Source organism: Bacillus sp. NPDC094064 (genome assembly GCF_050279585.1).
In the GTDB taxonomy this organism is placed as follows: domain Bacteria; phylum Bacillota; class Bacilli; order Bacillales; family Bacillaceae_G; genus Bacillus_A.
In genome coordinates this window covers 403,701-460,302 of sequence record NZ_JBNNUI010000003.1, presented here as the reverse complement: position 1 = coordinate 460,302, position 56,602 = coordinate 403,701, and the positions used below count along the sequence as shown (strand labels likewise).

The 56,602-nt window shown below is 34.9% G+C and carries 62 protein-coding genes and 1 riboswitch (1 of these 63 running past the window's edge); of the genes, 40 read left to right on the top strand and 22 right to left on the bottom strand.

The genetic code is table 11. The features are described 5' to 3' along the window. Positions 1-433, bottom strand: the 5' portion of a protein-coding gene (locus ACQKNI_RS10120; RefSeq protein ID WP_088230253.1) for an ABC transporter ATP-binding protein. Its footprint begins 668 nt before the window's first position; only the first 433 of its 1,101 coding nucleotides appear in the window; it begins with the start codon at positions 431-433; its stop codon lies off the left edge, out of view. Positions 434-696: 263 nt separating this feature from the next. On the opposite strand from ACQKNI_RS10120, the gene ACQKNI_RS10115 reads away from it, so the two are divergent. After that, a complete protein-coding gene (locus ACQKNI_RS10115; protein WP_088230252.1) occupies positions 697-2,373 on the top strand; it encodes a glycoside hydrolase family 13 protein in 1,677 nt (558 codons plus the stop codon). Between the two features lie 40 nt (positions 2,374-2,413). On the opposite strand, the gene ACQKNI_RS10110 is transcribed toward ACQKNI_RS10115, so the two are convergent. Further along, positions 2,414-4,174: an alpha-glycosidase gene (locus tag ACQKNI_RS10110; protein ID WP_088230251.1), complete on the bottom strand. Its 1,761-nt coding sequence runs from the start codon at positions 4,172-4,174 to the stop codon at positions 2,414-2,416. Between the two features lie 325 nt (positions 4,175-4,499). Between ACQKNI_RS10110 and ACQKNI_RS10105 the strand changes: the two genes are divergently transcribed. The 4 genes from ACQKNI_RS10105 to malR all read left to right on the top strand — a co-directional run bounded on the left by ACQKNI_RS10105 (position 4,500) and on the right by malR (position 9,286). After that, on the top strand, positions 4,500-5,759 hold the full coding sequence (locus ACQKNI_RS10105) for an extracellular solute-binding protein (RefSeq protein WP_088230250.1): 1,260 nt from the start codon (positions 4,500-4,502) through the stop codon (positions 5,757-5,759). Positions 5,760-5,836: 77 nt separating this feature from the next. Then, positions 5,837-7,138, top strand: a complete 1,302-nt coding sequence (gene malC, locus ACQKNI_RS10100) for a maltosaccharide ABC transporter permease MalC (RefSeq protein WP_088230249.1) — start codon at positions 5,837-5,839, stop codon at positions 7,136-7,138. Next, positions 7,139-7,981, top strand: a complete 843-nt coding sequence (malD, locus tag ACQKNI_RS10095) for a maltosaccharide ABC transporter permease MalD (protein ID WP_088230248.1) — start codon at positions 7,139-7,141, stop codon at positions 7,979-7,981. 282 nt (positions 7,982-8,263) lie between these two features. Then, a complete protein-coding gene (gene malR, locus ACQKNI_RS10090; RefSeq protein ID WP_088230247.1) occupies positions 8,264-9,286 on the top strand; it encodes a maltose operon transcriptional repressor MalR in 1,023 nt (340 codons plus the stop codon). 70 nt (positions 9,287-9,356) lie between these two features. Here malR and ACQKNI_RS10085 read toward each other — a convergent pair whose 3' ends face one another. Continuing rightward, a complete protein-coding gene (locus tag ACQKNI_RS10085) occupies positions 9,357-10,514 on the bottom strand; it encodes an aminotransferase A (protein WP_088230246.1) in 1,158 nt (385 codons plus the stop codon). 118 nt (positions 10,515-10,632) lie between these two features. Next, a complete protein-coding gene (locus tag ACQKNI_RS10080) occupies positions 10,633-10,833 on the bottom strand; it encodes a hypothetical protein (RefSeq protein WP_000929277.1) in 201 nt (66 codons plus the stop codon). A 310-nt stretch (positions 10,834-11,143) separates the two neighbouring features. On the opposite strand from ACQKNI_RS10080, the gene kinB reads away from it, so the two are divergent. After that, a complete protein-coding gene (gene kinB / locus ACQKNI_RS10075) occupies positions 11,144-12,418 on the top strand; it encodes a sporulation sensor histidine kinase KinB (RefSeq protein ID WP_088230245.1) in 1,275 nt (424 codons plus the stop codon). A 43-nt stretch (positions 12,419-12,461) separates the two neighbouring features. Here kinB and ACQKNI_RS10070 read toward each other — a convergent pair whose 3' ends face one another. Further along, positions 12,462-13,211 (bottom strand): DUF3967 domain-containing protein, encoded by a 750-nt coding sequence (locus tag ACQKNI_RS10070; protein ID WP_088230244.1) that lies wholly within the window; start codon positions 13,209-13,211, stop codon positions 12,462-12,464. A 236-nt stretch (positions 13,212-13,447) separates the two neighbouring features. Between ACQKNI_RS10070 and nucA the strand changes: the two genes are divergently transcribed. Beyond that, positions 13,448-13,882, top strand: coding sequence for a DNA-entry nuclease (gene nucA / locus ACQKNI_RS10065; protein WP_088230242.1), 435 nt, complete (start codon positions 13,448-13,450; stop codon positions 13,880-13,882). A gap of 36 nt (positions 13,883-13,918) precedes the next feature. Continuing rightward, positions 13,919-14,308 (top strand): competence protein ComJ, encoded by a 390-nt coding sequence (gene comJ, locus ACQKNI_RS10060; RefSeq protein WP_098945919.1) that lies wholly within the window; start codon positions 13,919-13,921, stop codon positions 14,306-14,308. A 38-nt stretch (positions 14,309-14,346) separates the two neighbouring features. On the opposite strand, the gene metE is transcribed toward comJ, so the two are convergent. The 3 genes from metE to ACQKNI_RS10045 all read right to left on the bottom strand — a co-directional run bounded on the left by metE (position 14,347) and on the right by ACQKNI_RS10045 (position 19,409). Beyond that, entirely contained in the window at positions 14,347-16,635 is a 2,289-nt protein-coding gene (gene metE, locus ACQKNI_RS10055) for a 5-methyltetrahydropteroyltriglutamate--homocysteine S-methyltransferase (protein ID WP_088230240.1), read from the bottom strand. Positions 16,636-16,763: 128 nt separating this feature from the next. Continuing rightward, positions 16,764-16,951: riboswitch (cobalamin riboswitch) on the bottom strand. Positions 16,952-17,159: 208 nt separating this feature from the next. Further along, entirely contained in the window at positions 17,160-17,711 is a 552-nt protein-coding gene (locus tag ACQKNI_RS10050) for a PadR family transcriptional regulator (protein ID WP_088230239.1), read from the bottom strand. A gap of 156 nt (positions 17,712-17,867) precedes the next feature. Further along, positions 17,868-19,409 carry an MDR family MFS transporter gene (locus ACQKNI_RS10045; RefSeq protein WP_088230238.1) on the bottom strand — a complete coding sequence of 514 codons (1,542 nt, stop codon included), beginning with the start codon at positions 19,407-19,409 and terminating at the stop codon, positions 17,868-17,870. A gap of 433 nt (positions 19,410-19,842) precedes the next feature. On the opposite strand from ACQKNI_RS10045, the gene ACQKNI_RS10040 reads away from it, so the two are divergent. Further along, positions 19,843-20,343, top strand: coding sequence for a hypothetical protein (locus ACQKNI_RS10040; protein ID WP_088230237.1), 501 nt, complete (start codon positions 19,843-19,845; stop codon positions 20,341-20,343). 30 nt (positions 20,344-20,373) lie between these two features. Here ACQKNI_RS10040 and ACQKNI_RS10035 read toward each other — a convergent pair whose 3' ends face one another. Continuing rightward, positions 20,374-20,607, bottom strand: coding sequence for an SPP1 phage holin family protein (locus ACQKNI_RS10035; RefSeq protein ID WP_088230299.1), 234 nt, complete (start codon positions 20,605-20,607; stop codon positions 20,374-20,376). Positions 20,608-20,771: 164 nt separating this feature from the next. Between ACQKNI_RS10035 and ACQKNI_RS10030 the strand changes: the two genes are divergently transcribed. Next, entirely contained in the window at positions 20,772-21,425 is a 654-nt protein-coding gene (locus ACQKNI_RS10030) for a diguanylate cyclase domain-containing protein (protein WP_088230236.1), read from the top strand. A 652-nt stretch (positions 21,426-22,077) separates the two neighbouring features. Further along, a complete protein-coding gene (locus tag ACQKNI_RS10025) occupies positions 22,078-22,740 on the top strand; it encodes a YkyA family protein (protein WP_088230235.1) in 663 nt (220 codons plus the stop codon). A gap of 32 nt (positions 22,741-22,772) precedes the next feature. Here the strand turns inward: ACQKNI_RS10025 and ACQKNI_RS10020 are convergent, their stop codons facing one another. Then, complete coding sequence (locus tag ACQKNI_RS10020; RefSeq protein ID WP_088230234.1) at positions 22,773-23,231, bottom strand: YkyB family protein; 459 nt, start codon at positions 23,229-23,231, stop codon at positions 22,773-22,775. 167 nt (positions 23,232-23,398) lie between these two features. On the opposite strand from ACQKNI_RS10020, the gene ppx reads away from it, so the two are divergent. Together ppx and ACQKNI_RS10010 are read left to right on the top strand one after the other, a co-directional pair. Beyond that, the gene (gene ppx / locus ACQKNI_RS10015; RefSeq protein ID WP_140417322.1) at positions 23,399-24,937 is read left to right on the top strand and encodes an exopolyphosphatase; all 1,539 of its coding nucleotides are present in this window, start codon (positions 23,399-23,401) and stop codon (positions 24,935-24,937) included. A 116-nt stretch (positions 24,938-25,053) separates the two neighbouring features. Then, on the top strand, positions 25,054-27,162 hold the full coding sequence (locus ACQKNI_RS10010; protein WP_088230232.1) for a polyphosphate kinase: 2,109 nt from the start codon (positions 25,054-25,056) through the stop codon (positions 27,160-27,162). Between the two features lie 166 nt (positions 27,163-27,328). Here ACQKNI_RS10010 and ACQKNI_RS10005 read toward each other — a convergent pair whose 3' ends face one another. Beyond that, positions 27,329-27,565 (bottom strand): hypothetical protein, encoded by a 237-nt coding sequence (locus tag ACQKNI_RS10005; protein ID WP_140417321.1) that lies wholly within the window; start codon positions 27,563-27,565, stop codon positions 27,329-27,331. Positions 27,566-27,662: 97 nt separating this feature from the next. Then, positions 27,663-28,520: a metallophosphoesterase gene (locus ACQKNI_RS10000; RefSeq protein WP_088230230.1), complete on the bottom strand. Its 858-nt coding sequence runs from the start codon at positions 28,518-28,520 to the stop codon at positions 27,663-27,665. 244 nt (positions 28,521-28,764) lie between these two features. On the opposite strand from ACQKNI_RS10000, the gene fadH reads away from it, so the two are divergent. The 4 genes from fadH (at position 28,765) to ACQKNI_RS09980 (ending at position 31,674) form a co-directional block, all read left to right on the top strand. After that, positions 28,765-29,529 carry a 2,4-dienoyl-CoA reductase gene (gene fadH / locus ACQKNI_RS09995; protein ID WP_088230229.1) on the top strand — a complete coding sequence of 255 codons (765 nt, stop codon included), beginning with the start codon at positions 28,765-28,767 and terminating at the stop codon, positions 29,527-29,529. 254 nt (positions 29,530-29,783) lie between these two features. Beyond that, the gene (locus ACQKNI_RS09990; protein WP_088230228.1) at positions 29,784-31,001 is read left to right on the top strand and encodes an EAL domain-containing protein; all 1,218 of its coding nucleotides are present in this window, start codon (positions 29,784-29,786) and stop codon (positions 30,999-31,001) included. After that, complete coding sequence (locus ACQKNI_RS09985; protein ID WP_170933750.1) at positions 31,001-31,129, top strand: ADP-ribose pyrophosphatase; 129 nt, start codon at positions 31,001-31,003, stop codon at positions 31,127-31,129. Before ACQKNI_RS09990 ends, ACQKNI_RS09985 begins: the two co-directional genes overlap by 1 nt. A gap of 56 nt (positions 31,130-31,185) precedes the next feature. Beyond that, positions 31,186-31,674: a DUF3993 domain-containing protein gene (locus tag ACQKNI_RS09980; RefSeq protein WP_001233799.1), complete on the top strand. Its 489-nt coding sequence runs from the start codon at positions 31,186-31,188 to the stop codon at positions 31,672-31,674. A 26-nt stretch (positions 31,675-31,700) separates the two neighbouring features. Here the strand turns inward: ACQKNI_RS09980 and ACQKNI_RS09975 are convergent, their stop codons facing one another. After that, positions 31,701-31,937, bottom strand: coding sequence for a glutaredoxin family protein (locus ACQKNI_RS09975; RefSeq protein ID WP_000717876.1), 237 nt, complete (start codon positions 31,935-31,937; stop codon positions 31,701-31,703). 233 nt (positions 31,938-32,170) lie between these two features. On the opposite strand from ACQKNI_RS09975, the gene ACQKNI_RS09970 reads away from it, so the two are divergent. From ACQKNI_RS09970 to ACQKNI_RS09925, 10 genes are all read left to right on the top strand, one after another. Further along, positions 32,171-32,407: a YkuJ family protein gene (locus tag ACQKNI_RS09970; protein WP_000055151.1), complete on the top strand. Its 237-nt coding sequence runs from the start codon at positions 32,171-32,173 to the stop codon at positions 32,405-32,407. Positions 32,408-32,617: 210 nt separating this feature from the next. Further along, complete coding sequence (locus tag ACQKNI_RS09965; RefSeq protein ID WP_000440543.1) at positions 32,618-32,767, top strand: hypothetical protein; 150 nt, start codon at positions 32,618-32,620, stop codon at positions 32,765-32,767. A 74-nt stretch (positions 32,768-32,841) separates the two neighbouring features. Continuing rightward, positions 32,842-33,360 carry a ribonuclease H-like YkuK family protein gene (locus tag ACQKNI_RS09960; protein WP_000348523.1) on the top strand — a complete coding sequence of 173 codons (519 nt, stop codon included), beginning with the start codon at positions 32,842-32,844 and terminating at the stop codon, positions 33,358-33,360. Between the two features lie 120 nt (positions 33,361-33,480). Next, entirely contained in the window at positions 33,481-33,672 is a 192-nt protein-coding gene (abbA, locus tag ACQKNI_RS09955; RefSeq protein ID WP_088230227.1) for an antirepressor AbbA, read from the top strand. A gap of 169 nt (positions 33,673-33,841) precedes the next feature. Then, the gene (gene cbpB / locus ACQKNI_RS09950) at positions 33,842-34,285 is read left to right on the top strand and encodes a cyclic-di-AMP-binding protein CbpB (RefSeq protein ID WP_000623574.1); all 444 of its coding nucleotides are present in this window, start codon (positions 33,842-33,844) and stop codon (positions 34,283-34,285) included. A 178-nt stretch (positions 34,286-34,463) separates the two neighbouring features. After that, complete coding sequence (locus tag ACQKNI_RS09945; protein WP_088230226.1) at positions 34,464-35,348, top strand: LysR family transcriptional regulator; 885 nt, start codon at positions 34,464-34,466, stop codon at positions 35,346-35,348. Between the two features lie 71 nt (positions 35,349-35,419). Then, on the top strand, positions 35,420-36,142 hold the full coding sequence (gene dapD, locus ACQKNI_RS09940; RefSeq protein WP_000783241.1) for a 2,3,4,5-tetrahydropyridine-2,6-dicarboxylate N-acetyltransferase: 723 nt from the start codon (positions 35,420-35,422) through the stop codon (positions 36,140-36,142). Positions 36,143-36,204: 62 nt separating this feature from the next. Beyond that, positions 36,205-37,335, top strand: coding sequence for an N-acetyldiaminopimelate deacetylase (locus ACQKNI_RS09935; RefSeq protein WP_427282350.1), 1,131 nt, complete (start codon positions 36,205-36,207; stop codon positions 37,333-37,335). A gap of 236 nt (positions 37,336-37,571) precedes the next feature. Then, positions 37,572-38,438 (top strand): cytochrome C oxidase assembly protein, encoded by an 867-nt coding sequence (locus ACQKNI_RS09930; protein ID WP_088230224.1) that lies wholly within the window; start codon positions 37,572-37,574, stop codon positions 38,436-38,438. An 83-nt stretch (positions 38,439-38,521) separates the two neighbouring features. After that, on the top strand, positions 38,522-39,187 hold the full coding sequence (locus tag ACQKNI_RS09925) for a potassium channel family protein (RefSeq protein WP_000504032.1): 666 nt from the start codon (positions 38,522-38,524) through the stop codon (positions 39,185-39,187). Between the two features lie 38 nt (positions 39,188-39,225). On the opposite strand, the gene rnjA is transcribed toward ACQKNI_RS09925, so the two are convergent. Both rnjA and ACQKNI_RS09915 read right to left on the bottom strand, forming a co-directional pair. Next, positions 39,226-40,893, bottom strand: coding sequence for a ribonuclease J1 (gene rnjA, locus ACQKNI_RS09920; RefSeq protein ID WP_088230223.1), 1,668 nt, complete (start codon positions 40,891-40,893; stop codon positions 39,226-39,228). A gap of 4 nt (positions 40,894-40,897) precedes the next feature. Further along, a complete protein-coding gene (locus tag ACQKNI_RS09915) occupies positions 40,898-41,110 on the bottom strand; it encodes a DNA-dependent RNA polymerase subunit epsilon (RefSeq protein ID WP_016080445.1) in 213 nt (70 codons plus the stop codon). Between the two features lie 545 nt (positions 41,111-41,655). On the opposite strand from ACQKNI_RS09915, the gene ACQKNI_RS09910 reads away from it, so the two are divergent. Then, a complete protein-coding gene (locus ACQKNI_RS09910; protein ID WP_088230222.1) occupies positions 41,656-42,429 on the top strand; it encodes a Cof-type HAD-IIB family hydrolase in 774 nt (257 codons plus the stop codon). Between the two features lie 113 nt (positions 42,430-42,542). Here the strand turns inward: ACQKNI_RS09910 and def are convergent, their stop codons facing one another. Both def and ACQKNI_RS09900 read right to left on the bottom strand, forming a co-directional pair. After that, entirely contained in the window at positions 42,543-43,097 is a 555-nt protein-coding gene (gene def / locus ACQKNI_RS09905) for a peptide deformylase (RefSeq protein ID WP_088230221.1), read from the bottom strand. 166 nt (positions 43,098-43,263) lie between these two features. Further along, entirely contained in the window at positions 43,264-43,410 is a 147-nt protein-coding gene (locus tag ACQKNI_RS09900) for a YjcZ family sporulation protein (protein WP_000274562.1), read from the bottom strand. A gap of 506 nt (positions 43,411-43,916) precedes the next feature. Here ACQKNI_RS09900 and pdhA point away from each other — a divergent pair. From pdhA to ACQKNI_RS09875, 5 genes are all read left to right on the top strand, one after another. Beyond that, positions 43,917-45,032: a pyruvate dehydrogenase E1 component subunit alpha gene (gene pdhA / locus ACQKNI_RS09895; RefSeq protein WP_000536893.1), complete on the top strand. Its 1,116-nt coding sequence runs from the start codon at positions 43,917-43,919 to the stop codon at positions 45,030-45,032. A 3-nt stretch (positions 45,033-45,035) separates the two neighbouring features. Continuing rightward, positions 45,036-46,013, top strand: a complete 978-nt coding sequence (pdhB, locus tag ACQKNI_RS09890; RefSeq protein ID WP_000068165.1) for a pyruvate dehydrogenase complex E1 component subunit beta — start codon at positions 45,036-45,038, stop codon at positions 46,011-46,013. A gap of 93 nt (positions 46,014-46,106) precedes the next feature. Continuing rightward, entirely contained in the window at positions 46,107-47,396 is a 1,290-nt protein-coding gene (gene pdhC / locus ACQKNI_RS09885; RefSeq protein ID WP_088230220.1) for a pyruvate dehydrogenase complex dihydrolipoyllysine-residue acetyltransferase, read from the top strand. A 5-nt stretch (positions 47,397-47,401) separates the two neighbouring features. Then, positions 47,402-48,814 carry a dihydrolipoyl dehydrogenase gene (lpdA, locus tag ACQKNI_RS09880; protein WP_088230219.1) on the top strand — a complete coding sequence of 471 codons (1,413 nt, stop codon included), beginning with the start codon at positions 47,402-47,404 and terminating at the stop codon, positions 48,812-48,814. 302 nt (positions 48,815-49,116) lie between these two features. Then, positions 49,117-49,344 (top strand): hypothetical protein, encoded by a 228-nt coding sequence (locus ACQKNI_RS09875; protein ID WP_000858996.1) that lies wholly within the window; start codon positions 49,117-49,119, stop codon positions 49,342-49,344. A gap of 1 nt (position 49,345) precedes the next feature. Here ACQKNI_RS09875 and ACQKNI_RS09870 read toward each other — a convergent pair whose 3' ends face one another. Further along, complete coding sequence (locus ACQKNI_RS09870; RefSeq protein ID WP_088230218.1) at positions 49,346-49,738, bottom strand: DUF1885 family protein; 393 nt, start codon at positions 49,736-49,738, stop codon at positions 49,346-49,348. A gap of 132 nt (positions 49,739-49,870) precedes the next feature. On the opposite strand from ACQKNI_RS09870, the gene ACQKNI_RS09865 reads away from it, so the two are divergent. From ACQKNI_RS09865 to ACQKNI_RS09850, 4 genes are all read left to right on the top strand, one after another. Next, the gene (locus ACQKNI_RS09865) at positions 49,871-50,167 is read left to right on the top strand and encodes a DUF3055 domain-containing protein (RefSeq protein ID WP_000462035.1); all 297 of its coding nucleotides are present in this window, start codon (positions 49,871-49,873) and stop codon (positions 50,165-50,167) included. A gap of 193 nt (positions 50,168-50,360) precedes the next feature. After that, on the top strand, positions 50,361-50,489 hold the full coding sequence (locus tag ACQKNI_RS09860) for a GapA-binding peptide SR1P (protein ID WP_000536778.1): 129 nt from the start codon (positions 50,361-50,363) through the stop codon (positions 50,487-50,489). Between the two features lie 59 nt (positions 50,490-50,548). Continuing rightward, entirely contained in the window at positions 50,549-50,677 is a 129-nt protein-coding gene (locus ACQKNI_RS09855) for a GapA-binding peptide SR1P (RefSeq protein WP_000536789.1), read from the top strand. Positions 50,678-50,722: 45 nt separating this feature from the next. Beyond that, the gene (locus ACQKNI_RS09850; RefSeq protein WP_088230217.1) at positions 50,723-50,851 is read left to right on the top strand and encodes a GapA-binding peptide SR1P; all 129 of its coding nucleotides are present in this window, start codon (positions 50,723-50,725) and stop codon (positions 50,849-50,851) included. A gap of 37 nt (positions 50,852-50,888) precedes the next feature. Here ACQKNI_RS09850 and ACQKNI_RS09845 read toward each other — a convergent pair whose 3' ends face one another. Together ACQKNI_RS09845 and speA are read right to left on the bottom strand one after the other, a co-directional pair. Beyond that, positions 50,889-51,719, bottom strand: coding sequence for a protein-glutamine gamma-glutamyltransferase (locus tag ACQKNI_RS09845; protein WP_088230216.1), 831 nt, complete (start codon positions 51,717-51,719; stop codon positions 50,889-50,891). A 480-nt stretch (positions 51,720-52,199) separates the two neighbouring features. Then, the gene (speA, locus tag ACQKNI_RS09840; protein ID WP_140417320.1) at positions 52,200-53,672 is read right to left on the bottom strand and encodes an arginine decarboxylase; all 1,473 of its coding nucleotides are present in this window, start codon (positions 53,670-53,672) and stop codon (positions 52,200-52,202) included. 367 nt (positions 53,673-54,039) lie between these two features. Between speA and ACQKNI_RS09835 the strand changes: the two genes are divergently transcribed. Further along, positions 54,040-54,309 (top strand): UPF0223 family protein, encoded by a 270-nt coding sequence (locus ACQKNI_RS09835; RefSeq protein WP_000456542.1) that lies wholly within the window; start codon positions 54,040-54,042, stop codon positions 54,307-54,309. A gap of 81 nt (positions 54,310-54,390) precedes the next feature. Here ACQKNI_RS09835 and ACQKNI_RS09830 read toward each other — a convergent pair whose 3' ends face one another. Further along, positions 54,391-55,017, bottom strand: coding sequence for a YktB family protein (locus ACQKNI_RS09830; RefSeq protein WP_088230214.1), 627 nt, complete (start codon positions 55,015-55,017; stop codon positions 54,391-54,393). Between the two features lie 206 nt (positions 55,018-55,223). On the opposite strand from ACQKNI_RS09830, the gene ACQKNI_RS09825 reads away from it, so the two are divergent. Beyond that, positions 55,224-55,412 (top strand): hypothetical protein, encoded by a 189-nt coding sequence (locus ACQKNI_RS09825; protein ID WP_001250169.1) that lies wholly within the window; start codon positions 55,224-55,226, stop codon positions 55,410-55,412. An 88-nt stretch (positions 55,413-55,500) separates the two neighbouring features. Further along, on the top strand, positions 55,501-56,292 hold the full coding sequence (locus tag ACQKNI_RS09820; protein WP_088230213.1) for an inositol monophosphatase family protein: 792 nt from the start codon (positions 55,501-55,503) through the stop codon (positions 56,290-56,292). 45 nt (positions 56,293-56,337) lie between these two features. Here ACQKNI_RS09820 and ACQKNI_RS09815 read toward each other — a convergent pair whose 3' ends face one another. Next, entirely contained in the window at positions 56,338-56,517 is a 180-nt protein-coding gene (locus ACQKNI_RS09815) for a DUF5325 family protein (protein ID WP_071746871.1), read from the bottom strand. Between the last annotated feature and the right edge of the window lie 85 nt (positions 56,518-56,602).

The following is a 56,602-nucleotide window of genomic DNA, read 5'->3' as shown; positions in this document are numbered from 1 at the left end:
ATGCAACACGTTGACGTTGGCCACCTGATAATGCTTTCGGTTTTCTATCTAAATATTGTTCAAGCCCTAAAATTCGTGCTGCATCTTTCACACGACGATCGATTTCATCTTTTGGTATTTTTCGAAGTTTTAATCCAAATGCCATATTATCATACACACTCATATGTGGATAAAGAGCATAGTTTTGGAAGACCATTGCGATATCACGATCTTTTGGAGGAACATCATTCATTAGCTTACCATCAATTGAAAATTCTCCTTTTGAAATATCTTCAAGTCCAGCTACCATTCGTAAAGTAGTAGATTTTCCGCATCCAGAAGGACCAACAAATACGATAAACTCTTTATCTTGAATGTGTAAATTAAAATTTGTTACAGCTGTTACGTTATTATCATATATTTTATAAATGTTTTCTAATTTCAGTTCTGCCATGGTATTTCCCCCTAGAAATAATTATGCAAACGTTTTCTTTGAGTTCATTATAAACTAATAGATTCAAAAAATAAATAAAAAAATAAAACGTTTGCATACATTTGAGTAATGGTAGTGATTTTCTCATGCTTTCTTAGAAAAAGAAGAATAAAAATTGTAAGCGCTATTTTAAATTAAGATAGAATCTGTTATTATTCATTAATGAAAACGTTTGCGCCTTGAGGGAAATAAAAATTATAGTGTAGATGAAATGGGGTAGCATAATGGAAAAACAATGGTGGAAAGAAAGTGTAGTATATCAAATTTATCCTCGTAGCTTTATGGATAGTAACGGTGATGGTATAGGTGATCTTCGTGGTATTATTTCAAAGCTAGATTACTTAAAAGAATTAGGGATTAATGTAATTTGGTTATCACCGGTTTATGAATCTCCAAATGATGATAACGGTTATGATATAAGTGATTATTGTAAAATAATGAATGAGTTCGGAACAATGGAAGATTGGGACGAGCTATTACATGAAATGCATGAACGTAATATGAAACTTATGATGGACTTAGTTGTTAATCACACTTCCGATGAACATAATTGGTTTATTGAATCACGTAAATCTATTGATAATAAATATAGAGATTACTATATATGGCGTCCTGGAAAAGATGGGAAAGAGCCGAATAACTGGGGAGCAGCTTTTAGTGGATCTGCATGGCAGTATGATGAAATAACAGATGAATATTATTTGCATCTGTTTTCTAAAAAACAGCCAGATTTAAATTGGGATAATGAAGAAGTAAGACAAGATGTTTATGAAATGATGAAGTTTTGGTTGGAAAAAGGAATTGATGGATTCCGTATGGATGTTATTAACTTTATTTCTAAAGAAGAAGGTTTACCAACTGTTGAAACGGATGAAGAGGGGTATGTTTCAGGACATAAACATTTTATGAACGGCCCAAATATTCATAAATATTTGCATGAAATGAATGAAGAAGTATTGTCTCATTATGATATTATGACAGTTGGTGAGATGCCAGGTGTAACGACAGAAGAGGCTAAATTGTATACTGGAGAAGCTAGAAAAGAATTACAAATGGTATTCCAATTTGAACATATGGATTTAGATTCAGGAGAGGGCGGAAAATGGGATGTAAAACCATGTTCACTTCTTACTTTAAAAGAGAATTTAACAAAGTGGCAAAAAGCATTAGAGCATACAGGGTGGAATAGCCTTTATTGGAATAACCATGATCAGCCACGTGTTGTATCTCGTTTTGGTAATGATGGAATATACCGTACTGAATCGGCAAAAATGTTAGCGACGGTGCTTCATATGATGAAGGGAACGCCATATATTTATCAAGGCGAAGAAATTGGAATGACGAACGTTCGATTCCAATCAATTGATGAATATCGAGATATTGAAACGTTAAATATGTACAATGAAAAAGTGGTAGACCGTGGTGAAGATAAAGAAAAAGTAATGGAATCTATTTATATAAAAGGCAGAGATAACGCTAGAACTCCAATGCAGTGGGATGATAAGAAACATGCTGGATTTACAACAGGTGAACCATGGATTGCGGTAAACCCTAATTACGAAGAAATTAATGTGGAGCATGCAATTCAAGATGAAAACTCAATTTTTTATTACTATAAAAAATTAATTGAGTTACGTAAAAATAATGAGATTATTGTGTATGGATCATATGATTTAATACTAGAAAATAATCCATCTATTTTTGCTTATGTAAGAACATATGGAGCCGAAAAACTTCTTGTTATTGCAAACTTTACTGCAGATGAAAGTGTATTTAAATTGCCTGAGGATATTAGTTATAGTGAAGTAGAGTTATTAATACACAATTATGATGTGAGAAGCGGATCAATAGATAATATTATATTACGTCCGTATGAAGCAATGGTATTTAAATTGAAATAAGAAAAATCCTTATGTCAAATTGGCATAAGGATTTTTTTGATTACCACTTTAGTATTGAGAATCCATATGGAGGAAGTGTGACTTGTAATACGCTTGCTTCCGCTGAAAATTCTTCTTTTGTATATATATTGACTATTTTCTTCCCTGTAATATGGATAGGGAGTGAAGCAGTAATTTCATCGTTAGTAGGATTTAAAACAAAGAAGATAGTTTCATCTTCATGTGTTTTCGTGTAAGAAATATAATTATGTTCATCATTTGCGTCTATGAATTGGAAAGTACCATGTCCTCCAAATGCTTTATATTGTTTTCGTAATGAAATTAATGTTTGTACATGTGTAAATAATAGATGATCTTGTTTTGTTGTATCCCAAATCATACATTTACGGCAACCAGGGTCCATTCCACCATCCATACCGATTTCATCTCCGTAATAAATGCAAGGAGAACCGATGAAAGAAAGATGGAATATATATAGTAACTTTAACTTATTTTTATCCCCGTTACATGTTGTCAAAATTCTTGGTGTATCATGGCTGTCTAATAAATGAAATGCAGCTTCATTTATATTCATAGAATAGGAATGTAGAGATTCTGTAATTTGTTTCATGAATTCAGTTGCTGTAATGGAATTGTTAGCAAAGTAAGAAAGTAAAGCGTTTGTAACGGGATAGCTCATGACAGCATCAAATTGATCTCCTTGTAGCCAAGGGAGTGCATCGTGCCAAATTTCACCTAAAATATATACTTCAGGATTTAATGACTTTATCTCACTTCGGAATTCTCTCCAAAAGCTGTGATCGACTTCATTTGCTACATCAAGGCGCCAACCGTCTATATTGAATTCTCTTACCCAATAACGCCCAACTTCAAGTAAATATTCTTTTACATCTGGGTGTGCTGTATTTAATTTAGGCATATATGGTGTAAATGCGAAAGTATCATAATTAGGAAGTGGCTCGGTTATAATCGGGAATTCGTGAATGTGGAACCACTCTTTGTATACAGACTTCTCGCCATTTTTAAGTACGTCTTGGAATTTATCGAAAAAGTATCCGCTATGATTAAATACGGCATCGAGCATTACTTTTATCCCACGTTTATGACATTCTTCAATGAGTTCTTTAAACGTTTCTTTCGTTCCGAATTGTGGGTCAATTTCCATGTAGTCAATTGTGTCATATTTATGGTTTGAATGAGCTTTGAAAATAGGTGTGAAATATATTCCGGAAATTCCAAGCTTAACAAGGTAATCAAGGTTTTGAATAATACCAGTAAAATCCCCTCCAAAAAAATTAGTTGGAGTTGGCTCAGCACTTCCCCAAGGAAGGGTGTTTTCTGGATTTAGTCCGCGATCCCCATTAGCAAATCGTTCTGGGAAAATTTGATACCAAACAGTATCTTTAATCCAGGAAGGTGCTTTGAATACATTATTTGCATGAAGAAACGGAAAACAGAAAAAGTTACCAACATCATCATTTGGAATAGTAGAGAAGAATCCTCGCTCTGCATAAATAAGAGTTTCTAAATCTGTTTTTAATTCGAATCCATAACGTAAGCGCTTAAATTTTGGTTCGATTGAAATGGACCAATAATCAAATAGTGCAGTAGAACCCGTTTTTTTCATCGGTGCACTTGATGAAATCCATTTCCCGTCTTTCCATTCGTAAGGATCCCCGTAAATAAGAGAGGTACTGTGAACATCGTCTTTCTTAGTACGCATGCGGATGTGAACTGTTTTTTCATCGTAAGCGTATGCGTAATTATCTTTTGGCCTATGATAAATGGCTTCTTTAATCATATAGAAAATCCCCCTTTAATATCTCTATACATAGTATTCCCTTAAGTGTAATAATAAAGCCTATTTTGCAAACGATTTCCTTTCTCGTAGCTTTAATATTGCTTATAAGAGTAGTATTCATTTCATATAAAGTCAATGTATAAAGAGCAGTAATGATATTATTTTTAAAATTAATATTTGCAAAATGAATAAAAGAATGTATAATGATAGACAAATAGCGCAAACGTTTTCATAGATTAAGATAATGTTTGCGCTTCTATTTTAATATTAAATGCAAACGTTTTCAATTACTAAGGTACATAGACAATTTAGGGAGGTTTTTGGGATGAAGAAAGCATTATCATTATTAACGGTTTCAGCACTATCAATTGGTATGTTATCTGCATGTGGACCGAAAGATTCAGGGAAAAAAGAGGAAAGTAAATCGAAGAAAGACTACGATCTTCTTGTTTGGGAAGATGAGAAAAAAGGCGTTGGTTTAGAGCCGGCAGTGAAAAGCTTTGAAAAGAAATATAATGTGAAAGTAAAAGTTGAAGAGGTTCAGATGACGAAACAAATAGAAAAACTTCGTCTCGACGGTCCAGCGGGTACAGGGCCAGATGTTGTAACATTGCCACATGATCATATTGGTAATGCGGTAACAGAAGGGCTACTTTCAGAGGTGAAAGTGGATGATACAGTAAAAAGTAAATTTACAGATTTATCAATAGAAGCACAAACATATAACGGAAAATTATATGGTTTACCAAAAGCAGTTGAAACACCAATCTTTATTTATAATAAAAAATTAATGCCAAAAGCACCAGAAACGATGGACGAGTTGTTTAATTTCTCAAAAGAATTTACGAAAGATGACAAGTACGGATTTTTAGCGCTTGGAGATAATTTCTACTTCGCTAATGCATTTATGGCAGGTATGGGTGGCTATGTATTTGGTGAGAAAGACGGAAAGCCAAATGCAAATGATATTGGATTAAATAATAGCGGTGCAGTACAAGGTGCTGAATATATTCAAAAATGGTACAAAGAAAAGTTATTCCCGAAAGGTATTATCGGTGAATCTGGTGGATCAGCTGCAGATGGATTATTTAATGAAGGAAAAGCAGCATCTATTATGAATGGTCCATGGGCATTCCAAGCGATGGAAAAGGCTGGAATTGATTACGGTGTTGCTCCGATGCCAAAATTACCAAATGGTCAACCGATGAAAACGTTCGTTGGTGTAAAAGGATGGCATGTAACAAGCTTCTCTAAACAAAATGATTTAGCTACAAAATTCACTGAGTGGGTTACAAATGAAGAAAATGCGAAAATTCGATTTGAGAAAACGAAAGAAATTCCTCCAGTAAAATCAGTAATGGAAGATCCAATGATTAAAGAAAATGAGGCTGCAAAAGCGGTTGCGGCTCAATCGGAAAATGGAATTCCAATGCCGAATATTCCAGAAATGCAGGAAGTTTGGAAACCAGCTGGGGATGCGCTTCAATTAGTTGTCTCAAATAAAGAAGAACCAAAAGCAGCACTTGATAATGCAGTGAAACAAATTAAAGGTAATATTGAAGCAAATCATAGTGAGAAAAAATAAGGTGAAATTCGTGCCTCTAAACATGAGAGGCACGAATTCTCTCCCTTCCAAGTAGGAAGGAAAAAGGGGGAAGGAACATGCAAACATCTATGGAACCAACGAAAGAGTTAAACGGTTCAAAGCATAGGAAAATGGCGACCATGTTATCGATCATTCCAGGTATCGGTCAGCTATATAATAAACAATATGTAAAAGGTCTTATTTTTTTAGTATTAACAGGTTCATTTATTGTAGCATTTGCTGATTTGTTAAATATAGGATTATGGGGAATTGTAACGCTTGGTACAGAAGTTCCGCGTGACCATTCGGTCTTTCTATTAGTAGAAGGGATTTTGGCACTTATCGTCATCGTATTCGGACTAGGAATATATGCATTTAACTTATATGATGCATACCAAAATGGGAAGAAACGTGATATAGGAACACCATTAAACTCTGTAAAAGAGCAATATCGAAACTTATTAGATCAAGGTTTCCCATATTTAATGGTTTCACCAGGCTTTCTATTACTTATTTTTGTTGTTGTATTTCCAATCATTTTTGTTATCTTAATTGGATTTACGAATTATGATTTATACCACTCTCCTCCAGCTAAATTAGTAGATTGGGTTGGCTTTAAAAACTTTATTGATATTTTCACATTACCAATGTGGAGAGATACATTTATAAGTGTATTTTCTTGGACTGTCATTTGGACGTTCGTTGCAACAACGTTACAAGTTTCCCTTGGTATTTTCTTAGCGATTATCGTAAATCAGCCCGGTATCAAAGGTAAAGCAATTATTCGAACAATCTTTATTCTACCGTGGGCTGTTCCGGCATTCGTATCTATTCTTGTATTTGCTGGTATGTTTAATGAAACTTTTGGAGCGATTAACAATCAAGTATTAGCTTTATTCGGAATTGAAAAAATTGCTTGGATGACAGATCCGTTTTGGGCGAAGGTTGCTTTAATTATGATCCAAACGTGGCTTGGATTCCCGTTCGTCTTTGCAATGACGACAGGTATATTGCAATCGATTCCAGGAGAATTATATGAAGCGGCTACAGTAGATGGAGCAACTGCTTGGCAACAGTTCCGCAAAATTACATTGCCACTTGTTTTATATGCAACAGCGCCAATATTAATTACGCAATATACGTTTAACTTTAATAATTTTAGTATTATTTATCTATTTAATGCTGGGGGACCTGCCGTATCTGGACAAAATGCAGGTGGAACAGATATTTTAATTTCATGGATTTATAAGTTAACGATGACTTCGGCTCAGTACGGAAAAGCAGCAGCGCTTACAATGATTTTATCGTTAATCGTTATTACAGTCGCGTTATGGCAATTTAAGAGAACAAAATCATTCCAAGAAGAGGATATGATGTAAATGAATATTAAACGACAAAAGATGTTACGTCTATCATTAAGTTATTTAGTTATCTTCATAATGTGTGCGATTATTTTCTATCCATTATTATGGATCATTGGCTCATCGTTTAATCCAGGAGATAGTTTGTCTGGTTCTAGTATTATTCCGAAAAATGCCACATTAGATCATTATCGCAAGCTACTTGATTCCGATTCAAGTAATTACTTACTTTGGTATAAAAATACTTTAAAAGTTAGCGTAATGACAATGATTTTTTCTGTGTTAGCCATTAGCTTTACTGCTTATGCATTTTCGAGATATCGTTTTGTTGGAAGGAAGAATGGTTTATTAACATTTTTAATTCTCCAAATGATCCCGAATTTTGCAGCGTTAATCGCGCTATATATATTAGCGCAGTTAACTGGATTAATTGATACACATCTTGCATTAATTTTAATTTATGTGGGTGGAGCAATTCCGATGAATACATGGCTTATGAAAGGGTATTTTGATACGATTCCGAAAGAGTTGGATGAATCAGCTCGAATGGATGGAGCGGGGCATTTTCGTATATTTTGGCAAATTATTATGCCGCTTGCAAAACCAATTGTAGCGGTTGTAGCGTTATTCACTTTCATTGGTCCATTTACAGATTTTATTTTAGCAAGTGTTATTTTACGCACACCAGAAAATTATACTTTAGCAGTTGGATTATATGAAATGGTAGCGAAAAAGTTTGGTAACGAATTTACAACATTTGCAGCTGGATCAGTATTAATTGCAATTCCGATTTCTATTTTATTCTTATCCCTGCAAAAATATTTTGTTTCTGGTTTAACAGCTGGAGGTACGAAAGGATGAAAATGGGGCATTACGTCCCATTTCTCTTTTCATCTCCCTATAAAAAGTTGTAGGGAGATGAAAAGAGATTTGACATCCCATGTGAAAAGAAGTGCAATAAATAGTATATTATAGTATAGGAAAAAAGAGCTATATCCCTTACAATACATGAAGAGGGAGAATATGATAAGTTTTGAAAGATAGAATAAATAAATGAAAGTATATGACTTCTCCTATTACTTGCAACAAGTGCAAGATAAAAATATATGAAATATGACAGAGAAGTGAAAGGAGGGGATTTTTATGACAGTTACAATTAAAGATGTGGCGAAGAAGGCGAACGTAGCACCATCGACGGTTTCCCGTGTAATTGCTGATAATCCAAGTATAAGTGAAAAAACAAAGCGCCGTGTTCGGAAAGTGATGAGTGAACTAGGGTATCATCCCAATTTAAATGCAAGAAATCTTGCGAACCAAACGACGAAAACGCTTGGTCTTGTTATGCCGAGTTCGGCAAGTAAAGCTTTTCAAAATCCATTTTTCCCGGAAGTTATAAGAGGGATAAGTTCATTTGCACATATGGAAGGGTATGCGCTTTATATGTCGACAGGTGAAACGGAAGAAGAAATTTTTAACGGTGTTGTAAAGATGGTACAAGGGCGCCAAATTGGTGGTATTGTTCTTCTATATTCAAGAGAGAACGACCGGATTATTCAATATTTGCATAACCAAAACTTCCCGTTTGTTTTAATTGGAAAACCATATGATCGAAAAGATGAAATTACATATGTAGATAATGACAATTATACAGCTGCAAGAGAAGTGGCAGAATATTTAATTTCATTAGGGCATAAGCAAATCGCGTTCATTGGTGGTGGCTCAGACTTACTTGTAACGAGAGAGCGTTTAGCGGGTATGAGCGATGCTTTAAAGTTGGCAGACATTGTATTACCGAAAGAGTATATTTTACACTTTGATTTCTCGAGGGAAAGTGGTCAACAAGCAGTCGAGGAATTAATGGGACTGAAACAACCGCCGACGGCAATTATGGCGACAGACGATTTAATTGGATTAGGTGTGTTAAGTGCTCTTTCTAAAAAAGGATTTGTTGTACCGAAAGACGTTTCGATTGTAAGCTTTAATAATGCTTTATTATCAGAAATTGCGAGTCCGCCACTTTCGACAGTTGATGTGAATATATATCAGCTAGGATATGAAGCTGCAAAAGCTTTAGTGGATAAAGTAGAGAATGCTGAGTCAACTGCAAAATGTATTATTATTCCGCATAAATTACTGAAGCGTCAAACTTGCGATCATTATGCATAAAGTGAAACTTTAATCAGTGGGAGATTTACTGCCCGCAAATAGCGAGATAAAAAAGCTAAGAGGTAAACTCTTAGCTTTTTTGTTTTAGAAAGGCTTCTAATCGATCGCAGCCTTCTTTTAAAGTTTCGATACTATATGCATAGGACAAACGAAGGTAGCCTTCGCCATATTCAGAAAATGCTGTTCCAGGAACGACGGCTAGTCCAGCTTCTTTTACAAGATCAAGTGCAAAATCAAATGATGAAGATGTTAGATGGCCAACATAGGGGAATAAGTAAAATGCACCTGTTGGCTTTTCGACCTTTAATCCCATTTGAATGAGTCTATTATAAACGTAATCACGGCGTTTTTTGTATTGATGGCGCATCATCTTTGGCGCGTCTTTAGCAGCTGTTAATGCTTCAATTGCTGCATATTGTGCGATTGAAGTAGCGCACGTTACATTGTATTGATGAACTTTCAAAATGTGCCCAGCTAAATAACTTGGCGCGAATAAAAGGCCGATGCGCCAGCCGGTCATAGAATGGGATTTTGATAAACCGTTAATAACAATAGCTTTCTCACGCATTTCTGGGAAATGGGCAATTGATGTATGCTTTTGCCCATATACAAGCTCGCTATAAATTTCATCAGAAAGGACGAAAATATTTTTATCTTTTAAAACATCTACAATATCTTGTAGTTCTTCTTTTGATAAAGTTACACCAGTCGGGTTAGAAGGATATGGCAAAACAACACATCTTGTTTTTTCTGTAATCGCATTTTCTAGCGCTTCGGCTGTTAAACGGAATCCAGTTTCACGAACATCTATAAAAATAGGCGTTGCACCGCATAATCGAATAATCGGCTCGTATCCTGGATAAATAGGGGCAGGTAAAATGACTTCCGTCCCTGGTTCTAAAATTGTTCGGAATGCAACATCAATTGCTTCACTAGCACCGATTGTAACGATGGTTTCGTTTTCAGGTGAATAATGTAAATCATAGTTATCTTTTATGAAGTTACAAGCCGCCTTGCGTAATTCTAGTAACCCAGCGTTATGTGTATAGCTTGTATAATTTTCTGTAATCGCCCGTTTTGCCGCTTCCTTTACGAGGGAAGGTGTCGGAAAATCAGGTTGTCCAATTGTTAAAGAGATAAGATTATCATAGTTTTGAATCAGATTAGAGAATTGACGGATCCCAGAAATTTGGATGTCCTTTACTCTAGGATTAATGAATTGTTCCATTGTATCTCCCTTTCTTCCGTTTGAAAATTAAGTTCATTTTAACATATTTTCTAGGATTCCGCTTCGTATATGTTATTTAGAAAGAGAGAGCAGAAAAAAAGCCGCTGTAAGCGACTTTTTAATATCCGTATTCCCAATCTATTTCATCTTCATTCCAAAGTACAGAGGATACTTTGCCAAGGTGAACAACGGATTCGTTCACAGCACATGTGCAATTTTCATCTCCTGCTTTATGCTGTAACTCTTCATATACTGATTTTTCAACATTTTCTAGAACAACCAAATTTTCTTCTTTTAAAACAAGTGTAGTACCCGCCATATTTATCTTCCTCCTACTAAAGTAATGATCACTTATTTGTAAACATAGATAGTATGGATTATATGCTGTATTTTGCTATAGTTGTCCGTATCGTGAAGTGTTTTTATATTTTCTTTGTAATCCGTATTCATTGTATACTGCCCGAAGGAAATTTGGTACAGGGTTTACAATCATTTCGAAAATCTGTAACAATTATTATGGGGTGTTAACAAAGAATTAACAAATATGTTAAGAAAAATCAAAATTTTAAAACAAATACACTTATAAAATGATATAATCATATCAAAATACATATAGGGGATGAGAGGCTATGGAGCTTATCCGTGATTTAATGATCCAAATTGCCATCATTATATTACCGCTATTTTTATATGAAGCCATTCGTTTAAATCGTTATCAAGAAATGCCTCCGAAGCCGAACCGCTACTTTATTATGTTTTTATCTAGCGTTACACTCGTTCTTTCCATGACATACTCTATTTGTTTTGGCAACGTTTGCGGGTATAACTTTCACCCAATTCCAATTGTTAGTGGTTTTTTATATGGTGGGATTGTTGGTTTAATTCCAGCCATTATTTTTGTTGCGTATGAATGGGTGCTAAAGGGAATGAATATTCTTCCAGTCGTAGAAGTCATGTTTCTATTGATAGTGCCATTATTCTTATCCAAGAAATGGTCTCTTTTTTCAAGAGATAAGAAGCTGATTTTAGCATTTATGATTTCATCATTTTACGTACTTGTATCTTTAATGTTTGGTATGGTGAATGTACTATTAGAAACAGGATTTACACCTTATGTTTCTCAACTATATAACGGGTTTATATTTGCTTCGCTTATTATGGTTATGACTATGGTATTTCAAGTGTACTTAACGGAATATTTAAATGAAAACGCATTATTACGTACGGAAATGCAAAAATCGGAAAAACTTAATATTGTCAGTGAGCTAGCAGCAAGTGTTGCACATGAAGTTCGAAATCCCCTTACTGTTGTTCGTGGGTTTATCCAATTGCTAGAAGGTACGGAGGATGTGAAGAATAAAGATTATATGCGTCTCGTATTAGCTGAATTGGACCGGGCAGAGCAAATTATTTCAGATTATTTGAATTTAGCAAGGCCGCAAATTGAGAAAAAAGAACACATTTGTTTATCGGCACAATTAATAGAAATGACCACTCTTATGTCATCATTTGCAGCGATGCAAGGTGTATATTTGCAAGTTGAGATTTCTGAGAGTCTTTATACGATCGGTGATAAGACAAAATTGAAACAAGCTATTATGAATGTTGTTAAAAATGGTATTGAAGCAATTCAAGGAAATAAGGGATATTTAAAGGTAACGGCTATTCAAAAAGATGAAACAATTGTCATAAGAGTTAAAGATAGTGGTGTTGGAATGACAAAAGAACAGTTAGCAAGACTTGGGCAACCATATTATTCTTTAAAAGAAAAAGGGACAGGGTTAGGACTTATGGTAACATTTAGTATTTTACAAGCGCATAATGGTACACTGGAATATAAAAGCGAAAGTGGAAAAGGGACTGAAGCGCTTATTATATTGCCAGCTGTAAGAAATAAGGAATAAAAGTTACCGATGGAAGGTAACTTTTTATTTTATATAGGAAATTTTATTCGTTTGTTTTTTCTTGTTTTGTTCGGCCAAATAAACTTCTAAATGATTGAAAGAAACTTTGTTCTTTTGATGCGGCGACTAATCTTTTTGTTTCTTGAATTTCACGAATAACTTGCATAAGTTGTGCATCACGACTGCTGTCTTTATTATAAATTTGATTTACTAGTTTGTTCATTTTTTCTTCTTGTTTGGATTCTCGTTTATACATATGATTCATTAATAAGTCCATCTTTTCTTTTTGGAGTTCATCTGTTTGAGCGGCATGATCAACTAATTCTTGTAACATTTTTTCTTGAGAACCTTCTTTTACATAAACTTGTTGCATTAATTCATCTAACTTTTCATCTTTCAAACGATTTTGTGTAATAAGGGTAGAATTTTGATGAATAATTGCTTCATTTAATTGAGCGAGCATTTCTAGTTTTAACATGAATTCTTCAAAGTTACGCCCATCCTCTTTTTCTTTTGGTTGCACTTCTTGTTTCTCTTGAATAACAGGCACAGGTGGAGCATCTTTTTCTTTTAAAATAATAGGTATTGTTTCTGAAATATCTTCTTGTAATGTAGCAGCTCTTTCATGTATAGATTTCAATAGTTTTAAATCATCCAATTTATAAATACGAGCATCAGCAGTTTTTGAAATGATATAACCGTGTTCCTCTAATAGTTGGCTATATTTTCGAACTATATGTTTTGGGATGCCTGTTTTATTTGTAACATCTTTCGTTTTATAGGTAGCTTCCATGATATTTCCTCCCCAAAAAGTATCGTATATATCATTTCAATCTTTTATGAGGACTTCCTTTGAAAAAGAATGTCGGAAGGTTATTAGTTTTCTACAGCATTAGTGAAAAGATGAAGAAAAATGAGAGTTTTTGGCGGAATGGCGAAGAAGAGCGAAAATAATGTCTGAAAACATATACAGGAGAAGTTTGTTATAATAACTGAGGAAAAGAAACTGGTAGGAACATGGAGGTATACATGAAGCAATTAAAAGGTATTATCATTTCAATTATTGCAATTTTATCTATTTTAGTAGCGATTTATGAAGTACTTGTGCCAGAGGAAACAAGTGTAAAAAAAACGAATACGTATGATCAAGTGCTAGAATTTCCGAAAGAACGTTATCCCGAAACGGGGAAACATATTACGAATGCTATAAAAGAAGGACATTCAGAAGTTTGTACAATCGACCGCGGTGGTGCTGCGGATAGAAGAAAACTGTCGTTAGCTCCATATCCATCAAAAAAAGGGTATGATCGCGATGAATGGCCAATGGCGATGTGTAAAGAGGGAGGAAAAGGAGCACATATTGAATATATAAGTCCAGCAGATAACCGCGGAGCAGGTTCTTGGGTAGGGAATAAGTTAGATAAATATCCAGATGGTACGCGTGTGAAGTTTGACGTAAAGTAGTAGTTGTATATTTCATAATGAATCAGGAGGGGAACGATGGAGTTAACAATTTCTTATTCGCAATTAATGTTGATGAACTATGACGGTGATCAGCCTTACGTTGACTGGACGGGTGAAGATTTTGAAAGAGGTTATGCGAAGGCGGATGGAACTGTTATTTTTGAAGCACTCTCTGACTATACTTGTGAAGTAAAAGTGACCCCAGGGAAACATATTGAGAAAGAAGAAGTGATTAGAACGATTGCAGTTCCTTTTACAGTTGAAAATGAATGTGTTGTTGTAACGAGTATTCTTTCAAATAAATTTCAAATTCCTATTCCAAATGGCGAGTATACAGTCGTATTACAGGCAATTCCTCTTGAAGAGCCAACGGATGATGAATTATATAAAATACAATACGAATTCTTTTTTGAAAGTGAAGAATAAAAAAATGGGCTATCCTGAGAAAAGGATAACCCATTTTTTTATGCGTTTGTTTTTAACAAGGAACGAGCATCTTTTGCTGCCTGTACCATGTGTTCTAAAGCTGGAATAACTTCTTCTGTTCTTCTCGTTTTTAAACCACAATCAGGATTAATCCAGAAATATTTAGGATCGCATACTTGTAAAGATTGTTCTACGATTTTAAACATTTCTTCTTTGCTCGGTACACGTGGGCTATGAATATCATATACACCTAGACCGATACCTTTTTCATATGTTGTATGTTTTAGTGTATCAATAAATTCTCCGTGACTTCTTGATGTTTCAATAGAAATCACATCTGCATCTAAAGCACGAATCGCATCCACAATATCTTCGAAGTTACTGTAACACATATGCGTATGAATTTGTGTTTCATTTGCTACAGAAGAAGTTGCTAAAAGGAAGGATTGTACTGCCCATGTAATATAAGCGTCCCAATCTTTTTCTTTTAGTGGCATGCCTTCACGAAGTGCCGGCTCATCGACTTGAATCACTCGAATTCCGGAAGATTCAAGTAGTTCAATTTCATGACGAAGAGCTAATGCAATTTGATACGAAACTTCTTTTCTTGGAATGTCATTTCGAACGAAGGACCAATTTAAAATCGTAACAGGCCCAGTTAGCATTCCTTTTACAACTTTCTCTGTTAAGCTTTGTGCATAAACAGTTTCCTTAATAGTCATTCCATTAATAAAGGCTACATCACCATAAATAACAGGTGGTTTCACGCAACGAGAACCGTAGGATTGTACCCAACCATTTGTAGTGAAAGAGAAGCCGGCAAGGCGCTCGCCGAAATATTCAACCATGTCAGTTCTTTCAAATTCACCATGTACAAGGACATCCAGACCGATTTCTTCTTGATAGCGAATCCATCTCTCGGTTTCTTTTTCAATAAATTGCTCGTATTGTTCATTTGAAAGAATGCCGTTACGCCATTCTTTTCGTGTTTGACGAACCTCAGTTGTTTGCGGGAAGCTACCAATAGTTGTTGTTGGTAATAAAGGTAGCTGCAGGGCAACTTGTTGTAATTCGTATCGTTTTTCAAATGGAAGAGGACGTGAAAAATCTTCTTCTTTTAGTGCTGTTCGTGCTGCTTTGACGTCTTCTCGGTTACGTGCAGCAGATGAACGAATTGTATGATGTACGTTTCGATATGTTTCCAGCTCATTACTAATGCTTTCTGTACCTTGAGTGAGAGCGGAATGAATAAGAACTAACTCTTCTAATTTTTGATTTGCAAATGCTAGCGCATCAAATAGCTCAGGCGATAAGTGGGCTTCTTCTGTTTTATCGATTGGTGAATGCAATAAGCTACAAGAAGGCTGAACGATCAAATCTTTCGTTTGGACTTGTTTTTGTAGCGTTGTAAATAACGTAAGAACTTCATCAAGATCAGCTCTCCAAATGTTACGGCCATCTATACAACCGACAGCTAAAGTTTTATCAGCTGGGAATCCATATTTTGAAATAGCATGTAGATTACCTTCTTTACCATGAACGAAATCTAATCCAATACCTGATACAGGGAATGTGATGATTTCTTCATAGTTTTCTTCTATACTATCAAAATATGTTTGTAAAAGAAGAGTCGCATTTGGAACTTCTTTACGAATAGCTTCATAAACTTCTTTCGCCTGTTGAATCTCTTCTTTTGTTAAAGAAGCAAAAATCGGTTCATCAACTTGAATGACTTGCGCGCCAGCTGCATGTAGTTCTGAAAGCAGTTGTATGTAAGGTGCAATTAATTGTTTTAAAATCGTAGTAAATTGCTCTTGTGTATAGCCTTTAGCTAATTTTAAGAAAGTATATGGTCCTAAAATAACAGGCTTTCCATCTACTCCTAATTCTTGTTTTGCCTCTTCGTATAAGCGAAGTGGGCGATTATCTTTTAAAGAGATTTGTAATCCCTCTTCATATTCAGGAACGATATAATGATAGTTTGTGTTGAACCATTTTGTCATTTCAGAAGCTACGTGATCTTTAGAGCCACGCGCCATTGCAAAATATACATCAAGATAAGATGTAAACTCAGAAAAACGTGATGGGATAAATCCTAGCATATAAGCAGTATCCAAAACGTGATCATAATATGTAAAGTCGCCAATTGGAATTAATTCAATCCCTTTTTCTTGCTGTACTTTTACGTGCTGTAGGCGAATTTCTTTCATTGTTGTTAAAAATTGCTCTTCATCGATTTTATTAGACCAAAAAGCTTCCAATGTTTTTTTCCACTCTCGTTGTAGTCCGATACGTGGATAACCTAAATTACTTGTTTGAATTGCCATTTTAAATTCCTCCCTAATTGAAAGTAAGCATTTCCGTTTACTAGGAAATACCTATAACAAAAAGTACAAAGGCATAGAAAATAAGCCTTCCTTTTTGTTTTAACACCTCATCATCATCCGTGAATCTATCAGTGTTGTTAAAACAGGCAGGTCTCCTGACTTATGCTTCATATAATTTCTTTCACCTTCCCGTTTTCACAGTGGCACCAAAAAGAAATCTCAGCATTTACAGTGGCGGGACCGTGTTGGAGTTTCACCAAGCTTCCCTTTTAAACACGAAACGAAATGTTCGTGTACCCATTTTCCTTTTGAAAGGAATTTAACAAGCGATATGATATTGAAACAAATTCTAACATAATTTTTGGAATTTTGTCTACTGTTTTAAAATAAGAAAATTCTAAAGTTTTCATTTATTATTTTTAGATTATTCTGAAATTAAAAAGGTAAATGGAGGGTAGAAAAATTGAAACAAAGTTTAGATTAAGCCTATAAAGAAGAAGATATCCTTCTTTATAGGCTTAACTTTAATTGATATCAATGTCTGAAAGGCGTCCTGAAATCGCATCTGTAAGGAGGGTATTTAACCATTGCAACTCAACGGTAATATGTTCAATAACACTTTGTAAAATATATAGTTGTGCACGTGGGATTTGGCCTTTGCTACAATCATATATAGCTTGCATGTTATGTAAATATTGAACTGTATCATTTTTCTTTTTTTCTAAAATAGGAACTAACTCTTGATCATCACCAAAATGAGCGAAAGAGAGTGCTGAATAGATTGGTTTATATATTTGATTTTTGGCTTCGAACTGTTTTAATAGTAACGTATGAAATAACTGTTTACCTGTTTCTGTTATATGAAAGATTGTTTTATCTGGTCTATTCGTATCTCGAACAATAGTTGTAATACGAATTGCATCTTGCTTTTCTAATTGCTCGAAGGCGTAGTAGAGTGATCCTTTTGCATATTTAATATAACAATCCATTTGTCTTTCTTTCATTATGTGCTGCACTTCATATGGGTGTTTATCCCCTTCGAGCAGCAAGCCGAGAATGACTAATTTCATACTCATGCTGTCTCAACTCCTATATAGAAACTTTCTTACTTTTTGTAAAGGCTAATAATTAGTGGGCGTGGACAAAAGAATGCTGATTAAAGTTTCACTTTTATACATATTATAAACGGCATATCCTTTTACATAAAGGATATGCCGTTACTTTTTTCTATACTAACTCACTTGCTTTTGTTTTTGTTTCGTTTTTGGTCCTGTAAAGAGGCGTTCATTTCCCATAAGTAAAATACAGATAATACTTAGTACAGCTGGGATAAGTGCCCAGAAGAATGTACTTGCAATAGATGTAGCAAGAGCTTCTTTGATGCCAGTTAATATTTCAGCTGGTATTTTATCAGTAGCACCTGGCGATAATAAGAAACTTGTGTCGCCGCCCTTTGGGGCTAATTTTGCTAGTTCAGGAGGGAACACAGTGCTTAGTTTATCCGTAAAAATATGATTTTGAATTGTACCAAAAATTGTTACACCAAGAGTCATACCGAGTGAACGGAAGAATGAATTTGTTGATGTAGCAGAACCACGGTCTCTCATTTCTAATTTGTGGATAGAAGACATACTTAAAACTGAAAACGAGAAACCAACACCAATTCCAGCGAGAACCATAAATAGCGTTACGAGTACACGTGGTGTGTCCATTGTTAAAGTACTTAATAAATAAATCCCAAGAACAAAGAAAACTCCAGATACCATCATAATGTTGCGGTAACTTGTTCGAGAAGCTAACTGTCCGCCAGTTTGACTTCCGATTACAGAGCCAATCATCATAGGCGTTAAAATTAATCCAGCATTTGAGGCTGAACCACCGAGAACACCTTGAACGAAGATAGGAATATACACGGTACAGATGATAAAAGCAGCACCGTAGAAAAAGGCAACGCCTTGGCTAGCTGCAAATAAAGGTTTTTTAAATAGATGGAAAGAAATGATAGGCTCAGTTGCTTTTCGTTCTACGAAGAAGAAAATAATAAGCATAACGACAACAGTAGTAAATAAACCGATAATTACAGTGGAATCCCATGCATATTCTTTACCACCAAGTTCTAATGCAAACATTAAACAAACGATACTAATGACAAGTGTAATAGCACCGGCCCAGTCGATTTTTTGTTTTCTAAATTCTAGAGATTCGCTGTAGTATTTAGTAATGAAGAAGAAGGAGATAAGCCCTAATGGAATATTAATATAGAAGACCCAGTGCCAACTTATATAGTCTGTAATATAAGCACCTAATAAAGGGCCGAATACACTAGATGTCCCGAAAACGGCACCGAATAATCCTGTCATTTTCCCACGTTTTTCAGGTGGGAATATGTCATACATAATTGTAAAGGCGATAGGCATAAGAGCACCGCCACCAATACCTTGAATTGCTCTATAAATACTTAGTTGCTCAATACTTGAAGCTGTCCCACAAAGTGCGGAACCGAATAAGAAAAGAATAAGTCCACCAATATAAAAGCGTTTCCGTCCGTACATGTCAGAAAGTTTCCCGAAAATCGGCATCCCTGCCATTGTTGCCACCATGTATGCTGATGTAACCCAAACGAACTTATCAAATCCACCTAGGTCCCCAACAATCGTTGCCATTGCCGTCGCAACGATCGTATTATCCATTGCGGCCATTAAAATACCAAGTAGTAAACCAGCAACAACAAATTTTGTATTGTTGGACTCTTTTTTTGATAGTTGTGTTTCCAAATATAACCCTCCTTTAATAATAAGTAAACTACATTAAGTTTTGAATGTAGCACATGAAAATCTAAAGTATAGTTTCTCCTGAATCTTCATACATAAGTCCACTGATATGCATAAAGATTATTATAGTCAAATTTGACTAAAAGGCAAACTTTTTCTTCCGCCAAAATATTTTTTGTATGGACAGAAAAAGAGTGAGCAATACTTAATATTGTTGTAAAGTCAATGAAGGAAATTGTAAAAAAATATTTTAGTAAGAGGACCCTCTGTTAACAGAGGAAAAATGGTTTTTTCTTTATATTGTCGAATAGGATAAAAGGAGGAGAAGTATTAAACATCCTTTGTAATAAGTTTTAATAATTTTGGTAGTTTATTGTGTGGAGAGGCGGAATAAGGTTGTATGGATGATACATCTGAAATGAGGTGAATATATATTATGAAAATATGGAAACGAATTTCGGATCAAGAAAGGTGTTTGATACCGCTACAACCAGTATTGTGGATTGATGGTTCAAAAAAGGAAAACGGATTTCCTAATGTAGCAGTAACATTACAAATCCGTAGTATGTATAAAGAAAAATTTTCATATGAACTGACCTATGATGTAAATGACATACTTATTATTCAAATTGTAGTTGAAAATAAAGGACTTGAAATGATTTCGAGAGTTGTTGTAAGTCATATGATTCGAGATTATTTTGTATATATTCCAAATTCCTTAAAGGTTGATAAGGGGATGAGTGAGTTTCTATTCCAGCTCGTAAGGTGGCGAATTGATAATTTATTACCGAATGAGAAGGTGGAATTAATTTGTAAAATAAAAGCAAACAAAGACACAGCTCTCAAAAATGCATTCTTTCAGGCTACATATACATTTCAATATGAAGGAGTATCATATGGCCCACTGCAAACGAATGAAGTTGTTGTGCGCCAATGACGAAAAGGAACCTGTGCGAAAGGTTCCTTTTTAATGAAGGTTGTGTTTTTTGAGTATTTTCTTTTGCTCCATTCCTTTTTTTCCTACATAGTTATTTTTATAGCCAAAGTATAGAATAAATAAAAATGAAACAACATTGACAATAGCGTCGATTTGATCGTTTGTAATAAAATTTATTCCGAAAGAGGTAAATAGTAATTTTAATGATAATAGAAAACCAGCTAATAAACGCATAGTATCTAATAGGTTTTCCTTTTGTAGTATATAGATCACTCCTTTCTAGAAACGATATATAGTATATATATGAAATAGAATAGAGTAGGTATACAAGCTTAAGCGGAAATGTACACCCAATATGTACATTTTTTATTTTGTAGAAAAACATTATTGTTATAGAAACATATATTGGTATAGAAGGGAGGAGAAGTATGAAACATAAAGGGAAAATTAGTGGATTATTACTTGGGAATACAGTGGCAGTTACAGAATGGGTTGCACTTCAGGATGTAATTACAAAACTGGATTCGCGATCATTTTATACCGTCTTTATTATTTATATATTGCAAATGATACTAAGCTGTTATTTTGGATATTGGTATGATAAAAGATCGAGTGGGCGCTTGAATACGGAAGTAGGAGGCATGGCAAGCAACGATTTTGTTGTTGATTTTTTTGGGAAAGTAGCTGCTTTATCTGAACGAGATTCTCGTAATATTACAGTGTATATTCTTTCCATCAAAGGATGGGATGGATTAAAAGACACTGTACAAGAAAAAAAGTTGGAAGTATTAGTACAAAAATTAGAGTGTACAATTGTAAAGACCATCCGGAAAGGCGATGTCGTTACGAAGTGGGATGAAAATAAGTATGTGATTGTTGCGATTGATAATGGCCACGAAAAATCAACAATAACAAACCGATTAATGAAAAATATTGAAAATGAAATAGAAAATGACTTACTCAGTGTATCGCTATTATTTGGAGCTGCTAGTTATCCAGTAGAAGGAAAAACTTTTGAAGAATTGTTAAGAAAGGCGCAAAATCAATTGTATCATTATAGAAATTTACAAGAAAATGAGTGAAACTTTGATTTAAAGAAGTATGATGTGAAGAAGTTTTGAATGTAACATTTTTTTGACTTTTATTACAAAAATAACTTCCCTTGTAATAAAAGTCTTTAAAAATATATGAAAAAAGCATATAATTATAATGGATGTGTCAATGCATTTTGCACAATGTGTTTCATTTTAAAAGTGTAGAGGAAAGCATGCTCTACACTTTTCCTTTTAAGGAAATAAAAAGAATGTTTGTAAGTTGTTGCGAGGTGGCATTTGTAATGTGTAAAATGGACAGAAGGATTATTTGATAGAAAACGGGAAAGGGAATGATAGAATGATAGACGTGAAAGACCAACGATCATCTTTTATCAGGTGAATTATTACTGTTGTTCTTCAAATTATTATAAGTATGGTGAATTCCGTTGTATTTACATGTAATACATAGTGTGATTAGTTTTTAAAAGTACAAATTAATCTTTTACTTAAAAATGGATATGAAACTGCTAGATATTTCGAAGAGAATGACGTGAAACATAATTTCAAGTAATACATTTGTATAAACATTATAAACAATACCAATGATCTTCGTAAAAAAGATGCGAGTGTGAAGTGTATAAAAGAGTACATAAATTTCATAGTTTTTTACACGATGATTGTTTATTAGTAGGAGGAAAAGATGTTGAAATATAGTAAATTAGCAATTGTAACTGCATTATCAATGACTTTACTAGCGGGTTGTTTCGGACCGAAACCAGAAGAGGAATTATATGTTGCATTTGAAAATGCTGCAAAGCAAGAAAAAACAATGTTTGAAGATGCTAAAAAACTTGAAACTTTAGAAAAAGAAGGACAAGAGCTATATAACCAGATTGTTCAAGAAGGAAAAGATAATAATCAGGCAGTTAAGGAAAAACTGAATCAAGCAGTGAAAAATACAGGTGAACGAGAAAAAGTGCTTACAAAAGAAAAAGAGGTTTTAAATAAAGCACAAGAAGAAGTGAAATCTGCTGATAAGTATGTGAAGAAGATTGAAGATAAGAAATTGAAAGATCAAGCGGATAAAGTAAAAACCACGTATGAGAAACGACATGATTCATTTAACAAGATGTATGACAGCTATAATAAATCTTTAAAACAAGAAAAAGAATTATATACAATGTTACAAGATAAGGATGCAAAATTAAAAGATATTAGTGAGAAAGTAAAGACTGTAAATCAATCCTATAAAGATATTGAATTAGAAAAAGATAAGTTTAATGAATTTACGAAATCTTATAATACAGAAAAAGTAGCTTTTTATAAACAAGCAAACATTAAAATTAAAGAAGAGAAAAAATAAAACAGTTTGGCCTTACGCAAGGCCAAACTGTTTTATTTTTTTGTATAAGTACGGCTATACCATGGAACAGGTTCACTTAATTTTTTTTCTTGTCTCAGTGCTTCAGGACCAATATAATCTTGAAGTGTTTTTTTTGCTACTGTTAAAGATAAAGTTGTTTTCGGATTGCGATAGGAGGATTCAAGATGACCAAGATGTGGTAGGGTTCGAAAATCTTCTTTCGTAGGAGGAATATGGAAAAAATAATCACCTAAACGTATAAGAACATCAGATTGTTGTTGGCTAAAACGCGGATTTCTAGAAAAATGTAGTCCTTCTTTAATCGCCTTTTTTTCAGCAATTAAACGTTCTAAAGCCGTCTTTTTTAACCAGTATAAATACTTAGGATTAGTTGCAGCTTTAGCATGACGATTCACAACGAAAATAGATTGAGCTAGTCGATTAATAGAATGTTGGTTTTGTAATTGAGATTGTGGTTGTGAAGGTTTCATATTGAATCTCCTTTCAATTTTTCATTATTATACCATAAATAAATAGGTTTTTATTATATGCAAAAAGTGATTGTATATATTTTCAATATTAAAGCAATATTGTTACAGAAAACAACTATTTTGTATAATAGTAATAGAATGTGTTTTAGAAATTTGATAATGAAAGAGTGAGAAGTTTGAAAGAAATATTAAAACAACAATATGCCATTATAGATATTGGGTCCAATACAATCCGTTTAGTTATTTATGAAAAGCAAAACGGGGGTTTTTATAAAGAGATTGAAAATACAAAAGTGGTTGCTCGATTAAGAAATTACTTAGTCGATGGTGTGCTCATTGAAGAAGGAATAGAAGTATTGTTACAAACATTATTTCAATTTCAAGAAAGTACGCGATTCCATCAGTTGCATCATGTACTTTGTGTTGCAACAGCAACAATTAGACAGGCTGAGAATCAAGAGGAAATTAAAAAACTTGTTGAGGGGCAAACAGATTTTACTCTTAGAGTGTTATCCGAATATGAAGAAGCACGTTACGGCTATTTAGCAGTTATGAATTCAACTTCGTTCACTGAAGGAATTACAGTAGATATTGGTGGGGGGAGTACGGAAGTTACATATTTTCGAAACAGAGAGATCTTAGAGTACCATAGCTTTCCTTTTGGGGCACTGTCTTTAAAGCAACACTTTATTAAAGGGGATATACCTACTGAAGATGAGCTAGAGAAGATTCAAACGTACTTAGAATATCAATTTCGAACATTACCATGGTTAATTGATAAGAAATTGCCTCTTATTGCAATTGGTGGTAGTGCGAGGAACTTAGTGAAAATCCATCAAAATTTAATTTGTTATCCTATAGCAGGGGTACATTTATACAAGATGAAAGAAGAAGATATTAAAAATGTAAAAGATGAATTGGAGAAATTGTCGTTCATAGAATTGCAAAAATTGGAAGGTTTAGCAAAAGATAGAGCTGATACAATTGTGCCAGCAGTTGAAGTATTCCATACACTTGTTAATGTTATAGAGGCACCAGCATTTGTATTAAGTAGAAAAGGATTACGAGAAGGTGTTTTCTACGAAGAGTTGACAAAAGATTTGGGGATTTCATATTATCCGAACGTCGTCGAAGAAAGTTTGTATTTATTATCACATGAATATGAAATGGATATGGAATTTGTAATGCAGCTTATTAAACATGGAAGATTGATTTGTCAACAGCTTGAAGAAAAAGGGCTGATTTCTATGTCAGCAAAAGACTGGGAAGTATTCCATGAAGCAGCGAAAGTATTTAATATAGGTAAATATATAGACGAAGAAGCGAGTCGCTTACATACGTTTTATTTATTAGCGAATAAAACAATTGATGGTATGATGCATAAAGAGCGAGTTAGGTTAGCGCTTATTGCGTCTTATAAATCAAAAATGTTATTCAAACAACATTTGTCCCCATTTGAAGGATGGTTTGATAAAAATGAACAAAAAAAAATTCGCCTATTAGGGGCTGTTTTACAATTTTCAGCAGCTCTAAATATAAGACAAAGATCGCTTGTTGAATCGATATCTATAACAGAAAGTAAAGAAGGATTAACATTTAAAATTGTATGTGAGCAATCGGCATTAGCGGAGAAAGTACAAGCTGAAAAACAAAAAAAGCAACTGGAAAGAGTGTTAAAAACGAATATTAACTTATCTTTTGAATAGAAATGTTAAGTTGTACGGATGTCTTTACAAAAAATTAACACTTTGGAATATAGTAATTTGCTAAAATGAAAGTAACTAAATTATAGTAAAAAAGTTTCAAGGGAAGTGTGAAGAGGATGGAAATGTTGAAGGGGAATATAGTCAATTTAAATGATACAGCTTATTACAATAATCGAGAATTAAGTTGGTTAGCATTTAATGAACGTGTACTACAAGAAGCACAGGATGAAACGAATCCGCTCTTGGAAAGATTAAAGTTTATTAGCATTTTTAGCTCAAATTTAGATGAATTCTTTATGGTACGCGTGGCAGGATTGAAGGATCAAGTGAGTGCTGGGTTTAACCAACCAGAAAATAAGGCGGGCTTAACACCAAAAAAGCAATTAAATAAAATTGCGATAAAGGCCCATGAATTAATGACTGTACAATATGATACGTTTAAAAATTATGTGTTGCCAGCGCTGGAGCTAGAGGGGATTGAGCGTTTAACATTCCATGATTTGACGAAAGAACAGAGAGAATTTATAGAAGAGTATTTTGATGAGCAAATTTTCCCAGTCTTAACACCTGTAGCGATCGATGCATATCGTCCATTTCCAATGTTATTAAATAAAAGTTTGAATTTAGCTACTCTATTATATGATGAGAAACAAGTGGAGGAAGAAAACCGCACGAAGTTAGGAATTGTACAAGTTCCTTCATTGCTCGAACGTTTCATATTTTTACCGAGTGAAGGGCAAAAGTATAAATTTATTTTATTAGAAGATGTAATTAGTGGTTTTACTCATAAATTATTTACAGGATATAAAGTATCATCTGTTACTCGTTTCCGTATTACACGCAATGCGGATTTAACAATCCATGAAGAAGGTGCGAGGGATTTATTAAAGGTAATTGAAAAAGAATTAAAAAAGCGTAAGTGGGGAGCTGCTGTACGTTTAGAAGTTGGCAAAGAGCATATTGATGAAAGAGTATTAGCATTATTATATGAGGTGTTGGAAGTCAAAGATGAAGATGTGTATATAATGGATGGACCGTTAGATTTAACATGTCTATTTTCTTTATATAAAAAACTAGCTCCTTTATATGAACATCTTGTATATCCGGCTCTTATTCCGCAACGTCCTCAAGACTTAGGGGATGCGGAAGATGTATTTGAAAAAGCAATTGAGCATGATATATTATTACACCATCCCTTTGAATCGTTTCAGCCAGTAGTTGATTTCGTTCGTGATGCGGCAGACGATCCGAATGTACTTGCGATCAAACAAACATTATATCGAGTAAGTGGGGATTCGCCGATTATTCAGGCGCTAAAGGTAGCGGCTGAAAAAGGAAAACAAGTGACAGTATTAGTTGAATTAAAGGCAAGATTTGATGAAGAAAATAATGTGCATTGGGCAAAAGAATTAGAACAAGCGGGCTGTCATGTTATATACGGTGTAAGTCATTTGAAAACACATAGTAAAATTACGCTAGTTGTAAGAAGAAAAAACGGAAAAATTGAAAGGTTCGTACATCTTGGAACTGGAAATTATAACGATGCAACAGCAAAGCTATATACTGATTTTGGCTATATTACATCACGAAAAGATTTTGGGGTCGATGCAACAAATTTCTTTAATTATTTGAGCGGTTATACAACGAAGCCGCATTTTCATCATTTATCGGTTGCACCATTTGATATAAGAGAGCAATTTATAGATTTAATAGATGAAGAAATTCGTTATCATAGGCAATATGGAAATGGCTATATTATCGCTAAGATGAATTCATTAACAGATAAGCCATTAATAAAAAAAATGTATGAAGCATCACAAGCTGGAGTAAAGGTAGAGCTTATCGTTCGAGGAACATGTTGCCTACGCCCTGGTATTCCAAATGTAAGTGAAAATATTCGGGTAGTTAGTGTTGTGGGAAGATATTTAGAGCATAGCCGTATTTATTATTTCCATCATAATGGAGAGGAGAAAATATATTTATCTTCAGCTGATTGGATGACGCGAAATATGGAGAAGCGAGTAGAAATATCTTTCCCGATATTAGATATTGAAATGAAGGCTAGAATTAAGGCGATTTTACAACTTACATTAGCTGATAATGTGAAAACACGTGAACAGAATAAATCTGGTGACTATTATTATGTTATTAATAGTAGTACAGAAGAAATTGATAGCCAAGTGAAGTTGTTTAAGATGGCTTATCAAAATACAGATGCTGAATAATGAGAACAAATTAAAAAACCTCTTTTAAAAGAGGTTTTTTAATTTGTTCTCTACTTATTATGCGTCCTCAAAATAGAAGAATGAGTAGAGAGAATAGTTTTTATTGTAAGCATGTAAATGGATTGGCTAAGAGAGAAAATACCATTGGTAGAATTGTTGCGGTACATTAATAATAGTATGGTTGTTGACAAGGTCCACCGTAACAAGGGTAAGGTGCTGGTGGTGGATATGGTGGTGGGTAAGGTGGATAATACGGTCTAGGGCCGAAAGCTAATGCTCCGCCTAGCAATCCACCAGCAATTCCAGCTAGAAATGGGACGCCGAAAAACGGAAAGAAGCGTGAGTCGCCTACTGGACCAATGGGTGCTGAACGGACTGGGATTGGTTGATAATATGGATACATGAACAAACCTCCTTTATTGGACTCACTTTTATCATATGGTAAACGAAACATGGATGAGCGCGTACAAGAAAGGATATGTAAGAAAATAGGCGAATTGTTACGAATGTTGTAGTGTAAAGATCGTAATTTCTGGTTTTGACATAAACCGAAATGGAACGCGCGTTCTTCCTAAACCTCGATTGACATAGAGAGTTAAATCTTGAATTGCATAGAAGCCTTCAATATAGTGTTCTGCAAGTGCCGGGGTAATAATAGCACCTAAAAAAGGAATTTGTACTTGTCCGCCATGGCTATGACCAGAAAGTTGTAAGTTAACTGGATATTTAGCAATTTGCGGCGCAATATCTGGCTCATGAACAAGAACAATATTATAAATATTTTGTCGAGCATGCTGCAGAGTTTCCGCTATTTTCGGTTTGCCTAGTAGTATATCATCAAGACCAAAAATGGAAATTTCATGGCTATCAAGTAAATGAATTCGTTTTTCTTTATTTTTTAATAGTTCAAATCCAGATTCACGCATGATGTGATCATAGTATTCAGTTCCATATCCACCGTGATCGTGGTTTCCATAAATAGCAAATTTACCGAAGGGGGCTTTTATATTTTTTAAAATGGCTGCAACGAACGGAGTATCAGTATACGTTTGGTAATTATCGATGAGATCACCAGTAAAAAGGACAATATCTGGATTTTCAGCATTAATTTTAGAAACAATTTGAGATAAATGTTGGAGAGAGAAATAGTATCCGAGATGTAAATCGCTAAATTGAAGAATTTTCATGCCATGAAAACTTTTTGGTATAAGTTGTGATTTAAGTGTGTGCTGTGTGAAAGAGAGCCAGTGGGGCTCTATATATTTAGCATAATAGTAGCCGATGCTAGCGCTTATAAATGAATATAGACAAGTGCGTATTCCGGTTTTTAAAAAATTTCTTCGTGTAATTTGCTTCATAAAAGTATGAGTACACCTATTTGACCGATATGCCGTACTGTCGTTTTGTATACAGGCTACTCAAATCTCCTTTCAGTTTTTTTAAAATATATTTTATTTAATAAAGAAGTAGTATAGATTACGGAAAAAATGAATGAAAAGAAACCTCTTTACGTTAAAATATCAGAAAAATTCAAAAATATAAAGATTTCTATTAAATAAAATGATAAAATGAATGTGTATTCATTTTTAGGAGGGGATGTATGTGAAAGAAAAGGTAGTTATCATAACAGGTGGATCGAGTGGAATGGGAAAAGGAATGGCAACTCGTTTTGCAAAAGAAGGGGCACGAGTTGTTATTACAGGGCGTACAAAGGAAAAATTAGAGGAAACAAAGCTAGAAATTGAACAGTTTCCTGGGCAAGTATTACCTGTTCAAATGGATGTGAGAAATATTGATGACATTCAGAAAATGATTGAACATATTGATGAGAAGTTTGGTCGAATTGATATTTTAATAAATAATGCAGCTGGAAATTTTATTTGTCCAGCAGAAGATTTATCTGTGAATGGCTGGAATTCGGTCATTAATATCGTGTTAAATGGTACATTTTATTGTAGTCAATCTGTCGGAAAATATTGGATTGAAAAAGGCATAAAAGGAAATATCATTAACATGGTAGCGACATATGCATGGGATGCAGGCCCAGGAGTTATTCATTCAGCTGCAGCGAAGGCAGGCGTATTAGCAATGACGAAAACACTTGCGGTTGAGTGGGGACGTAAATATGGAATACGAGTTAATGCTATCGCACCAGGACCGATTGAGCGTACGGGCGGTGCCGATAAATTATGGATTTCAGAAGAAATGGCTAAGCGAACACTACAAAGTGTTCCACTTGGAAGACTAGGTACGCCAGAAGAAATTGCGGGTCTAGCTTATTATTTATGTTCAGATGATGCTGCGTACATAAATGGTACTTGTATGACAATGGATGGAGGACAACACTTGCATCAATATCCATTTTAAAAGGGATGACCAAATGAATATTTGATTCATTTTTCGTGGTAAAATGTGACAGAATTGTGACATGTGAAAGAAAAGTGTTTACAAGAGGTCATATGTACGGTATATTTAAGACCTCTTTTTTCTTCATAGTAGAATTGCTAATTCCCCTTAGCATTTTACCCCTCTAATCCCTTCAGGAAAACTGAAGGGATTTTTTATTATTTTTCCGTAAATATCGTGTTATAATTTTTGAAAAGTAAAGGGAGGGAAGCACATTGATAGATGCATTAGATGTAATGAGTAACTTGGATAAAGTCCTTCCTTATTATCAAGCTATTTTTAGTGCTGATGAGCATACAGTAATTGGATATGAAGTAGTAGGACGTATTCAAACAGAAGAGGGTATACAAAGTTTAGCTTCTTTCTTTCATGATGATTCTATTCCAAGCGAGTTTCAGCTGGAAGCGGATAATATCATAGTAGAAAAAGCTTTGAATCGTTATTTGGAAAGCGATCAAAAATTATTATTATTTATACATCGGAATGCTAACGTATTAATGAATGATGAGGATGAAAGTTTACTTCAACTTTTATTGATGTATGAAAAACAAGGTTTAAATTTAAAACGCATTGTTTTAGAGATTACAGAACATGAATGCAAAGAAGATATAGAGCAATTTAACCATTTGCTTATGTATTATCGTACATATGGTATTCAAATTTCGATAAATAAGGTCGGAACGGGTACAAGTAATTTAGAACGTATTAGCGTGTTAGCACCAGATATTTTAAAAGTAGATTTAACAAACTTAAGGCAAACTGCACTTTTACAATCTTATCAAGATATTTTATATTCTTTATCATTACTCGCTAGAAGAATTGGTGCGACATTGTTATATGAAGAAATAGATGCTTTTTATCAATTACAATATGCTTGGAAAAACGGAGGTAGATATTACCAAGGTGATTATTTGAAAGAATGTTTACCTGATTTTATTGAAACGAATGTTTTAAAAGAGCGACTCGGTAATGAATGCCATCAGTTTATTCAACATGAGAAGAAGAAGTTGCAAAAAATTTATAATTTAACAGAGATGTTACGTGATCGAATTGGTGATGTTCTATCTAAACAAAAAAAGAATGAAGATATAAATGATTGGTTATTACAATTTAGCCAAAGTTTATCACAGTGTAGTTTCCGTATATTTATTTGTAATGAAGATGGTTTCCAACAATCAGGTAATATTATGAAAAAAGATGGAGAATGGATTGTGATGCCGGAGTATTATATGAAGAACTGGAGTTGGCGCCCATATTTTCTAGAGAATATTATGAAAATGCGCTTTGAGAATAAGGCAAGGCTCTCGGATTTATATGCTGATATTGAAACTGGTGAAATGGTACGAACATTTTCTTTTCCAATTGATGATGAAAACTTTTTATTTATAGATTTATCGTATGAATATTTATATGAAGAAGATGTTTTATTTTAATGCACGAAGAAATTCGTGCATTTTTTTGTTTGTTTTTATCAGAAATTGGTAATAGTGAAAATGGTGATGAAAATGCTGTCTATCATTGTAAAGATTTTACGAACGAAACCATCCCTTTCTTTGCATAATCATTGTTACAATGATTATTACAAAGACAAGTTCTTTTTAAAAGGAAGGTGAAAAAATGAGGAAATATGGAATATGGTTTGTTCTATTTGTATGTGTTGCCTTTCTAGTTGGTTATAGTGTGACAACTGTATTAGGAAAAGAGGAATTGAAAGTCGATCGGAAAGAAGTGTTTACGACGATACAAAAAGGTTATGAGACCCAATTTTCAATTCGTGGGAAGCATTTGCCTGTGAACAAGATGATAGAGACGTTATCACCGTATTTTACAGATAATTTCCTTCAAGTATTTACAGATGAAAATAGTAGAAGTGAAAAGCAAAGTGGTGAATATTTACTTCCAGCAAAAGAAGCACCGTTTTCTTTTAATTCAGAAACGAAAATGTCATATGATGAAGAGCATAAAAATTTATACGTATATGAGCGGGCGAAAAGTGGTCAATATCAAATCGTAACATTGCAAAGGGATCAAGGGAAATGGAAACTCGCAGGATACCATGAAAGTCAGGAACTTTTAACTGAAATAAAAAGGCTACAACAATTATAAAAATAGGAATAGGTATATACCTATTCCTATTCGATATTGAGTAGCTGTTGTAATTTTTCGATTTGAAAACCTGCAACAACTTCTCCATCAATTACAACTGTTGGAGTTGAATAGGAGTCATAGTCGTATAAAAGACGGTCGCGAGCAGCAGCGTCTTTTTTTACGTTGAATTCTTCATATGCAACGTTATTGTGTTTTAAAAATTCTTTCACAATGACACAAGGCGGACAATCAGGTTGTGTGTAAACCTCAATTTTTTTCATTGTAATTCCTCCTTTTTTCTGTTTTTTATTATATTCTTCCAGTATGAAAATCGCAATAAAGAAGGGAAAATATGTTCTTTCTGTTTTTTCCTTCGAATTTCGACAAATTTTTAGTTGAGTTTCTGGCCAATAACCTTTATCCTAGAGTGTGGAACATTTTTTCTGTTATGACGGATAGAATGAGTATAGCTGTAAAACCTATTGGTAGGAAGATCAGAGAAAGGAGAGATTTCATGTCTCTACTCCAAGGAATTTTAACTCGACTTGTTAGTCTACAAGAACAAGCTGAAAGCGGTGAAGTAGCACAACGCTATTTTGAAGTGAACGGTGAGCGCAAATGTAGCGTGAAATTTTTCGATAAAAGTGAAATGTATGAGTTAGAAGTGTATCAACAAGGTGAAAAACCTCAAGTGTATCAATTCGATAATATCGACATGGTTGCAATCGAGATTTATGACATCATTTCTTGATACATATAAAAAAGGTACTGCCATATGGCAGTACCTTTTTTAGTTCTATTACTTTCCAATATATATGTATAGGAATTTTTCGTTTTTCCCACAATGGTAATAAAGTGAAACTTTAATTAGTGGGGTTTTGTCCATCCCCACTGATTATTAGCCCACACCAATCGGCCAGCTTGCAAATAGCGGGATAAATATAATAAGGAGGTGTATAGTATGGAGCGTTTACCAGTTGTGGTTTGCCCTAATTGCCAAAATTCTGATGAGATTATTCATGTATTAACAGCTCAATCTAATCAAAATGTAATTTATACGTGCCAAGTATGCCATTATGTAATTCGAAATATTGAAACGAATAAAGGATAGGTAGTTATAATTTTTGTTTTTGTCCCATACAATGAGAATACGAAAAGTCTGTCTAATTGAAAGGACGTGACTATGTGGACGGTGAACATACATTTTATAATGTTTCAGAGAGACATTTGAATTTTGATATGGTCTTCAACCGTATTTGTAGTTTCATTGAAAGGGATCCACGAAATTTATATCGATTATCCATTGGGACAGACTCACAAGCACATCAAAAGGATACGAGATTTATTACGGCAATTCACATTCATCGCGTTGGAAAAGGAGCCTGGGGGTGCTTACACCATAAATCAGTAAAAGATAAACCAGCAACTTTACGTGAAAAAATATATTTAGAAACGCAGTTTAGTCAAGAAATTGCATGCCTATTTACTCCTAATCACATACAGACAATATGGGATTTATTGCATCCACATGCTCAAGATGGGGCGGGATTTATAATGGAAATTCATTTAGACATCGGGAATGATGGTTTAACAAAAGAATTTATTTTAGATATGACAGCGAAAATTCAAGCGATGGGATTAACTGCAAAAATTAAGCCGGATGCCTATGCAGCGTTTAGTTATGCAAATCGATACACGAAATAATCTGTATGTATTTTCGATTTTTAAATATCTTTAAATAAAAACTGAATATTACATCTATTAAATAGGCTGGAAATTTTATATAATGAGAGTAACGATGCGAGTATAAGGAGAGGGGCATATATGCAAAAGGAGTTTATTTTAACGAAAGAAGAAGAAAGTTTGTTATTAGATATTCTATTTCAGCAAAATTATGCGAGTGAAATTTTAGCTGTGGAACTTACGGATATTGAGAATGGTTTAAAAAAGACAGATGTGACGCAATATAAAAAAATTACAAGGTTATTTTACAGATTAAAAAATAAAGGGTATTAAGTGCTACCGGAATGGTAGTCTTTTTTTTGTGTTGTATGCTAAAATAGCCGTGTAATTGTATTTTTATTGAAATAAGGTTAGGACAAAATAATAATATGAAAACGCTGTCATAAAATGTGAATAGAATCGGTGAATATAAGCAAGAAAAAGGGAAGATGGGGGATGTAACATGATAAGTATTCCGAAAGATGAGTTTCAGCAAATTCTTGTGAAGGATTTAATGATTTCATCAGAAAAAGTAGCACATGTCCAAATTGGGAATGGTTTAGAGCATGCTTTACTTGTTCTTGTGAAATCTGGATATTCGGCGATACCTGTTTTAGATCCAATGTATAAACTGCATGGGTTGATTAGTACTGCTATGATTTTAGACGGTATGTTAGGGCTGGAACGCATTGAGTTTGAAAGGCTTGATGATATGAAAGTAGAACAAGTGATGAAGGAAGATATTCCAGTTCTTAAGTTAGAAGATTCATTTGCAAAAGCTTTAGAAATGACAATTGATCACCCTTTTATTTGCGCTGTCAATGAAGATGGCTATTTTGAAGGGATTTTAACACGCCGAGCTATTTTGAAATTGTTGAATAAAAAAGTGAGACAACATAATCGCTAACATGAGAAAAGTGACTTCATAGAAATAGAGAAGTCACTTTTTTTTCGTGCATATCAGTTGTGTATGTATTATATTTAAAAAGATAAAAAACATAAGAAAAGTTTGGATGGAAAAATCGGTTTTCCATATGAAAGTATTTAGTTAAATTAAGGATGAAAAGCTTATTGAAATAAGGTGTATGGAAGCTAAGGAAAGAGGGAGAAAGTTGCAAATTGATGATTTTCAAATGATGGTTGTGTTAGCTCAGGAATCAAATATGAGAAAAGCAGCGGAACGTTTATTTGTTTCACAACCTGCGCTTAGTCAACGATTACAATCTATGGAGAAACAATGGGGAATGAAGTTTTTTATTCGTTCACAAAAAGGATTGACAATTACACCTGAAGGGGAAAAAGTCGCAAATTATGCAAAGGAAATGTTGCAAAGGGAAGAGGATATTAAAAGCGAGCTAGCTGTTTTTAGAACAGAAACGCACGGAACGTTAAAAATAGCTGTTGCATCGGTTATTGGTCAATATTGGCTTCCTCCTGTTTTGAAGAAGTTTGTGCACAAATATCCTTCTGTGAAGATATCGCTGTTTACTGGCTGGAGTAGTGAAGTTCAAAAGCAATTTTATGAAGGAGACGTTCATGTTGCTATATTAAGGGGATCACAGGAATATAAAGGACAAAAGACACAATTATTTGAAGATGAATTATATTTAGTTGACAAAGAAATAAAAGATATTTCGATGCTAAAAGAAACAAATAGACCATTTATTCAATTTAAAAGTGATTCGACTTATTATGGACAAATACAAAATTGGTGGTATGGATTATTTTCTAATCCACCTAAGAGAACAATTGTAGTTGACCAAATTGAGACGTGCAAACAACTCGTTTTAAATGGTATAGGTTATGCTCTATTACCGTCTACTGTTTTAAAAGAAGTACAGGAAAATATGTACAAAACACCTGTTCAATTAACGAGAGAAACATGGTTATTAACGAGTGAATCGGCAAAACAATTGAAGCAAGTGCAAGCATTTTTAGAAATTATAGAAGAAATTCAAATGGAAAAATAGGATTATTATCTTGCTACTGGCTCTATCGTTTGGTAGAGTAACAGTATAAATGGATTTAGGAGGCAACAAGAATGAAAATGATGGACGCTAACGAAATTATTTCGTTTATTCAAAAAAGTGAAAAGAAAACTCCTGTAAAGGTATACATAAAAGGGGATTTAAAAGAAGTAACCTTCCCTGAAACAGTACAAGCATTTGTAAATAAAAAGTCAGGTGTATTATTTGGAGAATGGTCTGAAATTAAGACAATTCTTGATGAGAATAACAAGCACATTGTAGACTATGTTGTTGAAAATGACCGTCGCAATTCTGCAATTCCAATGCTTGATTTAAAAGGCATTAAAGCTCGTATTGAGCCAGGCGCAATCATTCGTGATCACGTTGAAATCGGCGACAACGCTGTTATTATGATGAATGCAACAATTAACATCGGTGCTGTAATTGGTGAAGGTTCTATGATTGACATGAACGCAGTACTTGGTGGACGTGCAACAGTCGGTAAAAACTGTCACGTAGGTGCAGGTGCTGTACTTGCAGGTGTAATTGAGCCACCTTCTGCAAAACCAGTGATCGTTGAAGATGATGTTGTAATTGGTGCAAACGTAGTTGTATTAGAAGGAGTTACAGTAGGTAAGGGTGCAGTTGTAGCAGCAGGAGCTGTTGTAACAGAAGATGTACCTCCATATACAGTTGTTGCAGGTACTCCAGCACGTGTAATTAAAGAAATTGACGAGAAGACAAAAGCAAAAACTGAAATTAAACAAGAACTTCGTCAATTAAACCCAGAGAAATAAAAACAAAAAAAGCGTAAGAGCATAAACAGGCTCTTACGCTTTTTATAGATAGAGGTGCAAAAATGACAATGAGCAAATTCGTCCAAATTCGTAGAGATTTACATAAAATACCCGAAATTGGATTTAAAGAGTGGAAAACACAACAGTATATTTTAGATTATATAGGAACACTTCCGGATGAATATGTGGAAGTGAAAGTATGGAAAACGGGTGTCATTGTTAAAGTAAATGGGAAAACCCCAGAAAAAATTATAGGCTATCGTGCAGATATAGACGGTTTACCAATTACAGAGGAAACTGGATATGAGTTTGCTTCTGTTCATGATGGAATGATGCATGCATGTGGGCATGATTTGCATACAACAATCGGTTTAGGACTTCTAACAGCAGCTGTAACAGAAAGAATAGATGATGACCTTGTATTCCTATTCCAACCAGCAGAAGAAGGTCCAGGGGGAGCTCTTCCTATGTTAGAAAGTGAAGAGTTAAGGGAATGGAAACCGAATATCATTCTCGGCCTTCATATTGCACCTGAATACGCTGTAGGAACAATTGCTACAAAGGAAGGGCTGTTGTTTGCGAATACATCAGAGTTATATGTTGATTTAAAAGGTAAAGGTGGACATGCGGCTTATCCGCATACTGCAAATGATATGATTGTTGCAGCAAGTCATCTTGTTACACAGCTTCAATCCGTTATTAGTCGTAATGTGAATCCTCTTGATAGTGCGGTAATTACAATTGGGAAAATTACAGGTGGTACAGTTCAAAATATCATAGCAGAAAAATCTCGCCTAGAAGGAACGATTCGAACACTATCAGTTGAATCAATGAAGCGTGTTAAAAGTAGAATTGAGGCAATTGTTGCAGGTATCGAAGCTTCTTTCCAGTGTGAAGCGGTTATTGATTACGGAGCAATGTATCATCAAGTATATAACCATGAAGAGTTAACGAAAGAGTTTATGCAATTTGTAAGTGAACAGACTGATATGAATGTCATTACATGTACTGAGGCAATGACAGGTGAAGATTTTGGTTATATGCTTCAAGAGATTCCTGGATTTATGTTTTGGCTCGGGGTAAATTCAGAATATGGTTTACATCACGCGAAATTAAAACCAGATGAAGAAGCAATTGAAAAAGCGATTGTATGTATAGATCAATATGTAAAGTGGAAAGGGAATAGAAATTAATTCCCACCTACCGCGTTATTATCGCCCTTCACACGCTTGAGGGGGGATTCTTTCGGAAAATCCGTTAAAAAGTTCATTTGGTCGTCTTAATAATGAGCAGGGGAGATTAGCCGCTGCTCATTATTAATTATTGCTAATAGGAAAGATAATTATTTAACTAACTTATATATGTTTACTTTTAGTATGAAAAGTGTGTAAAATCAATGTGAAACATGGAAAAAAGGGTGGGGAATTACGTGCAAATTAGCAGTGCAATGTTGTGTTTTGTCTTATATGCATATGTTATTATTGCGGCGGTTTATTTTGGGATAAGTTTTTATGCCTACCGTTTAGTAGATAATAATGAATATGACGAAACATATAAATGGGTGAAGAGATATTTATCACCTGTACTAGAAATTATGAATGGGTTTGTGCTCTTTTTATTTATTGGATTAATTGCTTTCTCAACGAGTTTAGTCGGTAATAAAACTACGCTATTTGTATTAGGTATCATTATTTTTATGTTGTTAGGAATACGGATTGGTAATACGGTGTTTTGGAATGAAAGAAAAGTAGATGGTTGGACGGGAATGTTAATCCCGTGTATGCTAGCTGCAATTGTAACGAATATAGAGCATGAGTATTATCAATTACACTTTTGGCTTATTATCGTTTTAACAATTCTTTCTGTTTTGTATATAAGTACAGTCGTATTAACATACATTGCACATGAAAAAGGGGATGTTAAAGGGACTCGTTTCTTTAGAGGACGTGCATTATTTTGGAGTGTGCCAACGATGGCCGTTATAGGAATTATTGCGATATTAGTAAATGGATATCAATTTTCTGATTGGAAGATGTTTCTAGAAAATTGGTGGATTTTCATCCTTTCGTTTGCTGCTTTTTTAGGCGCGACACATTATTTATTCCATCAACACCATTACAAATGGGCGCTGTTATTTGCATTTACACAGCTTCTATTCGCTTTTTTCGGCCAAGAAACATTGTTATTTGTTTTTGAAACATTTAGTTCATTTGGAAATATATTTGTATTTGGCATGTTACTTGTTGGTATCGCCTTTTATTTACAACAATATTTTTATATGCAAAAACAAAAATAGAAGTGATCTACAGGTTTTTGTGACGCATATAAAGTATGTTACAATGAAAATACATAGTACTTGAAGTTATTGGAGGAATTCCTGTGGGTGAGAAAGAAAAAGAATTTGCTGTCATTGGACTTGGACGTTTTGGTGGAAGTATTTGCCGAGAACTAGCTCAATTAGGTATGGAAGTAATGGCAATTGATTCAGATGAAGATAAAATTAATGAGTTTGCAAATATAGCTTCGCATGCTGTAATTGCAGATTCAACAGATGAGATGGTATTAAAAAGCCTTGGCATTCGTAATTTTGATCATGTAGTCGTTGCTATTGGTGACAATTTAAATTCAAGTATTTTAACAACATTAATTTTGAAAGAGTTAGGTGTAAAAAATATTACTGTAAAAGCTCAAAATGATTACCATGAAAAAGTGTTAAGTAAAATAGGTGCAGATCACATTGTGCACCCGGAGCGTGATATGGGAAAAAGGATTGCTAATAATATTGCATCAAGTAATGTGTTAGACTATCTTGAGCTTTCCGATGAGCATAGTATTGTAGAAATCATTGCAAATAAAAAAATTGACGGTCATTCTTTAATCGAATTAGACATTCGTGCGAAGTTTGGATTGAATATTGTAGCAATTAAACGTGGTAAAGAAGTTATTGTATCTCCTCGAGCTACGGAAAATATACAAGCGGGAGATATATTAATTGTAATTGGTCATGACGATGAAGTAGATCGTTTTAAACATTTTTTAAGATAAGTGAAAAGGACAATACCATGAAGGTATTGTCCTTTTTCTTATATCTCCATAATGATTGGTAAAATCATTGGGCGACGTTTCGTTTTCTCATATAGGAATGGTGCCAATGTGTCTGTAATTTCATTTTTAATTTCAGACCATTGTGTTGTTTTACGTTCCATTACTTTTTCTAAATGAGTTGTAATTAATGTTTGAGCGTCGTTGATTAAATCACTACTTTCACGCATATAAACGAAACCGCGTGAAATGATATCAGGTCCTGCTGCAACTTTGAACTCTTTCATATCAATGCTTACAACTACAATAACAAGTCCTTCTTCAGAAAGGATACGACGATCGCGTAATACGATATTACCGATATCTCCAATACCATTTCCGTCGATATAAACAGAGCCAGATGGTATTTTACCAGCTACGCTTGCTTCATCTGAACGCAAGGCAAGAACATCTCCATTATCCATGATGAAACAGTTCTCCTCTGGAATACCACAATCATTTGCTAATTTCATATGCATACGTTGCATACGATATTCACCATGAATTGGCATGAAATACTTCGGTTTAATCAGGCGTAGCATTAGTTTTTGCTCTTCTTGTCCGCCATGTCCACTCGTATGAATGTTTGATAGCTTGCCATGGACTACATTAGCACCAGCGCGATACAACATGTTAATTGTACGGCTTACACTAATTGTATTACCAGGGATTGGTGAAGAAGAGAAAACAACTGTGTCGCCAGGAATGATTTGAATTTGACGATGTGTACCATTAGCAATACGTGAAAGTGCTGCCATTGGCTCACCTTGACTACCTGTACATAAAATAACAACTTTATTAGCTGGTAGTCGGTTTAATTGAGCTGTATCTATAAATGTATCTTTCGGACAGCGAATATAACCGAGATTTTGTCCGATTTCAATCGCTGCTTCCATACTGCGACCGAATACAGCCACTTTACGATTGTTTTCAACAGCTGCTTCAACAACTTGTTGCAAGCGATGGATATTTGATGCAAAGGTTGCAAAGATGATACGACCTTCTACTTTGCGGAAAATATCTTGAATACTATCACCAACACGGCGCTCAGACATAGTAAAGTTTGGAACTTCACTATTTGTACTGTCAGATAAGAGACAAAGTACACCGTCTTTTCCGATTTCCGCCATTTTTGTTAAGTCCGCAGGTTCGCCGACTGGTGTGAAATCAAATTTGAAATCACCAGTATGAACAACTTGTCCTTGAGGTGTTTTCACAACAACTCCGTATGAATCTGGGATACTGTGAGTTGTACGGAAGAAGGAAACAGATGTCTTTTTAAATTTAATAACATCGTCTTCTTGAATTTCATAAAGTTTTGCTTTACGAAGTAATCCGTGCTCTTCTAATTTGTTTTTGATTAGTGCAATTGCTAATTTTCCGCCATAAATCGGAATGTTCACTTGACGTAATAAGTAAGGAATTCCACCGATATGATCTTCGTGACCATGTGTAATGAATAATCCTTTGATTTTATCTTCGTTTCGCACAAAATAAGTGTAATCTGGTATTACATAATCGATTCCGAGGAGTTCGTCTTCTGGAAACTTAATTCCAGCATCAATAATAATAATTTCATCTTGAAATTGAACAGCATATGTATTTTTACCGATTTCACCAAGTCCACCTAAAGCAAAAACGGCAGCTTGATCATTCTTTAGAAATTTCATATGACTATACGATTTCCGCTAATGTTAAATCAGCGTTTTCTTTTTCATATTCAAGATGAGCACCAGTAACAGACTGAACGAACTCGATATTATATGCGAACTTATTTAATTTTTTACGAACATCCTTTTCAGACGTAGCCTCTAAATATAAAACTTTTGTATTTTCACGTACTGGAACCTCAGTCAGTTTTTCTTGATAAAATACTTTAAAAATCATTTGGAAAACCTCTCCTTGTCTATGTTTTGCATTATCTGTTACTTATTATAAAGCAAACAGTCACGATTTTCATGTTTTTTCGAATGAGAATGAAGAAAAAGCCCGAAATGGGCACAATTTAAGCGATTGTCTTTTTGCGGACTAGATCATTTAAATAACGCTTGAGCTTTTTCTTCAGCTTCTTCAGCATGATTACTCCTTCCTTCCCTTATTTTAAACATGCATATTACTAGTAAAAACTCCGTCTCTGATATAAGAAAGAAGACAAAAGTGAATTGTGAATCTTGTCCTTTCTCATACAGTGAAAGGTGTTCTATAGTAACGATTAGTAGCCGCTAGTTATAGGTATAGTATGAGAAAAAATAGAAAAGAAAATTCATACGAACAAGTATCACATTTTTACTAATATATATATGCAGGTTTGATTAATAAGGTTAGAAAGTGAACGCTTTCTTCACAGATGTTTAATATGTTATACTTTTTTTTGGAATTTGAAAAGCGATAATCAAAATAGGAGTATAGAGTGCTAGAAAGGATTTTGGCAAATGAATGATAAAATTGTCTTTTTTGATATTGATGGAACATTATTAGATCACGATAAGAAAATACCACAATCTACACGAGATGCAGTAAGACATTTACAAGAAAAAGGTGTGCATGTAGCAATTGCGACAGGGCGTGCGCCATTTATGTTTGAAGATATTCGTAAGGAACTTAATATACATAATTATGTCAGCTTTAATGGTCAGTATGTTGTATTTGAAGATGAGGTAATATTTAACAATCCGTTACATGCAGCTGCCTTGCATAAGTTTACTCAGTTTGCAAAACAAGAAGGGTATCCACTCGTATATCTTGATCATCAAGAGATGAGAGCGTCAGTGGAATATCATGATTATGTGAAAGAAGGGTTCGGAAGTTTAAACTTCGAGCATCCAGCATATGAACCTGATTTTTATGAGAAACGTAATATTTATCAAACACTTCTTTTCTGCGAAGTAAATGAAGAGGAAAAGTTTATTAATCAGTACCCAGATTTTCATTTTATTCGTTGGCATGCGTATTCAATGGATATTATTCCAAATGGTGGTTCTAAGGCGAAAGGGATTGAGAAATTCATTGAGAAATTAGGGTTTAACCGTGAACAAGTGTATGCATTTGGCGATGGATTAAATGATTTAGAAATGATTGAAGCAGTCGGGACAGGTATTGTGATGGGGAATGGTCATGAAGATTTGAAAAAACTTGCGAATTATGTGACAAAGGATGTTAGTGAAGACGGTATATATCATGGGTTAAAATGGGCTGGATTGTTATAAGTTAGTGTGGAACCCATTTCATATAATTAAAAAGGCGGAAGTTAACCTTCCGCCTTTTTATCCTGCTATTTGCGGGATAATAATTAGAGGGGATGGATACTTCCCTCTAATTATTATCGCTCCAGAGGTTTGGACTCATCAGGAGCGGAAAATGGATTTTCTTTATTAATATGATCATAGAACATAATACCGTTTAAATGGTCGATTTCATGCTGGAATACGATTGCTGGCAACCCTTTTAAACGTAACTTAACTTCTTCTCCGTTAATAGATGTTGCTTTCACTGTAATCCTTGTGTAACGAGGGACATAACCTGGTACATCGCGGTCTACGGAAAGACAGCCTTCACCATTTGGTAAATATGTACGTTCAACAGAATGACTAATGATTTTTGGATTAAATAATGCATGACTATATAACGTACCATTCGTATCAGTTACATGAACAGCAATCATCTTCTTTGAAATCCCGATTTGCGGAGCAGCTAATCCGATTCCAGGGCGTAGACTATATTTTTCAGCCATTTCAGGGTCTTGGCTATTTATTACAAATTCAATCATTTCTTTAAGGGTATTTGTATCTTCTTCACTCGCTGGTATGGTTACCTCTTCTGCAACATTGCGCAAAATAGGATCTCCTTCGCGAATGACATCATTCATTGTAAGCATATGTAATCTCTCCTTTCTTCTTTAGTCTACCAAAGGAGATGAAAAAAGTCATCGCCAAGTGAGGGGATGACTTTGGAAATCGTTTTACTATAGGTGAGTTATGTATGTGATAAAAAGAAAAGACGGCAAAGCCGTCTGTTTCTTTCCATAGTTGTTTCATTTTACATTAGCGAATGCAAGCAGCACCGACAATAATTAAAAGAATAAACAACACAACGATTAAGGCGAAGCCGCGTCCAGACCCGCCACAAGAACCGCCATAACCGTAGGAAGGATATGAACAAGTTGGATAGCAATATGAGTATCCGTACATGAGATGACCTCCTTTATCATTTCCCGCTAATACTGCGGTTATTATAATGTATGGAGGGAAGAGTAGAAATGTATAGGTATTTACCTATAAAAGGAAGAAGAGTTTGTATATTTTTGTTAAAAAGAGAGAAAAACTAAAGAGGATTAAATCGTTTACATATTATTCTAAGAGAAAAAACAAGTTAAAAAGGGAATAATATAACAGTAGGTTAATGCTTACTAATACAGATGTGAAAATAAAAACACGTATGCTTAGAAGAAACCTACATGTTATTTATAAAAAAAACGTAACCAAAGTAATTGACATCGTAATTAGAATAGTTGTAAACTAAAAAACGTGATCAAGATTGTATTAATATGTTTTTGAAAAAACATTAGTACAGATTGTTAGGTACACAAAATTATTCTCAACCGACAGATAAATTTGTTGGTTTACATTGTTGCGTTTTCGGTTTAGCTAATGAAAGCGTTTCAGAATATGGTTCAAGAGAGGAAGAGGTGAACGGAATGGGTACTAAAACAAAAAAGACCCTATTTAATGTTGATGAGCAAATGAAAGCTATCGCAGCTCAATTTGAAACATTACAAATTTTAAATGAAAAAGGCGAAGTTGTGAATGAAGCAGCTATGCCTGAATTATCTGATGATCAATTAAAAGAATTAATGCGCCGTATGGTGTATACTCGCGTACTAGATCAACGTTCTATTTCTTTAAACCGTCAAGGACGTTTAGGTTTCTACGCACCAACAGCTGGACAAGAGGCTTCTCAGTTAGCAAGTCATTTCGCACTTGAAGCAGAAGATTTCATCTTACCAGGATATCGTGATGTGCCACAATTAGTATGGCACGGTTTACCATTATACCAAGCATTCTTATTCTCTCGTGGACATTTCATGGGTAACCAAATGCCTGAGAATGTAAATGCACTTGCTCCACAAATCATTATCGGTGCGCAAATCATCCAAACTGCTGGTGTTGCGTTAGGTATGAAATTACGTGGTAAAAAATCTGTTGCAATTACTTACACTGGTGACGGTGGTGCTTCACAAGGTGACTTCTACGAAGGTATGAACTTTGCGGGTGCATTCAAAGCTCCAGCAATCTTCGTTGTACAAAACAACCGTTATGCAATTTCTACTCCAGTAGAAAAGCAATCTGCAGCTAAAACTGTAGCTCAAAAAGCAGTAGCAGCAGGTATTTACGGAATTCAAGTAGACGGTATGGATCCATTAGCTGTATACGCAGCAACTGCTTTCGCTCGTGAGCGCGCAGTAAATGGTGAAGGTCCTACTTTAATCGAGACTTTAACATTCCGTTACGGTCCACATACAATGGCTGGTGATGACCCAACTCGTTACCGTACAAAAGATATCGAAAACGAATGGGAACAAAAAGATCCAATCGTACGTTTCCGTGCTTTCTTAGAAAACAAAGGCCTATGGTCTCAAGAAGTTGAAGAGAAAGTAATCGAAGAAGCGAAAGAAGATATTAAACAAGCAATCGCTAAGGCTGACCAAGCTCCAAAACAAAAAGTTACTGATTTAATGGAAATCATGTACGAAAAAATGCCTTACAACTTAGCTGAACAATATGAAATTTACAAAGAAAAGGAGTCGAAGTAAGCCATGGCTCAAATGACAATGATTCAAGCAATCACTGATGCTTTACGCGTTGAAATGAAAAATGATCCTAACGTACTTGTGTTTGGTGAAGACGTTGGTGTAAACGGCGGTGTATTCCGTGCTACTGAAGGTTTACAAGCTGAATTCGGTGAAGACCGTGTAATGGATACTCCACTTGCAGAGTCTGGTATTGGTGGACTTGCAGTTGGACTTGCACTTGAAGGATTCCGTCCAGTTCCTGAAATCCAATTCTTCGGTTTCGTTTATGAAGTAATGGATTCAATCTCTGGTCAATTAGCTCGTATGCGTTACCGTTCTGGTGGACGTTGGACTGCTCCAGTAACAGTTCGTTCTCCATTCGGTGGTGGTGTTCATACTCCTGAACTACATGCGGATAGCTTAGAAGGATTAGTGGCTCAACAACCTGGTCTAAAAGTTGTTATTCCATCTACTCCATACGATGCAAAAGGTCTTTTAATCTCTGCGATTCGTGACAACGATCCAGTTATCTACTTAGAGCATATGAAATTGTACCGTTCATTCCGTCAAGATGTACCAGAAGGCGACTACACAATTGATTTAGGCAAAGCTGATATCAAGCGTGAAGGTACAGACGTATCTGTTATCGCTTACGGTGCTATGGTACACGCTGCATTAAAAGCTGCTGAAGAACTTGAAAAAGAAGGTATCTCTTTAGAGGTTGTTGACTTACGTACAGTTCAACCATTAGATATCGAAACAATCATCGCTTCTGTTGAAAAAACAGGCCGCGTAGTTGTAGTTCAAGAAGCTCAAAAACAAGCTGGTATTGCAGCAAACGTTGTAGCGGAAATTAACGACCGTGCAATCTTAAACTTAGAAGCTCCAGTTGTACGTGTTGCAGCTGCTGATACAGTATTCCCATTCTCTCAAGCTGAGAGCGTATGGTTACCAAACCACAAAGATATTGTTGAAGCTGTTAACAAAGTAATGAACTTCTAATTTTTAGCTTTTCATGTGCAAAAGAAATCAGCACATGCTGGTTTCTTTTGTACATATTCTATAATAATGAAATGAATCAGGGGGCTGAATTCCGTGGCATTTGAATTTAAACTACCAGATATCGGTGAAGGTATCCACGAAGGTGAAATCGTAAAATGGTTTATTAAACCAGGCGATGAAGTAAATGAAGACGATGTACTTCTTGAAGTACAAAATGATAAAGCAGTAGTAGAAATCCCTTCTCCTGTTAAAGGTAAAGTACTTGAAGTACTTGTAGAAGAAGGAACAGTTGCAATTGTAGGAGATACATTAATTAAATTTGATGCTCCTGGATACGAAAACCTTAAATTTAAAGGTGACGACCATGATGCAGCTCCAAAAGCTGAAGAAGCAGCAGTAGAAGCTCCAGCAGCGGAAGCTACTCCAGCAGCAACTGCAGAAGTAGTAAATGAGCGCGTAATCGCTATGCCATCTGTTCGTAAATATGCTCGTGAAAAAGGTGTAGACATCCATAAAGTAGCTGGTTCTGGTAAGAACGGCCGCGTTGTGAAAGCTGACATCGATGCATTTGCAAATGGTGGACAAACAGTAGCAGCAACTGAGGCTCCAGCAGCAGTAGAAGCTACTCCAGCAGCAGCAAAAGAAGAAGCACCAAAAGCACAACCAATCCCAGCTGGTGAATATCCAGAAACTCGTGAGAAAATGAGTGGTATCCGTAAAGCGATTGCGAAAGCAATGGTTAACTCTAAACATACAGCTCCTCACGTAACATTAATGGATGAAGTTGATGTAACTGAGCTTGTTGCTCACCGTAAGAAGTTCAAAGCAGTAGCAGCTGACAAAGGTATTAAATTAACTTACCTTCCATACGTTGTAAAAGCTTTAACATCTGCATTACGTGAATTCCCAATGTTGAATACTGCTTTAGACGATGCTTCTCAAGAAATCGTTCACAAACATTACTTCAACATCGGTATCGCAGCTGATACAGACAAAGGTCTATTAGTGCCAGTTGTTAAAGATACAGATCGCAAGTCTATCTTCACTATTTCTAACGAAATCAATGATCTTGCTGGTAAAGCACGTGAAGGTCGTCTAGCTCCTGCTGAAATGAAAGGTGCTTCTTGCACAATTACAAACATTGGTTCTGCAGGTGGACAATGGTTCACTCCAGTTATCAACCACCCAGAAGTAGCAATCCTTGGTATCGGCCGTATCGCTGAAAAACCAGTTGTGAAAAACGGTGAGATTGTTGCAGCTCCAGTATTAGCATTATCTTTAAGCTTTGACCATCGTTTAATTGACGGCGCAACTGCTCAAAAAGCATTAAACCAAATTAAACGTCTATTGAATGACCCACAATTATTAGTAATGGAGGCGTAATAACAATGGTAGTAGGAGATTTCCCAATTGAATTAGATACAGTCGTTGTTGGTGCAGGTCCTGGTGGATACGTTGCGGCAATTCGTGCAGCACAATTAGGTCAAAAGGTAGCAATCATCGAAAAAGCTAACCTTGGTGGCGTATGCTTAAACGTTGGATGTATTCCTTCAAAAGCGTTAATCAATGCAGGTCATCGTTATGAGAATGCAATGCATTCTGATGACATGGGTATCACTGCAGAGAACGTAAAAGTTGACTTTACAAAAGTTCAAGAATGGAAAAACGGCGTAGTTAAGAAATTAACTGGCGGTGTTGAAGGCCTTCTTAAAGGTAACAAAGTTGAAATCATTCGCGGTGAAGCTTACTTCGTAGATGCTAACACATTACGCGTAATGACTGAAGATGCAGCTCAAACTTACACGTTTAAAAATGCTGTTCTTGCAACTGGTTCTACACCAATCGAAATTCCAGGATTCAAATACTCTAAACGTGTTATCAACTCTACAGGCGCTTTAAGCTTACCTGAAATTCCTAAAAAACTTGTTGTAATCGGCGGCGGTTACATCGGTATGGAATTAGGTACTGCATATGCTAACTTCGGTACAGAAGTTACTGTAGTAGAAGCTGGCGACGAAATACTAGCTGGTTTCGAAAAAGCTATGAGCTCTGTTGTTAAACGTGCTCTTCAAAAGAAAGGTAACGTAAATATCCATACAAAAGCTATGGCTAAAGGCGTTGAAGAAACAGAAACTGGCGTAAAAGTTAGCTTCGAAGTTAACGGTGAAATCCAAACTGTAGATGCAGATTACGTATTAGTAACTGTAGGTCGTCGTCCAAATACTCAAGAAATCGGTCTTGAGCAAGTTGGAGTTAAAATGACTGACCGCGGCATCATCGAAATCGATGAGCAATGCCGTACAAACGTATCAAACATCTATGCAATCGGTGATATCGTTCCTGGACCACCATTAGCTCACAAAGCTTCTTACGAAGGTAAAGTAGCTGTTGAAGCAATTAGTGGCCATGCATCAGCAATCGATTACATCGGAATTCCTGCAGTATGCTTCACTGATCCAGAATTAGCATCTGTTGGTTACACTAAGAAACAAGCAGAAGAAGCAGGAATGACTGTAGCTGTATCTAAGTTCCCATTCGCTGCAAACGGTCGTGCGTTATCATTAAACAGCACTGACGGTTTCCTACAACTTGTAACACGTAAAGAAGATGGTCTTCTTGTAGGTGCTCAAGTTGCAGGTGCAGGTGCTTCTGATATTATCTCTGAGATTGGTTTAGCTATCGAAGCTGGAATGACAGCTGAAGATATCGCTCAAACAATCCATGCTCACCCAACATTAGGTGAAATCACAATGGAAGCAGCTGAAGTTGCTCTTGGAATGCCAATTCACATTGTAAAATAAATAATGAAAAAAGCGTCTCTTAAATTTTAGAGACGCTTTTTTATTTGCCGAAAAACTTGGATTAATAAATGCTATTTGCTTGAATTCTTGTATGAATAAAGGATAAGTCGCATTTACATAAGAATTTGTAATAATGACAACATACAGTTTGTTTTGCATATAAATAGTTATGAGCCTAAAAAATACTAGAAGAATAGAGAATAAAAGTTTTAAATAATTGATACACATAGAAGCATGTTTTGAAATATAGAGAGGATCAGGCTGAATTATATAATAGAAGGGATATATGAGGAGGTAACGCTATGAAAACTACGCTAGTTTCATTTTTACATCTAGTTTTATGGAGTGGATTTTCAGCAGTGTTATTATTGTCAAGTCGTGATAAACTTCATTATAAAATTTTTCTTTTTCTCATATTTGTTTACTTAGCGTATGTGATAGCGTATTTCATACTAAGTGCAAGGAGAAAAGCAATATTTCTTACTTGCACAAATAGTATGGTTTTTCTCATCATTTATTTTTGTTTTTAAATTAACGTTTGTAGAAATACATTGTTCTTCCATTAAATAATTGTAACTCTCCTTCTAACTTCTTCGCTAGAAAACGACTAAATTCATTTGCTTTTCCTTTATCTCCAAATGTCGCTGTAGTAGGTAAAGAAATTTGAATGAAAGATTGCTCTTTTTCTATTCCGATTCCTACATAAATCGAATCATATCGATCGTGACTTGATTGGAGTTTTAACGTTGTCTTTGATGTATCCAATATTTCATAAGGAAAAGCTGTATTTGTATAATCATAATTAATTTGCTCACCAGTCCTGGAAGTGACGGTTTTATAGTTGTGAAAAAGGTGTTTTACATCTTCTATTGAAACAGATTGTTGATTGGAATTAGGTACAAGCGTAATAAAGGCATGTTGCATATAAGTTCCCCCTAATTTAGTAGAATACTATCATTCTACATCCTACTGAATTTTTTGACAATTAAAAGGAGTATTACTTTTTTTGTTTAATATAGTATGAGTAGGAAAGGTGATCTAGAAAGGTGGAAACCGATGTTTGAAAAATTGTATGATGAGCATGAAAGTGTGAAGGTACGATTTTTAGGGTTTATGACACATGATACGCGCTATGATTTTGGGGTTATTTATACAAATATGTTTTTTGGAAAACCGCTCATTGTTTGTATGCAGACGGGAAGGTCTACTTTGCTTGGACAAGATGATGTGGAGAATGTTCAATATATGCAGGAAATTTTCAAGTTAGGGTCGGAAGAGGAAGCAATGGAGTTAGCTCAGTTTTTCAAATTTCTTGTGCCATCTACTTCTTTACATGCGGAGTATGAAGAATAATTAACGAGAAACAGTCGTACGTATGAATACGGCTGTTTTTTGTATGAATATCGCATACTAATTAAATTTTAAAATATTTAATGTGTTATACTAAAAACCTATTGACGTAAAAAGTATAACATATTAAAATAAAGACAGAAAGTTAAGCGGTTACAAAAGTTTTTGGGATTATAAACTTAGGGGGAAATGGAAAATGGGAACGATCGTATGTCAAGATTGTGAAGGTACAATTGCACACTTTGAGGATGAGAAAGTAACGGTACTTTACGGGAAATGTGGATCTTGCGGATGTGATCACACAGAGCATACAAAAGCCCAATAATTGATAGGAAATGGACAGCTAAAAGTTTTTAGGACCATAAACTTAGGGGGAAATGAAAAATGGGAACAATCGTATGTCAAGTATGCGAAGGAACAATCGCGCATTTTGAAGATGAGAAAACAACAGTGCTTTACGGGAAATGTGGAACAAATTGTGACTGTGCTAGTAGAGATAACGCGAAAGCTTAATGATAAATAAGTAGATTACTATTAGAACTCAGGGGGAAATGAAAAATGGGAACAATCGTATGCCAAGTATGTGAAGGAACAATCGCACATTTTGAAGATGAAAAAACAACAGTACTATATGGGAAATGTGGATCGCATTGCGAATGTAACCATAAAGAACATACAAAAGCTTAATAATAAGAAAGAGCGCCTACATATGTAGGCGCTCTTTTTAATAAATTGTAGTTGTATGGCCAACTGTTGCAACGATTGCATCATCTCTAATTGGAATAAACCCTATGGCTGTTTGTGGTGTGTTTTGAGAAGCGTAGTGACTCATTAGACGGCTATCAATACGAGTAATCGTATCAGTCAAAAAAGCTGAAATAAAAGCGTAAGGGACTCGTCGTTCATTTAATGAGTAGATAATTTCTTCTTTTGTTTTTACACCTACGCCATGTCCGTAAAAAAAGAAATTCCCTAGATAGATTGTGTTTTCTCCTTGCCACTCGATCGTAGATGGATTCACTTGTGGGTTTTTAAAGTAAACGAGATCGGCTGGAACAAGATCGCCTCCCGTTTTTGTTATGAGCTTTAAATCTTGATCGTAATCCCATGTATAAAGTAAAAGGTTAGCAAATAGGCGGTTGAAAGTTTCTTCCTCATATAATGACAGTAAAGCTTTGTAAAAAATAATTATCATAGCGGTTGCGCATTCAGTACCATATAGTTTACCGTTTTTGAAAATATCTTGGATGGCGATAGAAGATGGAATATTTGGAAGGAGCTGAAATCCTCCTAGTGATGTTCTTTTCCAAAACTTGGGGTTACAAAAGGATTGTTGAAACGTACGAAACTGAAATCCACTTTGAAAAAGTTCTAGTGCAGAGGTAATAATATTAACGCGCAAATTTAGATCAAAGCTGAGTTCATCAGCTGTTCGGAAGGAATAAACTTCTTGATTTCCCGCCATTATGGATAAAATTTGTTGCTTCTCAGCTGAAAATGGCTCATATTCATTTGTGATATAAGGGTGTACAATAGAACGGCCTATTACAATCATAATGGTATCCCCACCTATATGCTGCAGATTTCGCGATACGTGAAAGCCCATTTAGGACTTTAGTCCGCCTTTTGGCATGGGATGAAAGTATCGCTTGTTCATAGAAAACATTTATATATTTGGTATACATTACCTATAGAGAAGTACAAGTCTTTAAAACTCCAATGTGTTCCTTGCAAAAGGGTATCATGTCGAATTCACGCTATCGGTAAAATGATATGTGTCGTCAAGAATAAGGCGCTAAAATACCTGGATACGAATCTGTACGGTATGGTGGTAGTACAGTATTTTACGAACCTATAAGGCCTGTTGTGAGAGTTGTGATGGCAAACCGCAATCTTGCACGTCAGCGATACTAGAGATGGACTTCGACTTTTGTAGCAAGAATCCCAATGACGTTAGTGCACCCATTCAGGGTGGGAGTAACAAATTCTTTAGTATCGTATGAAAAAAAGGAAAAAAGGGTGAAAGAAAAGCCTATCAAATGATAGGCTTGTACTCTTTAATAACGCGCAATGTTTGTAATGTCATATCTTCAGGACCTTGTACAGGCAAACCTGCTTCTAAATTTTTACGAATATACTCTAAGTTATCTTGTGTAATAATTTCCCCCGGAGTAAAGATTGGAATCCCTGGTGGATAAACCATAACAAAATCAGCTATAATACGACCCGCTGCATTTTCAAATGGAATGACTTCTGTTTCTGAATAAAAAGCATCTCGAGGAGAAAGTGCTAGCACCGGAATTTCCGGAATTTCTACTTGTACTTGAACACCTTTATCCGCCCTATTAATAAATGTTGCTGCTAAATCTTGTAATGCTGCAATAAGTGTATTTGTATCACTTTCTGTATCTCCCAAAGTGATAAGACATAGTATATTGTATAAATCTGAGAGTTCTACTTCAATATTATAGTGCTCTCTAAGCCATACTTCAGCCTGATGACCGGTAATACCTAAATCTTTTACAGATACAATTATCTTTGTAGGATCATAGTTAAAAGTAGCGTCCGTACCTAACATTTCTTTTCCAGGACAGTAAAGATGCTCAATAGCATTTATAGCATCACGAACATGTTCAGCTAATTGTATAGTTTGTCCTATGAGCGCTTTTCCTTCTGTAGCAAGACGTTTTCTAGCAACATCAAGTGATGCTAACAAAATGTAAGAAGTTGATGTAGTCGTAAGCATGCTAATAATAGATTGGACATGCTTTACGTTGACAAGGCCTTCTTTCACATTAAGAATAGAACTTTGAGTTAAAGAGCCTCCTAATTTGTGAACACTTGTTGCTGCCATATCTGCACCGGCTTGCATCGCTGACATTGGCAATTCATCGTGAAAATGAATATGGACACCATGAGCTTCATCGACTAGTACAGGGATATCGTATGAATGTGCTAATTGTACAATCTGTTCTAAGTCTGCAGCAAAGCCAAAGTATGTTGGATTAATAACAAGTAAGCCTTTCGCATCTGAGTGCTCTTCAAGTGCCTTTTTGACAGATTGAATTGTGATTCCATGTGAAATTCCAAGTTTTGGATCGATTTCAGGATGCATGAAAATCGGTTTTGCACCTGAGAAAATAATAGCTGACATTACTGATTTATGCACGTTTCGTGGTACTAGGATTTTGTCACCAGGACCGCAAACGCTCATCACCATTGTCATAATTGCGCCACTTGTACCTTGAATAGAAAAGAAAGTATGATCTGCACCGAACGCAGCGGCGGCTAAATTCTGTGCTTCTTTAATCATACCTTTTGGATGATGTAAATCATCGAGCGGCGCAATATTAATTAAATCAATTGCTAATGCATTATGCCCAATAAATTCGCGAAATGTAGGATCCATGCCCTGTCCTTTTTTATGACCAGGAATATGGAATTGAATTGGATTTCGCTTACTGTGCTCAACTAAAGCGGTAAACAATGGTGTTTCGTATTGGGACAATCTATACACCCCTTCTTCTTCATAATATTTAGTATAGTTTGTTTTATATAATCTCGCTCTAAAACAGTTAAGTTCTTTTTTAGAATGAGACTTGTTTTTCTGCCATTCGCAAAATCATTTTTGAGATGGAAGGTTCACTTTATTTTCTATAAAACAAAAGCATTATATCACCAATAATTATAGATGTATAGAAAAAAATATTTTTAAGGTGTGTATGTTTAATATTTAGGTTCAACTAATGAAGAGAGGAAGGCGATTCCATTGAAATGAATAAATAGTGTATAATGCAAAGTGTCTATAGTGAAGAAGAAAAAATCTCTTTAATATAGCATATTGAAACAAGAAGAAATGATAAATGAGGTGCGAAATGGAATATCAATATCCGTTAGATTATGATTGGTCAAATGAAGAAATGGTTGCAATTGTGAAGTTTTATGAAGCAATTGAGAAAGCATATGAAAAAGGAATTATGAGAGAAGAATTAATGGGATTATATCGTCGTTTTAAAGAGATTGTTCCATCGAAAGCAGAAGAAAAGAAAATTGATAAAGAATTTCAAGAGGTCAGTGGGTATTCTATATATCGTGCCATTCAAAGGGCAAAAGAAGTCGAAGAACAAAAGCTTGTGAAAATGTAAAAAATATTTTGAAAAATAAAAACCGAAGTGATATAATGTGATAACAACTAAAAACGGACAATATAAATTGTCCGTTTTCTACTATCGATTACAAAGTGCATATAAAGGAAGGAGTGATTGCATCGTAGATTCAATCTTAGCAAGGAATTGTTCGTTGGTCATTGCTGAAAACTCCTCTGGTGCTATATGAATACCAACTAATAATTCTGCTTTTTTCACGGTAGCTAAACGTTCAATCATCTTTTGTAAGTCTTCTATTTCAAGCGTGTTATGCAATTTTACACTTGGTTTAGTATGGTCAATGGACCAAACGAAATCATTTGGAATATTTGTTTTTAAATCATTTAAATGTTCTAAGAAGGCGTGAGCCGTCTCCACTTTTTGTGGACACTCATAGATTAAACCAAAGTATATGAAGGCATGAGTACCCCATAACCCAATTTGGAAATGTGGTAACATTTTATATCCGCGTTTATTTGTTGAAAAAGCAACCCAAGTATCGTTTGGTGGATTGACTTTGCGACGGGCATGTTTTGCCACATGATAGAAAAAATTTTCATCAGTTTGTTTAGATAAATACTCTGCAAACTGTTCCCCTAAAGCTTCTAGCTTAGGATGAATATTCGTTTTAATTGCACTCATTCGTTCTTCGAGACCATCAACTGTAAAGACCTCAAAATCAGTTGATTTGAATGTTTGTAGTGTCATGATTGTTCCTCCAACTCCTATTTTGCTTTTATTTTAGCATAGCTTGTACTATTCATAAAAAAAACAGCACAAAAAAATTTATATAAAAAAATATAATTTTGTTGCATAGATGATTTATCCAACATAGTATAGTATAAAACAAAAAATCAGAAAATTGAATTAATTCTAGTCCGAGGGCAAACGAATATTGGGAGGAGGCAAATAATATGAGACAGGTGATTAATGCGTTAAAGAGAACAGATGCTGAAAAGAGAATTCCGGTGCTACGTTTGGAGCTAGATTATGAATTAGCAACTTTATATGATGCGATGATGGAAAACGATAATCAGAAAAAAGAAGAGTGTGTACAAAAGTTAGAAGTGTTAAGACTTGAAATGATTCGTTTAGAAGCGTAATAATAGTATATGTATAAAAAATTAGTTGGTGCGAACCTTATAAAGGGTTCGTTTTTTCTGTGAACAGTAAAGATCGGAGTGTTTAAACATGCACGAGGTATGGAAAGACATTGATACACATGCAAAACAATGGATTCGAGACGCAGGAGAGCGTTTAATGTTATCAATGAAAAAAGCACTTATTATAGAAACAAAATCAAATGCAGCGGATTTAGTAACGAATATGGACCGAGAAACGGAGCAGTTTTTAATTGGGAAAATTAAAGAAACATACCCGGACCATTATATTTTAGGCGAAGAAGGTTACGGAGATGAGGTTACTTCATCTGATGGGGTTGTTTGGTTAATTGATCCAATTGATGGCACGATGAACTTTGTTCATCAAAAAAGAAATTTCGCAATTTCAATTGGAATTTATGAGAACGGTATCGGAAGAATTGGTCTAATCTATGATCCAGTTCATGATGAACTATATCATGCTGTAAAGGGGGGAGGGGCTTTTTGTAATGGTGTATCTATTCCGATGTTGGAAGAAGGTACAGTAGAGCAAGGAATCATTGCTCTAAATGCAATATGGCTTACCGACAACCCATTGCTTAATATGGAAAAAATGATGACACTTGTTAAGAAAGCGAGAGGTACGAGGTCATATGGTTGTGCAGCATTAGAAATGGTATACGTTGCAACGGGAAGAATAGATGCATATGTAACACCGAGATTATCACCATGGGATTTTGGTGGGGGACAAATAATCGTAGAGGAAGTTGGAGGAAAGGTGACAACATTCTCCGGAACGCCACTTTCTATCGTAGAGAAGAGCAGTGTGTTAGTTGGAAAACCAAGGGTATATGAAGAAATATTACCATTCGTATCGCAATAACAAAAAAAGTAAGAGGCTATTAAAGAAGCTTCTTACTTTTTAACGTTATTGCGATTTACGCATTTTTCTTTTTGTTACAAAACCGTATCCAACTGTAACAAATGTGCCGATAATGCAAATAATAACACCGATGGGGCTATTTTCAGCAATCATAATACCGATACCAATTAAGAAAATAACACCGATAATTGCGGTTAATAAAAAGCGATATTGAATGTGTTCCATTTCTTCACCCTCCAATCTCATTTTACTTTCACAAAAGTAAGAATACAACTATATTTTCATTCTTGATTTTATTTTGATTGCCATT

Excerpts from the sequence above, each read along its gene's own strand:
- ACQKNI_RS09815 (WP_071746871.1), bottom strand. The coding sequence starts at position 56,517 with ATGGAACACATTCAATATCGCTTTTTATTAACCGCAATTATCGGTGTT.
- ACQKNI_RS10085 (WP_088230246.1), bottom strand. The coding sequence starts at position 10,514 with ATGGAACAATTCATTAATCCTAGAGTAAAGGACATCCAAATTTCTGGG.
- metE (WP_088230240.1), bottom strand. The coding sequence starts at position 16,635 with ATGGCAATTCAAACAAGTAATTTAGGTTATCCACGTATCGGACTACAA.
- cbpB (WP_000623574.1), top strand. The coding sequence starts at position 33,842 with ATGATAAGTATTCCGAAAGATGAGTTTCAGCAAATTCTTGTGAAGGAT.
- ACQKNI_RS09900 (WP_000274562.1), bottom strand. The coding sequence starts at position 43,410 with ATGTACGGATACTCATATTGCTATCCAACTTGTTCATATCCTTCCTAC.
- comJ (WP_098945919.1), top strand. The coding sequence starts at position 13,919 with ATGGAGTTAACAATTTCTTATTCGCAATTAATGTTGATGAACTATGAC.
- ACQKNI_RS09855 (WP_000536789.1), top strand. The coding sequence starts at position 50,549 with ATGGGAACAATCGTATGTCAAGTATGCGAAGGAACAATCGCGCATTTT.
- ACQKNI_RS10110 (WP_088230251.1), bottom strand. The coding sequence starts at position 4,174 with ATGATTAAAGAAGCCATTTATCATAGGCCAAAAGATAATTACGCATAC.
- ACQKNI_RS09845 (WP_088230216.1), bottom strand. The coding sequence starts at position 51,719 with ATGATTGTAATAGGCCGTTCTATTGTACACCCTTATATCACAAATGAA.
- ACQKNI_RS10000 (WP_088230230.1), bottom strand. The coding sequence starts at position 28,520 with ATGAAGCAAATTACACGAAGAAATTTTTTAAAAACCGGAATACGCACT.
- ACQKNI_RS09935 (WP_427282350.1), top strand. The coding sequence starts at position 36,205 with ATGACAATGAGCAAATTCGTCCAAATTCGTAGAGATTTACATAAAATA.
- ACQKNI_RS09910 (WP_088230222.1), top strand. The coding sequence starts at position 41,656 with ATGAATGATAAAATTGTCTTTTTTGATATTGATGGAACATTATTAGAT.
- ACQKNI_RS10070 (WP_088230244.1), bottom strand. The coding sequence starts at position 13,211 with ATGGAAGCTACCTATAAAACGAAAGATGTTACAAATAAAACAGGCATC.
- ACQKNI_RS10020 (WP_088230234.1), bottom strand. The coding sequence starts at position 23,231 with ATGAAACCTTCACAACCACAATCTCAATTACAAAACCAACATTCTATT.
- ACQKNI_RS09830 (WP_088230214.1), bottom strand. The coding sequence starts at position 55,017 with ATGACACTACAAACATTCAAATCAACTGATTTTGAGGTCTTTACAGTT.
- ACQKNI_RS09975 (WP_000717876.1), bottom strand. The coding sequence starts at position 31,937 with ATGAAAAAAATTGAGGTTTACACACAACCTGATTGTCCGCCTTGTGTC.
- pdhB (WP_000068165.1), top strand. The coding sequence starts at position 45,036 with ATGGCTCAAATGACAATGATTCAAGCAATCACTGATGCTTTACGCGTT.
- ACQKNI_RS10030 (WP_088230236.1), top strand. The coding sequence starts at position 20,772 with ATGAAACATAAAGGGAAAATTAGTGGATTATTACTTGGGAATACAGTG.
- ACQKNI_RS09860 (WP_000536778.1), top strand. The coding sequence starts at position 50,361 with ATGGGAACGATCGTATGTCAAGATTGTGAAGGTACAATTGCACACTTT.
- ACQKNI_RS09945 (WP_088230226.1), top strand. The coding sequence starts at position 34,464 with ATGGAAGCTAAGGAAAGAGGGAGAAAGTTGCAAATTGATGATTTTCAA.
- ACQKNI_RS10105 (WP_088230250.1), top strand. The coding sequence starts at position 4,500 with ATGAAGAAAGCATTATCATTATTAACGGTTTCAGCACTATCAATTGGT.
- ACQKNI_RS10005 (WP_140417321.1), bottom strand. The coding sequence starts at position 27,565 with ATGTATCCATATTATCAACCAATCCCAGTCCGTTCAGCACCCATTGGT.
- ACQKNI_RS09970 (WP_000055151.1), top strand. The coding sequence starts at position 32,171 with ATGTCTCTACTCCAAGGAATTTTAACTCGACTTGTTAGTCTACAAGAA.
- ACQKNI_RS10050 (WP_088230239.1), bottom strand. The coding sequence starts at position 17,711 with ATGAGTATGAAATTAGTCATTCTCGGCTTGCTGCTCGAAGGGGATAAA.
- ACQKNI_RS09965 (WP_000440543.1), top strand. The coding sequence starts at position 32,618 with ATGGAGCGTTTACCAGTTGTGGTTTGCCCTAATTGCCAAAATTCTGAT.
- ACQKNI_RS09820 (WP_088230213.1), top strand. The coding sequence starts at position 55,501 with ATGCACGAGGTATGGAAAGACATTGATACACATGCAAAACAATGGATT.
- ACQKNI_RS10010 (WP_088230232.1), top strand. The coding sequence starts at position 25,054 with ATGGAAATGTTGAAGGGGAATATAGTCAATTTAAATGATACAGCTTAT.
- ACQKNI_RS10025 (WP_088230235.1), top strand. The coding sequence starts at position 22,078 with ATGTTGAAATATAGTAAATTAGCAATTGTAACTGCATTATCAATGACT.
- nucA (WP_088230242.1), top strand. The coding sequence starts at position 13,448 with ATGAAGCAATTAAAAGGTATTATCATTTCAATTATTGCAATTTTATCT.
- ACQKNI_RS09875 (WP_000858996.1), top strand. The coding sequence starts at position 49,117 with ATGAAAACTACGCTAGTTTCATTTTTACATCTAGTTTTATGGAGTGGA.
- ACQKNI_RS09915 (WP_016080445.1), bottom strand. The coding sequence starts at position 41,110 with ATGATTTTTAAAGTATTTTATCAAGAAAAACTGACTGAGGTTCCAGTA.
- pdhA (WP_000536893.1), top strand. The coding sequence starts at position 43,917 with ATGGGTACTAAAACAAAAAAGACCCTATTTAATGTTGATGAGCAAATG.
- malD (WP_088230248.1), top strand. The coding sequence starts at position 7,139 with ATGAATATTAAACGACAAAAGATGTTACGTCTATCATTAAGTTATTTA.
- lpdA (WP_088230219.1), top strand. The coding sequence starts at position 47,402 with ATGGTAGTAGGAGATTTCCCAATTGAATTAGATACAGTCGTTGTTGGT.
- ACQKNI_RS09850 (WP_088230217.1), top strand. The coding sequence starts at position 50,723 with ATGGGAACAATCGTATGCCAAGTATGTGAAGGAACAATCGCACATTTT.
- ACQKNI_RS09985 (WP_170933750.1), top strand. The coding sequence starts at position 31,001 with ATGCACGAAGAAATTCGTGCATTTTTTTGTTTGTTTTTATCAGAAATT.
- ACQKNI_RS10115 (WP_088230252.1), top strand. The coding sequence starts at position 697 with ATGGAAAAACAATGGTGGAAAGAAAGTGTAGTATATCAAATTTATCCT.
- ACQKNI_RS09980 (WP_001233799.1), top strand. The coding sequence starts at position 31,186 with ATGAGGAAATATGGAATATGGTTTGTTCTATTTGTATGTGTTGCCTTT.
- ACQKNI_RS10040 (WP_088230237.1), top strand. The coding sequence starts at position 19,843 with ATGAAAATATGGAAACGAATTTCGGATCAAGAAAGGTGTTTGATACCG.
- rnjA (WP_088230223.1), bottom strand. The coding sequence starts at position 40,893 with ATGAAATTTCTAAAGAATGATCAAGCTGCCGTTTTTGCTTTAGGTGGA.
- ACQKNI_RS09870 (WP_088230218.1), bottom strand. The coding sequence starts at position 49,738 with ATGCAACATGCCTTTATTACGCTTGTACCTAATTCCAATCAACAATCT.
- ACQKNI_RS10080 (WP_000929277.1), bottom strand. The coding sequence starts at position 10,833 with ATGGCGGGTACTACACTTGTTTTAAAAGAAGAAAATTTGGTTGTTCTA.
- ACQKNI_RS09825 (WP_001250169.1), top strand. The coding sequence starts at position 55,224 with ATGAGACAGGTGATTAATGCGTTAAAGAGAACAGATGCTGAAAAGAGA.
- malR (WP_088230247.1), top strand. The coding sequence starts at position 8,264 with ATGACAGTTACAATTAAAGATGTGGCGAAGAAGGCGAACGTAGCACCA.
- ACQKNI_RS09835 (WP_000456542.1), top strand. The coding sequence starts at position 54,040 with ATGGAATATCAATATCCGTTAGATTATGATTGGTCAAATGAAGAAATG.
- ACQKNI_RS09865 (WP_000462035.1), top strand. The coding sequence starts at position 49,871 with ATGTTTGAAAAATTGTATGATGAGCATGAAAGTGTGAAGGTACGATTT.
- malC (WP_088230249.1), top strand. The coding sequence starts at position 5,837 with ATGCAAACATCTATGGAACCAACGAAAGAGTTAAACGGTTCAAAGCAT.
- kinB (WP_088230245.1), top strand. The coding sequence starts at position 11,144 with ATGGAGCTTATCCGTGATTTAATGATCCAAATTGCCATCATTATATTA.
- dapD (WP_000783241.1), top strand. The coding sequence starts at position 35,420 with ATGAAAATGATGGACGCTAACGAAATTATTTCGTTTATTCAAAAAAGT.
- abbA (WP_088230227.1), top strand. The coding sequence starts at position 33,481 with ATGCAAAAGGAGTTTATTTTAACGAAAGAAGAAGAAAGTTTGTTATTA.
- def (WP_088230221.1), bottom strand. The coding sequence starts at position 43,097 with ATGCTTACAATGAATGATGTCATTCGCGAAGGAGATCCTATTTTGCGC.